General features: G+C 69.0%; 55 protein-coding genes, 2 tRNA genes, 1 other RNA gene and 1 pseudogene (1 of these 59 running past the window's edge). 31 read left to right on the top strand and 28 right to left on the bottom strand.

Going from position 1 to position 55,193, the window contains the following annotated elements; translation table 11 throughout:
* The 3 genes from ACIN94_RS00295 to ACIN94_RS00285 all read left to right on the top strand — a co-directional run.
* Nucleotides 1–50 carry the 3' portion of a tRNA adenosine deaminase-associated protein gene (locus ACIN94_RS00295; RefSeq protein WP_400697484.1) on the top strand. Its footprint begins 442 nt before the window's first position, so the window shows 50 of its 492 coding nt (coding positions 443–492); the start codon falls outside the window, past its left edge; its stop codon occupies nt 48–50.
* A 17-nt stretch (nt 51–67) separates the two neighbouring features.
* The gene (gene tadA / locus ACIN94_RS00290) at nt 68–511 is read left to right on the top strand and encodes a tRNA adenosine(34) deaminase TadA (RefSeq protein ID WP_400699901.1); all 444 of its coding nucleotides are present in this window, start codon (nt 68–70) and stop codon (nt 509–511) included.
* Between the two features lie 24 nt (nt 512–535).
* Nucleotides 536–625 (top strand) — tRNA-Ser (locus ACIN94_RS00285).
* Nucleotides 626–741: 116 nt separating this feature from the next.
* On the opposite strand, the gene ACIN94_RS00280 is transcribed toward ACIN94_RS00285, so the two are convergent.
* The 3 genes from ACIN94_RS00280 to ACIN94_RS00270 form a co-directional block, all read right to left on the bottom strand.
* Nucleotides 742–1,599 carry a neutral zinc metallopeptidase gene (locus tag ACIN94_RS00280; protein WP_400697482.1) on the bottom strand — a complete coding sequence of 286 codons (858 nt, stop codon included), beginning with the start codon at nt 1,597–1,599 and terminating at the stop codon, nt 742–744.
* Between the two features lie 45 nt (nt 1,600–1,644).
* On the bottom strand, nt 1,645–1,944 hold the full coding sequence (locus ACIN94_RS00275; RefSeq protein WP_400697479.1) for a type II toxin-antitoxin system VapB family antitoxin: 300 nt from the start codon (nt 1,942–1,944) through the stop codon (nt 1,645–1,647).
* 134 nt (nt 1,945–2,078) lie between these two features.
* Nucleotides 2,079–2,164: transfer RNA gene (locus ACIN94_RS00270), tRNA-Ser, on the bottom strand.
* Between the two features lie 107 nt (nt 2,165–2,271).
* On the opposite strand from ACIN94_RS00270, the gene ffs reads away from it, so the two are divergent.
* The 7 genes from ffs (at nt 2,272) to ACIN94_RS00235 (ending at nt 8,781) form a co-directional block, all read left to right on the top strand.
* Nucleotides 2,272–2,367: signal recognition particle sRNA small type (gene ffs / locus ACIN94_RS00265), an RNA gene on the top strand.
* Between the two features lie 30 nt (nt 2,368–2,397).
* Nucleotides 2,398–4,506, top strand: coding sequence for a DNA polymerase III subunit gamma and tau (locus ACIN94_RS00260; protein ID WP_400697476.1), 2,109 nt, complete (start codon nt 2,398–2,400; stop codon nt 4,504–4,506).
* A 367-nt stretch (nt 4,507–4,873) separates the two neighbouring features.
* Nucleotides 4,874–5,227 carry a YbaB/EbfC family nucleoid-associated protein gene (locus ACIN94_RS00255; protein WP_400697473.1) on the top strand — a complete coding sequence of 118 codons (354 nt, stop codon included), beginning with the start codon at nt 4,874–4,876 and terminating at the stop codon, nt 5,225–5,227.
* A 3-nt stretch (nt 5,228–5,230) separates the two neighbouring features.
* Nucleotides 5,231–5,830, top strand: a complete 600-nt coding sequence (gene recR / locus ACIN94_RS00250; RefSeq protein ID WP_400697469.1) for a recombination mediator RecR — start codon at nt 5,231–5,233, stop codon at nt 5,828–5,830.
* Nucleotides 5,823–6,353, top strand: a complete 531-nt coding sequence (locus ACIN94_RS00245; protein ID WP_400697465.1) for a DUF5063 domain-containing protein — start codon at nt 5,823–5,825, stop codon at nt 6,351–6,353. The genes recR and ACIN94_RS00245 overlap by 8 nt, the downstream gene beginning before the upstream one ends.
* An 89-nt stretch (nt 6,354–6,442) precedes the next feature.
* Nucleotides 6,443–7,717 carry an aspartate kinase gene (locus tag ACIN94_RS00240; protein WP_400697462.1) on the top strand — a complete coding sequence of 425 codons (1,275 nt, stop codon included), beginning with the start codon at nt 6,443–6,445 and terminating at the stop codon, nt 7,715–7,717.
* Complete coding sequence (locus ACIN94_RS00235) at nt 7,714–8,781, top strand: aspartate-semialdehyde dehydrogenase (RefSeq protein ID WP_400697459.1); 1,068 nt, start codon at nt 7,714–7,716, stop codon at nt 8,779–8,781. The genes ACIN94_RS00240 and ACIN94_RS00235 overlap by 4 nt, the downstream gene beginning before the upstream one ends.
* Nucleotides 8,782–8,911: 130 nt before the next feature.
* On the opposite strand, the gene ACIN94_RS00230 is transcribed toward ACIN94_RS00235, so the two are convergent.
* A complete protein-coding gene (locus ACIN94_RS00230; protein ID WP_400697456.1) occupies nt 8,912–9,475 on the bottom strand; it encodes a hypothetical protein in 564 nt (187 codons plus the stop codon).
* A gap of 290 nt (nt 9,476–9,765) precedes the next feature.
* Here ACIN94_RS00230 and ACIN94_RS00225 point away from each other — a divergent pair, with 290 nt between their 5' ends.
* Nucleotides 9,766–10,440 carry a TetR family transcriptional regulator gene (locus ACIN94_RS00225; RefSeq protein ID WP_400697454.1) on the top strand — a complete coding sequence of 225 codons (675 nt, stop codon included), beginning with the start codon at nt 9,766–9,768 and terminating at the stop codon, nt 10,438–10,440.
* A gap of 82 nt (nt 10,441–10,522) precedes the next feature.
* Complete coding sequence (locus ACIN94_RS00220) at nt 10,523–11,299, top strand: hypothetical protein (RefSeq protein WP_400697451.1); 777 nt, start codon at nt 10,523–10,525, stop codon at nt 11,297–11,299.
* Nucleotides 11,300–11,346: 47 nt separating this feature from the next.
* Here the strand turns inward: ACIN94_RS00220 and ACIN94_RS00215 are convergent, their stop codons facing one another.
* Nucleotides 11,347–12,039 carry a hypothetical protein gene (locus ACIN94_RS00215; RefSeq protein WP_400697449.1) on the bottom strand — a complete coding sequence of 231 codons (693 nt, stop codon included), beginning with the start codon at nt 12,037–12,039 and terminating at the stop codon, nt 11,347–11,349.
* A 133-nt stretch (nt 12,040–12,172) separates the two neighbouring features.
* On the opposite strand from ACIN94_RS00215, the gene ACIN94_RS00210 reads away from it, so the two are divergent.
* On the top strand, nt 12,173–12,511 hold the full coding sequence (locus ACIN94_RS00210; RefSeq protein ID WP_400697446.1) for a YkvA family protein: 339 nt from the start codon (nt 12,173–12,175) through the stop codon (nt 12,509–12,511).
* Here ACIN94_RS00210 and ACIN94_RS00205 read toward each other — a convergent pair.
* Nucleotides 12,492–13,688 carry an amidohydrolase family protein gene (locus ACIN94_RS00205; protein WP_400697444.1) on the bottom strand — a complete coding sequence of 399 codons (1,197 nt, stop codon included), beginning with the start codon at nt 13,686–13,688 and terminating at the stop codon, nt 12,492–12,494. The genes ACIN94_RS00210 and ACIN94_RS00205 overlap by 20 nt on opposite strands.
* Nucleotides 13,689–14,063: 375 nt before the next feature.
* Here ACIN94_RS00205 and ACIN94_RS00200 point away from each other — a divergent pair, with 375 nt between their 5' ends.
* Nucleotides 14,064–14,768, top strand: a complete 705-nt coding sequence (locus ACIN94_RS00200) for a hypothetical protein (protein ID WP_400697442.1) — start codon at nt 14,064–14,066, stop codon at nt 14,766–14,768.
* Nucleotides 14,769–14,867: 99 nt separating this feature from the next.
* Here the strand turns inward: ACIN94_RS00200 and ACIN94_RS00195 are convergent, their stop codons facing one another.
* Nucleotides 14,868–15,656: an SURF1 family protein gene (locus ACIN94_RS00195; protein ID WP_400697440.1), complete on the bottom strand. Its 789-nt coding sequence runs from the start codon at nt 15,654–15,656 to the stop codon at nt 14,868–14,870.
* A 199-nt stretch (nt 15,657–15,855) separates the two neighbouring features.
* On the opposite strand from ACIN94_RS00195, the gene ACIN94_RS00190 reads away from it, so the two are divergent.
* The gene (locus tag ACIN94_RS00190; RefSeq protein WP_400697438.1) at nt 15,856–16,452 is read left to right on the top strand and encodes a TetR/AcrR family transcriptional regulator; all 597 of its coding nucleotides are present in this window, start codon (nt 15,856–15,858) and stop codon (nt 16,450–16,452) included.
* Between the two features lie 84 nt (nt 16,453–16,536).
* Here the strand turns inward: ACIN94_RS00190 and ACIN94_RS00185 are convergent, their stop codons facing one another.
* Complete coding sequence (locus ACIN94_RS00185) at nt 16,537–16,848, bottom strand: hypothetical protein (RefSeq protein WP_400697435.1); 312 nt, start codon at nt 16,846–16,848, stop codon at nt 16,537–16,539.
* A gap of 148 nt (nt 16,849–16,996) precedes the next feature.
* Between ACIN94_RS00185 and ACIN94_RS00180 the strand changes: the two genes are divergently transcribed.
* On the top strand, nt 16,997–18,439 hold the full coding sequence (locus ACIN94_RS00180; protein WP_400697433.1) for a methyltransferase: 1,443 nt from the start codon (nt 16,997–16,999) through the stop codon (nt 18,437–18,439).
* A 308-nt stretch (nt 18,440–18,747) separates the two neighbouring features.
* Here ACIN94_RS00180 and ACIN94_RS00175 read toward each other — a convergent pair whose 3' ends face one another.
* The 3 genes from ACIN94_RS00175 to ACIN94_RS00165 all read right to left on the bottom strand — a co-directional run bounded on the left by ACIN94_RS00175 (nt 18,748) and on the right by ACIN94_RS00165 (nt 24,294).
* Nucleotides 18,748–21,795, bottom strand: a complete 3,048-nt coding sequence (locus ACIN94_RS00175) for an AfsR/SARP family transcriptional regulator (protein WP_400697430.1) — start codon at nt 21,793–21,795, stop codon at nt 18,748–18,750.
* A 387-nt stretch (nt 21,796–22,182) separates the two neighbouring features.
* Nucleotides 22,183–22,827 carry a GNAT family N-acetyltransferase gene (locus ACIN94_RS00170; RefSeq protein ID WP_400697428.1) on the bottom strand — a complete coding sequence of 215 codons (645 nt, stop codon included), beginning with the start codon at nt 22,825–22,827 and terminating at the stop codon, nt 22,183–22,185.
* Between the two features lie 186 nt (nt 22,828–23,013).
* A complete protein-coding gene (locus tag ACIN94_RS00165; protein ID WP_400697426.1) occupies nt 23,014–24,294 on the bottom strand; it encodes a pyridoxal phosphate-dependent aminotransferase in 1,281 nt (426 codons plus the stop codon).
* A gap of 99 nt (nt 24,295–24,393) precedes the next feature.
* Here ACIN94_RS00165 and ACIN94_RS00160 point away from each other — a divergent pair, with 99 nt between their 5' ends.
* From ACIN94_RS00160 to ACIN94_RS00150, 3 genes are all read left to right on the top strand, one after another.
* Nucleotides 24,394–25,329, top strand: coding sequence for a LysR family transcriptional regulator (locus ACIN94_RS00160; protein WP_400697423.1), 936 nt, complete (start codon nt 24,394–24,396; stop codon nt 25,327–25,329).
* Between the two features lie 9 nt (nt 25,330–25,338).
* Nucleotides 25,339–26,007: a ribonuclease HII gene (locus ACIN94_RS00155; protein ID WP_400697420.1), complete on the top strand. Its 669-nt coding sequence runs from the start codon at nt 25,339–25,341 to the stop codon at nt 26,005–26,007.
* A gap of 67 nt (nt 26,008–26,074) precedes the next feature.
* Nucleotides 26,075–27,112: an LLM class flavin-dependent oxidoreductase gene (locus ACIN94_RS00150; protein WP_400697418.1), complete on the top strand. Its 1,038-nt coding sequence runs from the start codon at nt 26,075–26,077 to the stop codon at nt 27,110–27,112.
* Here ACIN94_RS00150 and ACIN94_RS00145 read toward each other — a convergent pair.
* The 6 genes from ACIN94_RS00145 to ACIN94_RS00120 all read right to left on the bottom strand — a co-directional run bounded on the left by ACIN94_RS00145 (nt 27,109) and on the right by ACIN94_RS00120 (nt 33,087).
* Entirely contained in the window at nt 27,109–27,495 is a 387-nt protein-coding gene (locus tag ACIN94_RS00145) for an SCO5389 family protein (protein ID WP_400697416.1), read from the bottom strand. The two genes, ACIN94_RS00150 and ACIN94_RS00145, sit on opposite strands and share 4 nt — an antisense overlap.
* A gap of 63 nt (nt 27,496–27,558) precedes the next feature.
* Nucleotides 27,559–28,524, bottom strand: a complete 966-nt coding sequence (locus ACIN94_RS00140; RefSeq protein WP_400697414.1) for an ATP-binding protein — start codon at nt 28,522–28,524, stop codon at nt 27,559–27,561.
* A 177-nt stretch (nt 28,525–28,701) separates the two neighbouring features.
* On the bottom strand, nt 28,702–29,577 hold the full coding sequence (locus ACIN94_RS00135; RefSeq protein WP_400697412.1) for an ABC transporter permease: 876 nt from the start codon (nt 29,575–29,577) through the stop codon (nt 28,702–28,704).
* Nucleotides 29,567–30,358, bottom strand: a complete 792-nt coding sequence (locus ACIN94_RS00130; protein WP_400697410.1) for an ABC transporter ATP-binding protein — start codon at nt 30,356–30,358, stop codon at nt 29,567–29,569. Before ACIN94_RS00130 ends, ACIN94_RS00135 begins: the two co-directional genes overlap by 11 nt.
* Nucleotides 30,359–30,389: 31 nt before the next feature.
* Nucleotides 30,390–31,457, bottom strand: a complete 1,068-nt coding sequence (locus ACIN94_RS00125; RefSeq protein WP_400697408.1) for an ABC transporter substrate-binding protein — start codon at nt 31,455–31,457, stop codon at nt 30,390–30,392.
* A 250-nt stretch (nt 31,458–31,707) separates the two neighbouring features.
* A complete protein-coding gene (locus tag ACIN94_RS00120; RefSeq protein ID WP_400697405.1) occupies nt 31,708–33,087 on the bottom strand; it encodes an LCP family protein in 1,380 nt (459 codons plus the stop codon).
* Between the two features lie 234 nt (nt 33,088–33,321).
* On the opposite strand from ACIN94_RS00120, the gene ACIN94_RS00115 reads away from it, so the two are divergent.
* From ACIN94_RS00115 to ACIN94_RS00100, 4 genes are all read left to right on the top strand, one after another.
* Nucleotides 33,322–34,239, top strand: coding sequence for a hypothetical protein (locus ACIN94_RS00115; protein ID WP_400697402.1), 918 nt, complete (start codon nt 33,322–33,324; stop codon nt 34,237–34,239).
* Nucleotides 34,232–35,725: an MFS transporter gene (locus tag ACIN94_RS00110; protein WP_400697400.1), complete on the top strand. Its 1,494-nt coding sequence runs from the start codon at nt 34,232–34,234 to the stop codon at nt 35,723–35,725. The genes ACIN94_RS00115 and ACIN94_RS00110 overlap by 8 nt, the downstream gene beginning before the upstream one ends.
* 44 nt (nt 35,726–35,769) lie before the next feature.
* Nucleotides 35,770–36,138: an ArsR/SmtB family transcription factor gene (locus ACIN94_RS00105; protein ID WP_400697398.1), complete on the top strand. Its 369-nt coding sequence runs from the start codon at nt 35,770–35,772 to the stop codon at nt 36,136–36,138.
* A gap of 100 nt (nt 36,139–36,238) precedes the next feature.
* Entirely contained in the window at nt 36,239–37,039 is an 801-nt protein-coding gene (locus ACIN94_RS00100) for a peptidoglycan-binding protein (protein ID WP_400697395.1), read from the top strand.
* A gap of 102 nt (nt 37,040–37,141) precedes the next feature.
* Here ACIN94_RS00100 and helR read toward each other — a convergent pair whose 3' ends face one another.
* The 4 genes from helR to ACIN94_RS00080 form a co-directional block, all read right to left on the bottom strand.
* Nucleotides 37,142–39,289 carry an RNA polymerase recycling motor ATPase HelR gene (gene helR / locus ACIN94_RS00095; protein ID WP_400697393.1) on the bottom strand — a complete coding sequence of 716 codons (2,148 nt, stop codon included), beginning with the start codon at nt 39,287–39,289 and terminating at the stop codon, nt 37,142–37,144.
* Between the two features lie 180 nt (nt 39,290–39,469).
* Nucleotides 39,470–40,699, bottom strand: a complete 1,230-nt coding sequence (locus ACIN94_RS00090; RefSeq protein ID WP_400697390.1) for a glycosyltransferase — start codon at nt 40,697–40,699, stop codon at nt 39,470–39,472.
* A 412-nt stretch (nt 40,700–41,111) separates the two neighbouring features.
* Nucleotides 41,112–41,480, bottom strand: a complete 369-nt coding sequence (locus ACIN94_RS00085; protein WP_400697387.1) for a hypothetical protein — start codon at nt 41,478–41,480, stop codon at nt 41,112–41,114.
* Nucleotides 41,474–42,430, bottom strand: coding sequence for a hypothetical protein (locus tag ACIN94_RS00080; protein ID WP_400697385.1), 957 nt, complete (start codon nt 42,428–42,430; stop codon nt 41,474–41,476). Before ACIN94_RS00080 ends, ACIN94_RS00085 begins: the two co-directional genes overlap by 7 nt.
* 140 nt (nt 42,431–42,570) lie before the next feature.
* Between ACIN94_RS00080 and ACIN94_RS00075 the strand changes: the two genes are divergently transcribed.
* Together ACIN94_RS00075 and ACIN94_RS00070 are read left to right on the top strand one after the other, a co-directional pair.
* The gene (locus tag ACIN94_RS00075) at nt 42,571–43,362 is read left to right on the top strand and encodes a GntR family transcriptional regulator (RefSeq protein ID WP_400697382.1); all 792 of its coding nucleotides are present in this window, start codon (nt 42,571–42,573) and stop codon (nt 43,360–43,362) included.
* Nucleotides 43,363–43,625: 263 nt separating this feature from the next.
* Nucleotides 43,626–43,991 carry a hypothetical protein gene (locus tag ACIN94_RS00070; RefSeq protein WP_400697380.1) on the top strand — a complete coding sequence of 122 codons (366 nt, stop codon included), beginning with the start codon at nt 43,626–43,628 and terminating at the stop codon, nt 43,989–43,991.
* Nucleotides 43,992–44,003: 12 nt separating this feature from the next.
* Here the strand turns inward: ACIN94_RS00070 and ACIN94_RS00065 are convergent.
* Nucleotides 44,004–44,242 (bottom strand): annotated as a pseudogene (locus ACIN94_RS00065) (transposase family protein); the annotation flags it as partial.
* A 211-nt stretch (nt 44,243–44,453) separates the two neighbouring features.
* Between ACIN94_RS00065 and ACIN94_RS00060 the strand changes: the two are divergent.
* Entirely contained in the window at nt 44,454–45,137 is a 684-nt protein-coding gene (locus ACIN94_RS00060) for a maleylpyruvate isomerase N-terminal domain-containing protein (protein WP_400699899.1), read from the top strand.
* Between the two features lie 16 nt (nt 45,138–45,153).
* Here the strand turns inward: ACIN94_RS00060 and ACIN94_RS00055 are convergent, their stop codons facing one another.
* Complete coding sequence (locus ACIN94_RS00055; RefSeq protein WP_400697378.1) at nt 45,154–45,918, bottom strand: transposase family protein; 765 nt, start codon at nt 45,916–45,918, stop codon at nt 45,154–45,156.
* A 415-nt stretch (nt 45,919–46,333) separates the two neighbouring features.
* Here ACIN94_RS00055 and ACIN94_RS00050 point away from each other — a divergent pair, with 415 nt between their 5' ends.
* Nucleotides 46,334–46,792: a hypothetical protein gene (locus ACIN94_RS00050; protein WP_400697376.1), complete on the top strand. Its 459-nt coding sequence runs from the start codon at nt 46,334–46,336 to the stop codon at nt 46,790–46,792.
* 314 nt (nt 46,793–47,106) lie between these two features.
* Here ACIN94_RS00050 and ACIN94_RS00045 read toward each other — a convergent pair whose 3' ends face one another.
* Nucleotides 47,107–48,519: an LCP family protein gene (locus ACIN94_RS00045; RefSeq protein WP_400697374.1), complete on the bottom strand. Its 1,413-nt coding sequence runs from the start codon at nt 48,517–48,519 to the stop codon at nt 47,107–47,109.
* 203 nt (nt 48,520–48,722) lie between these two features.
* Between ACIN94_RS00045 and ACIN94_RS00040 the strand changes: the two genes are divergently transcribed.
* Both ACIN94_RS00040 and ACIN94_RS00035 read left to right on the top strand, forming a co-directional pair.
* Nucleotides 48,723–49,235: a GNAT family N-acetyltransferase gene (locus tag ACIN94_RS00040; RefSeq protein WP_400697372.1), complete on the top strand. Its 513-nt coding sequence runs from the start codon at nt 48,723–48,725 to the stop codon at nt 49,233–49,235.
* A gap of 103 nt (nt 49,236–49,338) precedes the next feature.
* Complete coding sequence (locus ACIN94_RS00035) at nt 49,339–51,135, top strand: ABC transporter ATP-binding protein (RefSeq protein ID WP_400697370.1); 1,797 nt, start codon at nt 49,339–49,341, stop codon at nt 51,133–51,135.
* Between the two features lie 51 nt (nt 51,136–51,186).
* On the opposite strand, the gene ACIN94_RS00030 is transcribed toward ACIN94_RS00035, so the two are convergent.
* Nucleotides 51,187–51,531: a hypothetical protein gene (locus ACIN94_RS00030; RefSeq protein ID WP_400697368.1), complete on the bottom strand. Its 345-nt coding sequence runs from the start codon at nt 51,529–51,531 to the stop codon at nt 51,187–51,189.
* A gap of 133 nt (nt 51,532–51,664) precedes the next feature.
* Between ACIN94_RS00030 and ACIN94_RS00025 the strand changes: the two genes are divergently transcribed.
* Together ACIN94_RS00025 and ACIN94_RS00020 are read left to right on the top strand one after the other, a co-directional pair.
* Nucleotides 51,665–52,150 (top strand): hypothetical protein, encoded by a 486-nt coding sequence (locus ACIN94_RS00025; RefSeq protein ID WP_400697366.1) that lies wholly within the window; start codon nt 51,665–51,667, stop codon nt 52,148–52,150.
* Between the two features lie 15 nt (nt 52,151–52,165).
* On the top strand, nt 52,166–52,519 hold the full coding sequence (locus ACIN94_RS00020) for a hypothetical protein (protein ID WP_400697364.1): 354 nt from the start codon (nt 52,166–52,168) through the stop codon (nt 52,517–52,519).
* Here the strand turns inward: ACIN94_RS00020 and ACIN94_RS00015 are convergent.
* The 3 genes from ACIN94_RS00015 to iscB form a co-directional block, all read right to left on the bottom strand.
* Nucleotides 52,516–53,181, bottom strand: a complete 666-nt coding sequence (locus tag ACIN94_RS00015) for a hypothetical protein (RefSeq protein ID WP_400697362.1) — start codon at nt 53,179–53,181, stop codon at nt 52,516–52,518. The two genes, ACIN94_RS00020 and ACIN94_RS00015, sit on opposite strands and share 4 nt — an antisense overlap.
* Nucleotides 53,182–53,273: 92 nt before the next feature.
* Nucleotides 53,274–54,266 carry a MinD/ParA family protein gene (locus tag ACIN94_RS00010; protein ID WP_400697360.1) on the bottom strand — a complete coding sequence of 331 codons (993 nt, stop codon included), beginning with the start codon at nt 54,264–54,266 and terminating at the stop codon, nt 53,274–53,276.
* Nucleotides 54,266–55,193 (bottom strand): RNA-guided endonuclease IscB (iscB, locus tag ACIN94_RS00005; RefSeq protein ID WP_400697358.1); only part of this gene is annotated, 928 nt, incomplete at its 5' end. The genes ACIN94_RS00010 and iscB, both read right to left, overlap by 1 nt.

The following is a 55,193-nucleotide window of genomic DNA, read 5'->3' as shown; positions in this document are numbered from 1 at the left end:
TGATCGCCGAGAGGCTGGCCTTCGCGGACGAGCTCGATCGGTTGCGGTGACGGACTACATCCCTGAGATGCGGCTCGCCCTGGCGCAGGCCGTACGGGCCGGCGCCCGCGGTGAGGTGCCGGTCGGCGCGGTCGTTCTCGACTCGGACGGGTCGGTGCTGGCGGAGGCCGGAAACGACCGGGAGTCCCTGGCCGACCCCACCGCGCACGCCGAGATGCTCGCCCTGCGAGAGGCCGCCCGCGTCCGTGGGGAGTGGCGGCTGACCGGCTGCACCCTGGTGGTCACGCTGGAGCCCTGCACGATGTGCGCGGGGGCCTCGGTGCTGGCGAGGGTCGATCGCATCGTCTACGGCGCCGCGGATGCCAAGGGCGGGGCCACCGGTTCGCTGTGGGACGTGGTCCGGGACCGCCGTCTCAACCACCGGCCCGAGGTCGTCAGAGGAGTGCTGGACGACGAGTGCGCCGCCGTACTCACCGAATTCTTCGCTGTCCGGCGGATGCGCGAGCAATAGCGGTTATCCGGTAAGCTGCTCCGCGGTGGAGTCGCCTAGTGGCCGAGGGCGCACGCCTCGAAAGCGTGTGATGGGGCAACCTATCCGTGGGTTCAAATCCCACCTCCACCGCCACCGCAAAGGCCTCCGGCCCGTTCAGACGGGACAGAGGCCTTTCGCATGCCGGGAGCTCCTGCGACGTTCCCAGCCTTCCGAGGAGATCTCCAGGACGCGGGCGTGGGGGGATTCCTTCAGATTTTTCCGGCGAACGTGTCGCACTTGCCGGGGTCGCCGCTCTTGTAACCGGTGGTGAACCACGTGACGCGCTGCGCCGACGTTCCGTGGGTGAAGCCCTCCGGGGTCACCCGGCCCTGGGAACGCCTCTGGATGTTGTCGTCGCCCACCGCCGAGGCAGCACTGAGCGCCTCCTTGATGTCCTTGTCGGTGAACGGCTTTTCGAACAGGCCGGTCTCGTAGGCGTTCTTGGCCCAGGCCCCGGAGTAGCAGTCGGCCTGCAGCTCCAGCCGGACGGAAGCGCTCTTCGGCCCCTTCTGGGGGCCCTTCTCGGCCTTCTCGACGGTGCCGAGCAGGTTCTGCACATGGTGACCGTACTCGTGCCCGATGACGTACGCCTGGGCGAACGGCCCGCCCTTGGCCCCGTAGTCGCGCTGGAGCTCCTTGAAGAAGGACAGGTCCAGGTAGACCTTGTGGTCGGCGGGACAGTAGAACGGGCCGTCCGAGGTGTCGGCCGCGCCGCAGGCGGTCCTCACCTTGCCGGAGAACGTGACGGTCTTGGCCGGCTTGTAGCCCTTCATGGCCGTGGGCCAGTAGCGCTGGATGCTGTTGACCACGCCGACCACCCGGCACTCCTCATTCCGGTCGGCATCCCGCCCGGTCCTGCACTTCGCGCTGAGATCGGAGCCGGGTTTCGCCGGAACGGGATCGTCGCCGACGACGTCATCGAGATCGACCCCGAACACCAGGGCCAGGACGAGCACGATGACTCCGGCCGCGCCGCCGCCGATCGCGAGGCCACCCCCGGACACTCCTCCCCCGCCACGGCTCTCAACCTGCGAGCTGTCCAGCTCGGCGTCGTCCCTGAAGTCCATCGCCGATGTCCCTTCGATCGCTTGGGGGGCGTTCCTCCGGCGTTCTCAGCTGTCCGGAAGCTCAAGGACGCGGGCGTGCAGGACCGAACGCTGGTGCAGGGCCGAGCGCAGCGCGCGGTGCAGGCCGTCCTCAAGGTAGAGCTCGCCGCGCCACTGCACCACGTGCGGGAACAGGTCGCCGTAGAACGTGGAGTCCTTCGCGAGCAGAGAGTGCAGGTCGAGCACCGCTTTCGTGGTGATCAGCGTGTCGAGCCGGACCTGTCGCGGCGGTATCTGCGCCCATTCGCGATGCGAAAGGCCGTGCTCGGGGTAGGGCCGTCCATCACCGATCAGCTTGAAGATCACACTATGTAGTTTAGGAGAGATTCGGACTCTATGCCTGCGGTGCCACTCCCATTACCGGGCAGCGGCTCGGCGGGAAACGACGGAGGCCCGGACCACATCGTGATCCGGGCCTCCGTTCGCCTGTTCAGGCAGAGCGGAGGATAGGAGATTCGAACTCCTGAGGGGTTGCCCCCAACACGCTTTCCAAGCGTGCGCCCTAGGCCAACTAGGCGAATCCTCCGTGGAGAAGCTTACCGAACTTTCAGGACTGCGTGGACCACATATTCAGGACTCCGATCACTCCGGTGTTCGGGACCCCGAGGACTCCGTTCAGAGGCTAGACTGTGCCAGGACCCCTCGCGCGGCGTCACCCTGTGAACCTCCCCAGGGCCGGAAGGCAGCAAGGATAAACAGGCTCTGGCGGGTGTGCGAGGGGTCTCTTCGTTTCAGGCCCCTCGCAGGTGGGAGCGTCGCATGAGTCTTGCGCTCTACCGCAAGTACCGGCCCGGGACCTTTGCCGAGGTCAAGGGACAGGAGCACGTCACCGAGCCGCTGCGACAGGCGTTGCGGAGCGGCCGCATCAACCACGCCTACCTGTTCAGCGGACCACGCGGCTGCGGCAAGACCTCCAGCGCCCGGATCCTGGCCCGCTCGCTGAACTGCGAGAAGGGCCCGACCCCCGACCCGTGCGGGGAGTGCGATTCCTGCGTGGCGCTGGCCCCCACCGGTCCCGGTCACCTCGACGTCATCGAGATCGACGCGGCCTCGCACGGTGGCGTGGACGACGCCCGCGATCTGCGTGAGCGAGCTTTCTTCGCGCCCGTGTCGGCGCGCTTCAAGATCTACATCATCGACGAGGCGCACATGGTGACCCGGGAGGGTTTCAACGCGCTGCTCAAGCTCGTCGAAGAACCTCCTCCGCATCTGAAGTTCGTCTTCGCGACCACCGAGCCCGAGAAGGTCATCGGGACGATCAAGTCCCGGACCCATCACTACCCGTTCCGGCTGATCCCGCCAGCGGCGCTGCGCGCGCTCATGGAGGAGATCCTCACCTCGGAGAAGGTCCCGTTCGAGCCGGCCGCGCTCCCTCTGGTGGTCCGGGCGGGTGCCGGGTCGGCGCGTGACTCGCTGTCGATCCTCGACCAGTTGTTCGCCGGGTCGGACGAGGCGGGCATCACCTATGCCCGCGCGGTCTCCCTGCTGGGCTACACCGACGGCGATCTGCTCGACGACGTGATCGCCGCCTTCGCGGCCCGCGACGGCGCGCGGGTGTTCCAGGCCGTGAACCGGGTGATCGAAGGGGGACACGACCCCCGCCGGTTCGCCATGGACCTGCTGGAGCGCTTCCGTGACCTGGTGATCCTGGCCAACGTGCCGGAGGCGGCCACCAGCGGGCTGCTCGACAGGCCCGCAGACGAGCTGGAGCGGCTTCAGGAACAGGCCGCCTCGATGGGTCCGGCAGAGCTGACCCGCGCCGCCGAGATATTCAACGCGGGCCTGACCGAGATGCGTGGTGCCGCCTCACCCCGGTTGCTGCTTGAGTTGATGTGCGCCAGAACGCTGCTCCCCGGGGTGGCGCAGGGCGAGGCCGCACTGCTGGCCAGGTTGGAGCGGCTGGAGCGGGGCGGTGGCGCGGTGGCCTCCGGCGTGCCCGCTCCGGTGGTCTACGCGGTGCCTGCGCCCCAGCCGCCGCCCGCGGTGCCGCCGGTCGCCACCGTGGCTCCCACCGCTGCCGCCGATCAGTCCCACGTCCAGAACGGCGGGGACTGGCCCACCGCGGTCAGGCCCGGCGCCCCCGCTCCTCAACCTCAACCTCAGCCTCAATCCCAGTCCCAGCCAGCAGCCGCACCGGTCTCCGGGGCGGGGGCCGGTGCCGTCCAGCAGGCATGGCCGCAGGTGCTCGGGGTGCTCAAGCAGCGCAGCATCGTCGTCTGGGCGAACGTGAACACCAACGCCCAGGTCGTCGGGGTCGAGGACAAGATCGTCACCCTCGGGTTCACCCAGGTCGGCGCGATGAGGAACTTCACCGGCGGCGGCAAGGACACGGTGGTCGCGGCGGCGCTCCAGGACGTGCTGGGCGGCACCTGGAAGGTCGAGGCCGTCGTGGCCGGTGGCGGCGGCCCCTCCGGGGGTGCCCGCCCTCCGGCGGCGCCCCCGCAGAGCCCGCCTCCGTCACGTCAGGACGTTCCCCCCAGGCCGGACCCCGCACCGGCTCCGGTGGCTCAGACGGCTCCGGCTGTCCGAGAGGCTCCGGCCGCCCCGGCCCGGCAGGTCCCGCCCGCCACCGACGAGTCCTGGCCGGACGCCCCGCTCCCCGACGATCCCGGTTCGCCGCCCACTCCCAGCCCGGGTCTGGCCGCCGCCCGCTCGGCGGCCAAGGCCGCCGCACAGTCGGGTCCCAGGGCCGCCGGGGGCGCCAAGGCGGCCTGGCCGGACGCTGTGCCGGCCCGTAAGCCCGCTGTCGAGACCGACGATGTCGACCCGCTGAACGACGCGGACGCCGATGTCGACGAGCTCACCGGCATGGCCCTCATCCAGCGCGAGCTCGGCGGTCAGATCATCGGCGAGATCGACCACACCTGACGGCCGTACGGCCCCAGGCACCCGGGCTCTCCGCGATCCTGACGTGCGGGAACGGGGTTCGATGCCGGAGCGGTTGTGACGGAGACCCCTGCCCACGGCTGTCCGGCCCCACGAGATGCGCGGAGGGTGATTGAGAAAACGCACCCTGTGTGCGGCCCGGATTCGGCTAAGTTCAGAGGCGCACGTCGCCGTGTGCGGCCGCTCCGGCGCGTGTCAGGTCGGGTCCCGGACGTCTGGAGGGGGGCCGGGACCCGATCGGAGGTTTGACGCCTCTCTGGGAGGAACACGTGCGCATGCCAGTACAACACCTGGCCCGAACCCCGTAGGCTCGTGACGACTGATGTCACGGACGAGGAGCACAACGACGGTGAACCCAGGGGATGTCAACCTGCAGCAGCTGCTGGAGCAGGCACAGCTCATGCAGCAGCAGCTTGTGAGCGCCCAGCAGGAGTTGAACGAGGCGGAGGTCGAGGGCTCGGCGGGCGGCGGACTTGTCGTGGCCACGGTCAACGGCGGGGGCGAACTGCTGGAACTGAAGATCAGTCCGGAGGCCGTTGACCCGGATGATCCCCAGGAGACGGCCGACACCATCGCCGACCTGGTCATCGCGGCGATCAGGGATGCCGTGCGCGCGGCCGCCGACCTCCAGCAGGAGAAACTCGGACCACTCGCACAGGGGCTGGGCGGCGGGAGCGGGCTCGGCCAGCTGCCCGGATTCTGAGCCATGTACGAAGGGGTTGTCCAGAGCCTGATCGACGAGCTGGGGATGCTGCCCGGCGTCGGTCCCAAGAGCGCGCAGCGGATCGCGTTCCACCTGCTGGCCGCGGAGCCGGCCGACGTCAAGCGGCTCGCCCACGCGCTGCTGGAGGTCAAGGAGAAGGTCCGTTTCTGCCGGGTCTGCGGAAACGTCGCGGCCGAGGAGGAGTGCCGGATCTGCCGTGATGTCCGGCGCGACCCCCACGTGATCTGTGTCGTCGAGGAGTCCAAGGACGTGGTGGCGATCGAGAAGACCCGCGAGTTCCGTGGCCGATACCACGTGCTCGGCGGGGCGATCAGCCCGATCGACGGAGTCGGTCCCGACGACCTCCGCATCCGCGATCTTATGACGCGCCTGGCAGACGGCCAGGTGACCGAGCTGATCCTCGCCACCGACCCCAACCTTGAGGGCGAGGCGACGGCGACCTATCTCGCCCGTCTGGTCAAGCCGATGGGTCTGAAAGTCACACGACTGGCCAGTGGCCTGCCGGTAGGCGGTGACCTCGAATATGCCGACGAGGTCACCTTGGGCCGCGCGTTCGAAGGAAGGAGGCTGCTGGATGTCTGACGCATGGAGTGCCCTGGCGGAACGGATCGCCGAGCACGCGGAGAACTACATCGACGGCCTGACCAGGCTGGCCGGTGGCGAGGGCGGAGACGCCATACTGCCGTTGTTGCTGGTCGAGGTGGCCCAGGTCAGTTCGGCGGGCGCGCAGCTCGGTGCCAGCCAGGACGTGATCCTGTCCGGCAACTGGGAGCCGCATCTGAGTGAGGACCCGGACGCCGACGTCGTCCGTACGGCCCTCGCCGAGCGGCTGGGCCCGGTGGACGACTACGCCGAGGTCTTCGACCCCTACAAGGACACCGTGGTCACGCCGTACCGCCTGTCGGACGACCTGACCGCCGTGGCCGCCGATCTCATCCACGGTCTCCGGCACTACCAGGCGGGCCGCCCGCTGGAGGCGCTGTGGTGGTGGCAGTACTCCTACTTCAACACGTGGGGAAACCACGCCGGAGCGGCGATGCGTGCCCTCCAGGCGCTCGTCGCGCACACCCGTCTTGACGTGGCGGAAGAACGCACAACAGTGTGATCGTCCACATGCTGGCCAGACCCGGGTGACTTACTACAGCGCCAGTAGACTGTGAACTCCACAGCCCTAGATTGCTTCGGAGACATCTCGTGGCGCTCGTTGTTCAGAAATACGGTGGTTCGTCCGTCGCCGACGCGTCCTGCATCAAGCGGGTCGCCCAGCGGATCGTCACGACGAAAAAAGCCGGCAACGACGTCGTAGTGATCGTCTCAGCGATGGGTGACACCACCGATGAGCTGCTGGATCTCGCTCAGCAGGTCTCGCCGCTGCCGCCGGTCCGCGAGCTCGACATGCTGCTCACCTCCGGTGAGCGCATCTCGATGGCGCTGCTGGCGATGGCGATCGCCAATCTGGGCCAGGAGGCGCGCTCGTTCACCGGCTCCCAGGCCGGCGTCATCACCGACTCGTCCCACGGCCGCGCACGCATCATCGACGTGACGCCCGGCCGGATACAGGGTGCGCTCGACAACGGTCAGGTCGCGATCGTGGCCGGGTTCCAGGGCGTTTCCCAGGACACCAAGGACATCACCACACTCGGCCGGGGCGGTTCGGACACGACCGCCGTCGCGCTGGCCGCCGCCCTGAACGCCGACGTGTGTGAGATCTACACCGACGTGGACGGCATCTTCACCGCCGATCCCCGGATCGTCCCGGTCGCCCGCAAGATCCCCAGAATCTCCTACGACGAGATGATGGAGATGGCGGCCTGCGGCGCGAAGATCTTGCATCTGCGCTGCGTGGAGTACGCTCGCCGTTTCAACGTGCCGATCCACGTCAGAAGCTCGTTCAGCACCAGGGAAGGCACGTGGGTCGTCTCCGACCCCGAGAGCGAAGGAACAGAGATGGAGCAGCCGATCATCTCCGGCGTCGCGCACGACCGGAGCGAGGCCAAGATCACCGTTGTCGGAGTGCCCGACAAGGTCGGCGAGGCTGCGACGATCTTCAAAACGCTGGCCGACGCCGAGGTCAACATCGACATGATCGTGCAGAACGTGTCGGCGGCGGCGACCGGCCGGACGGACATCTCCTTCACGCTGCCCACGGCCGATGGCTCCACGGCGCTCACCGCACTGAAGAAGATCCAGGAGCGCATCGGCTTCGAGTCGCTGCTCTTCGACGACCAGATCGGAAAGGTCTCGCTGATCGGTGCGGGCATGCGCTCACACCCCGGCGTCACCGCGACGTTCTTCGCCGCCATCGCCGACGCGGGGGTGAACATCGAGATGATCTCCACTTCGGAGATCCGCATCTCGGTGATCGTCGGACAGGACGAGGTGGACGCGGCGGTCACCGCCGCGCATCACGCGTTCAATCTCGACGCCGACCAGGTTGAAGCTGTGATCTACGGAGGTACCGGCCGATGAGCCGCAAGCCCACTCTCGCCCTGATCGGCGCGACCGGTGCCGTGGGCACCGTCATGCGCGACATCATCTCCAGCCGGGAGGACATCTACGGCGAGATCAGGCTCGTCGCGTCCGCCCGGTCGGCCGGTAAGATCCTGCGGGTCCGCGGGGAGGACGTGGTCGTCCAGGAGCTGACCCCCGAGGTCTTCGACGGCGTCGACATCGCCATCTTCGACGTGCCGGACGAGGTCTCCGAGGTCTGGGTGCCGGTCGCCGCCGCGCGCGGTGCGATCGCCGTCGACAAGTCGGGCACCTTCCGGATGAACCCCGAGGTCCCGCTGGTCGTGCCGGAGGTCAACCCGGAGGCCGCGCGCAACCGTCCGCTGGGCATCATCTCCACTCCCAACTGCACCACGCTGTCGATGATGGCCGCGATGGGCGCGCTCCATGAGCAGTACGGCCTGCGCGAGCTGGTGGTCGCCTCCTACCAGGCGGTCTCCGGTGCGGGCGTGGCCGGCTCGGCCCGTCTCTATGACGAGATCGAGGCTCTCGCGGGCGACCGTACGGTCGGGCAGACCGCCGGTGACGTGCGCAAGATGCTGCAGAACAAGCTGGGCGACGACGAGTCGCCGTTCCCCGCGCCGGTGGCGTTCAACGTCGTGCCGTGGGCGGGGTCGCTCAAGGACGGTGGCTGGGCCTCCGAGGAGATCAAGCTCCGCAACGAGTCCCGGAAGATCCTCGGGATCGACGACCTGAAGGTCTCGGCGACCTGTGTCCGGGTCCCGGTGATCACGACCCACTCGCTGGCCGTGCACGCGACCTTCGAACGCGAGATCACCGTCGCCGACGCGCACCGGATCCTGGAGGCCGCCCCGACCGTCGTCGTCATGGACGATCCGGCCAACGGCGTCTTCCCGACCCCGGCCGACGTCGTCGGCACCGACCCCACCTATGTGGGTCGCATCCGTCAGGCGCTCGACTTCCCGAACACTCTGGACCTGTTCGTCTGCGGGGACAACCTCCGCAAGGGCGCGGCCCTGAACGCGGCGGAGATCGCCGAGCTGGTCGCGGCCGAGTTCGCGTAGTCGCCTCTCCGCCGTAGGGCGGAGGCCACCTTCTCGCCGTACGGCGGCGCCGGACGCCGCCGTACGGTTCTGCGCGGTCGTACGGCTCTGCGCGGCCGGCGGAAGCCGTACGTTTCGGAGACCGCCGATGTCAGCGGAAGAGGATGTCCCAGTGGCTGGGCTCGCGGGCGTAGACGGTTCCCGCGTTCCGGTAGAGGGGGGCTCCGTCGCTGCGGATGCCGGCGAAGGCGTGGTTGCGCGTGATGTAGTCGTTGATGCAGGGGTTGGGCTTGATATCCAGCTTGTAGCCCCGGTGGTGGCTGTAGCGGCCGGGTGCGTGGCCGACCTCGGTGCCGCCGGTGACGACGATCGGGCACTTGCTGTCGCGCTTCAGATCGATCACGTTGGCCACGGTGGCGGCCCGCACCGCCTCCAGCGAGGTGCAGGATCCCACTCTGCGGTTGGTGCACCCTCCGGACGATTTCCAGCGCAGGCCGGCGGCCTTGAGCCGTTGGAAGGCCTGCGCCTGGTCGAGCCGTATCGGCTGATCGGGCCTTGACCTTACCTTCGCCGTCCCTTCCTGGAGCGCGGACGCCTGCCGGTACGGGCTCCGGGAGAGGCGCCCGGAGCTGGCCGGAACGCCGGGGCTGGAGGTCTCGGCGGTCCTGTCCAGGGCCTTGGCGGGATGGCTCGCCGTGGATGGGGCCACAGCCATGACGACGGTCGACGAGGATGGGGGGTCCGCAGAGGCGGTGCCGGGCGATGCCATCGTTATGAGCGATATCTGCAGAGTCAGCAGCGCTCCGACCGCCAGCCGCGCAGCCCTCTGTTTACAGGGAGGTGTTCCCATCGTTTTATCCCTTGTGACAGGAGCCCTCCCACCAGAAGGATCAATCCCACATTCCAACCGGTATGACCCCTCTGTGCGGGGGGATTTTGTCCTGTGATGGTGATCATCGTGCGGCTCGATGACCTAACGAGGCCACGGGTCGTACAGTGACGAATGTGTCCGAGCCGACCCAGAGAAGCCGTGGATCAGACAAGACCCGCGAAGTCATCGTGGAGACGGCCCTGAGGCTGTTCCGCGAGCGCGGATACGAAGCCACCACGATGCGGGCCATCGCCGCCGAGGCGGGGGTCTCGGTGGGCAACGCCTACTACTACTTCGACTCCAAGGAAGCCCTGGTCCAGGCGTACTACGACCGGGCGCAGGCCGAGCACGAAGCCGCGTGCGAGGAGTTGCTGGCGACCGAGCGCTCCTTCGCCCTGCGGCTGGGCGGTGTTCTCCGGGAGTGGGTGCGCGTCTCGGAGCCGTATCACGAGTTCGCGGTGAAGTTCTTCAAGCACGCGGCAGAGCCGAGCAACCCCCTCAGCCCGTTCAGCGCGGCGTCGGCACCCGCCCGGGATGCGGCGATCGAGATCTACCGCAGGGTGGTGGAGGGGTCGGCGGACCGGATGGACGCGGAGCTCAGGGCCGAGCTGCCCGAGCTGCTCTGGCTGATGTCGATGGGGGTCGTGATGTTCTGGGTGCACGACGCCTCGGAGGGGTGCCGGCGGACCTATCGGTTCATCGAACTCAGCGTGCCGCTGGTGGATCGGCTGGTCGGACTCTCCCATCTGCCGGGCCTGCGCGGTGTCGCCCGTGACTTCATCGCGGGGGTTCACGAACTTCGTGCGTGACGACTGGAACGAACCACGAGAATTTCAGTAATGAAGACATTACCCTCGGTAGTTGTTTTGGTGACGATTTCGAGGGAGTCTCATGGGCTGGGTAACCGTGCTGGTCGTGGCGGCTGTTGCGATCATGCTGATCGCGCTTCTCGTGCTCAGGCGGAGGGGCAGGGCGGACGAGGGCAGCGGCGCCGCGTCGGTGGACTTCGCCGCCAACCTCGCTCTCGCCGTCTACCTGCTCGTGCTGGCCTACGCCGCGGTGCTCTGCCGTGACGCGCTCGCGACGTCGCAGACCGACGTCCAGGCCGAGGCCGAGACGCTGACCGAGATGTACTGGTCGGTGGCGCCGATCCCGGAGGCGGCTCCCATCCGGGCGCAGATCCGCCAGTACTCCGCGCAGAGCGCCGACCTCGACTGGCCGCTGATGGCCAGGGGCGAGATGTCGTCGGTCCCCACGGCGACCCTCAAGGACATGCGTGCCGCGACGATCCGGCTGCGGCCGGTCGGCGATCAGAGCAAGAGCCTCCAGAAGGACGCGCTCAGCCGTGTCTCCGAGGTCGCCCACGCGCGTGCTCTCCGCGCGGACGACGCCGAGACGGGTCTGGAGGCCATCTTCGTGATCTCAATGATCATCTCCGGGCTGCTGGTGATCGTGTTGCCCTGGACGCTCGGGGCGAGACCGACACCGCAGTCGGTCATCGGTGACGCCGTCAGAGTGGCCGTGGTCGTCATCGGGATCGGCTTCATCATGCTGATCAGCCATCCGTTCAGCGGGCTGAGCGCGGTCGGGCCCGACGCCTTCGAGGCGGCGCAGCAGCAGTACGACCAGATCGACTCCCGTTTCCCGGTGGGATTCGCGTCGGAGTGACCCGTCACGCGGGGGAGAGCCCGCCGGTGGGCTCTCCCCCGCGGCCGTCACCGGCGGACCCGGCCCCGGCCCTTCAGTGCGGCGATCGCGGTGACCGAGATGACGCCGGTGAAGATCACCAGGATGACCAGCTTGCGATCGGTGCCCTGACGCCGGTCGGCGAAGCGGTCCAGCATCATCTGCCGCTCCAGGGGGTGGGGGGAGTCGGGTGGCTTGACGGCCGGCCGGGGCGTGGGAGATGGGGACGGAGACGGGGACGGGCTCGGCGCGGGGAGGATCCGCGGGAGGGCGGCTCTGCGGGGCGGGGGGGACGGCTCCGCGGGCGGGGGCAGGGGCGACCGGGACGGCGGTGGTTCCGGGGACACGGGCGGCGGAGACGGCGGAGACGGCGGGGGAGGCGGGGGCAGTGGGGGCGCGGTCGGATCCGGAGGCTCGGGTGCGGGATGTCCCGGCTCCGCCGGTGCGGGCTCCGCCGGACGCCAGGGCTCGGCCTCGGGATGCTCCGGTTCCGCCGCCCCCGACCCGATTCCGAGGGTCACCTGCAGCAGGAACGGGGGCTCGCACCCCAACACGGAGATGCGGAGCAGCGACCCGTCGCGCTCCACCTCCCGGCACGGAGCGGGGAGAGCGGCTCGGCCGTGGGCGAACACCGCGGTTCCGGCGGATCCGGCCAGCGCGGGCGCGGCCATCCAGGTCACCAGGACCGCCGCGCCGAGCAGTCCACGCCATTGTCTTTTCATCACTTAAAGGTTCTAACATTTTACGCACGGTGACGTGGTGCACAGTGGGAACGCCGGTTGGAGATCACGCGTTATATCGTGAGGCGGCGGGGTAGGGGGCCGCTGGACGGACGTGCTCCCAAGGAGGTTCCCCATGGCGAAGGCGGCGCGTGCGGCACAGGCCTGGCGGGCGTACAGGAACGTGACGGAGCCGGGGTCCCCCGGTCTCGGCACCCGTCTGAGGGCCATCCCGAAGCTGATCGGCGCGGTGATGCGCGGGCGGTATCCCGGCATGAGCAGGAGCAAGCTCGCCACGATGGGGTTCGGCGTGCTCTACATCATCTCGCCGATCGACGCCATCCCCGACTTCCTGGTGCTCATCGGGGTGGTCGACGACTTCGGGGTCTTCCTGTGGCTGATGGGCTCGCTGCTCGGTGAGAGCGGCCGCTACGTCGACTGGGAGCGCGGACAGGTCAGAGCTTCTCCATCCTGAGCCAGGCGCGGGAGGGTAGCGGGTGGCCGAAAAGGCGGGCGGCGTTGCCGTAGGCCACCCGGGCGATGTCGGCGGCCGGCAGGCTGCCCAGGTTCGTCGCGACGGCCTGCTGGGTGTCGGGCCAGCTGGAGACGGAGTGCGGGTAGCCGCTCTCCAGCAGCACGTGCTCCAGCCCCACGGCCAGGCGCACCCCCGACAGCGCGTGGTCGTTGAGCGTGCCGAAGAAGAAGTTACGGCGCAGGACCTCGCTGGGCTTGAGGCCGCCCTCCCAGGCCGCCTCACCCGCGACCGGGTGGTCCAGGGCGTAGTCGGCCCGTTCGGCCAGCATCGGCAGCCAGCCCACGCCGCCCTCCAGGATCAGGATCCGCAGGGCGGGAAAGCGCAGCGGAACGCCCGACCAGAGCCAGTCGGCACAGGCGAACATGGCGCTCGCCGGCATCAGCGTGGTGATCGCCTCGATGGGGGTGTCCGGAGACGGCACCGGGGTCCAGGAGCCCGCCCCCGCGTGCAGGCAGACGACGGTACCCGTCTCCTCGCAGGCCTGGAAGAACGGGTCCCAGTGATCGCTGTGGATGGAGGGCAGGCGCAGGCGCGTGGGGAACTCGGGGAAGAGCACGGCCTTGAAGCCGCGGGCCGCGTTGTCCCGGATCTCCTTGGCAGCGATCTCGGGGTCGGTCAGCCAGGGGAGCTGCAGGGCGATGATCCGCTCCGGGTAGGTGCCCGCCCAGACGTCGACGTGCCAGTCGTTCCACGCCCGCAGGACCGACAGGCCCAGCTCCTGGTCACGGGTCTTGGCGAAGACCATCCCGGACTGTCCGGCCAGCATGCCGGGGAAGCACAGCGCCGCCCAGACGCCGGCCCGGTCCATGTCCTCGATCCGGGCCTCGATGTCGTGGCAGCCCGGCCGCATGTGCTCGAACCGCACCGGGTCGAGCGTCCACTGCTCACGCGGCAGGCCGGCGCCCACGTCGAGCCCGGCGCACGGGTAGGTGGCTCCGCCGTACCGCCAGACCTGGTGGCCCGAGTCGGTCTCCACCACCTTGGGGGCGAGATCGGCGTATTTTTCGGGGAGTCGTCCCTCGAACATGTCGGGCGGTTCGATCAGGTGATCATCGGCGGAAATGATCACATAGTCCCGCCGCCTGGGCTCGGGGTCAGGAAGCAGCGGCGTAGTCACGCGGTAAACCGTACGTGGCTGGCATAACACTCATCAAGCCGCGAGGGTCTCCGCTTGGTATCTCTGTCAGCCGTACCCGGTGACCTCGGGGCCGCCACGGGGGGAGATGCGGCGACCCCGAGGGGCGGACCCGCCCGAGGGGTGCTGCTCCTGGCGGGCCCCGGTCCGTGCTTCTACCCAAAAAATGTTCAAATATCGGGATTTTTTCCGAAAATAATCCTAGTGGCGGCGATGATCTCCCCGCCCGGTCCCGGCACCCGCGCGGGTCGGGCCGGACGGGACAGGGAGGATCTGTGTCCGCGGTGACGATCAGGCCCGCCACGGCCATGGCGGACGTTCCCCCGCGAGGGAGGATAAAGAGGTAGTAAAGAGAGGGTGACCTTCAACCCGGTCGAGGTGCGTGACGGCTGGCGGATCGCCGGGCTCGTCGTCCGCGCCGTGCTGCTGCTGATCCTGCTCTCGGGCGCCCTGATCGTCGCGCTGAGATCCACCCCCTCCACGCGGACGATGGCCGAGTTCCATGCCGCCGTGGCCGCCGACCGGGTCTCCAGCGTCGAGTACCGCGCGCAGGGCGAGGAGCTCCACTACCTGTGCTGGTCCGAGGGCCCGCTGGCCTGGCATGAGATCCGGACAGTGTCGACCAGTGACGGGATGCGGCCCTACACCGTCGAGGAGTTGCGGAGGGAGATCTCCGGGATCCCCCCGGACCGGGTGAACTGGATGGACGACGGTAGGGCCAGCAGGGGAATCTTCCCCGACTGGCCGTTCGAGACGTACAACCTCGGTGGTGTCCCGGTGGTCGGCATCGCCTGGTGGCTCGCCTTTCTGATCATGCTCGGTTCGGTGCCCCGGCTGGGCAACCGGTGGGCGTGGTTCTGGCTGTTCACCGTGGGGCAGGTCGGCGCGCTCGTGTTCCTGCTGCTCGAACCCCGTCCGCTCTGGCACAGGACCGACAGACGGCCCGTGCCACGGGAGAGGCTGACCGGCGGGCAGGGCTGCCTGATGTCGATCGGCCTGGCGTTTCTCGCCGCGTTCGCCGCAGCGGGCGTCGGCTGGCTCGCGAGCCAGGTCCTGGGCTAGGGTCGCCTTCCCCCGTTGCCCCGGCACCGCTCCTGCCGAGACGGGTTCTCCGGCGAGGCCGCATGACGGACCACCGCCGACCGGCGGTCGCGTCTCAGCTCAGACGTCGGCCGGCTGGGTGTCCTTCTTCCCGGCCTCCGCGGCCCTGAGGTCGGCGGCCTCCCTGCGGATCAGCAGCACCCAGCCGCCGATCGCGATCCCGATGAACAGCCACCACTGCACGCCGTACGCCAGGTTGAGCCCGCCGCCCGCGCCGACGTCCGGCTCGGGCACCGGCGCGGGCGCGGCGGCGGCCTCGGGCGACTGCGAGGTCAGCTCCACGTATCCGCCGAGGAGCGGGTACGGCAGGCCCTGCCCGATCGCCTCGGTGTTGATCAGCAGGACCTGGCCCGGGGGAAGGCCGGCCCGGTTCTGGATGCCCGAGGACTCCTCGGTCTCGCTGGGACGTATCCGGCCGGTGACGGTCACCTCACCCGTGCTCGGCGCGGGGACCTCGGGGAGGGTGTCGGCCGTGGCGCCCGCCTTGACCCACCCCCGGTTCACCAGCACCCCCTTGCCGTCGCCGGTGTTCAGCGGGGTGAGCACGTAGAAGCCGAGCGCGCTCTGCTGGGTACGGCGGCGGACCAGGAGCTGGTGGGCCGTGTCGAACGTCCCCGTCGCCGTCACGGAGCGGTATTTGTCCTGCGTGCGCACGCCGCCGCCGGGCGTGGTCAGGCTCTCCACGGGCACCGGGGCGGCTTCCAGGTTGGCGGTGGTCTGATGGCTGCTGGTGGACCGCTCGTCGAACCGTCCGAACTGCCATCGGCCAAGGAACACGAAGGCGGGGATGACCAGCAGCACCACGACGTGGAGCGCCATCCATCGGCGAGTCAGAAGAAACCGGTACACGCCTTAAGGGTAGGCACCGGGAGCACCGCCCTGTCCTCCGGCCGTGACGTCCGCCGGAGTAGGGGGTGCCCCGGGCCCGGCTTCCGGCGCCGCCCTCGCGCACCGCAGCGCCCGGCCTGCCCGGCGACGGCGTCGAGACCGCCCCGACCTGCCGCCATACTATTTGCGGAACAAGGTTCTGTTGCCTCACCATTGGCCTGTGAAGAGTGCCAAGAACGGACGCGACGGCCGTACCCGGATCGTCGAGGGCGCCCTGCGCCGTTTCAGCCAGGACGGTGTCTCGGCCACCACGCTGGCCAGTCTCCGCGAAGAGAGCGATGTCAGCGTCGGTAGTTTCTACCACCACTTCGCCAGCAAGGAACATGTCTTCGGCGTTCTCTATGCCGAAACCCTCCAGATGTACCAGGACGCCTTCCTCGCCGAGCTGCGGCGTCACGAGGGTGCGAGAGAGGGCATCGAGGCCATCGTCGCGCTGCACATGGCGTGGAGTGGGGAGAACCGCGAGCGGGCCCACCTGCTGATCAGCGAACGGCCGCCCAAGCGCGACGAGCCAGGCGGCGCCGAGGTGTCGGAGGCGCGCCGGGCGTTCTTCAGGCAGGTCTCCGACTGGTGGCGGCCCCACATGAAGGACGGCCTGCTCCAGCCCGTCCACCCGACCATGTGTTACGTGCTCTGGCTGGGCCCGGCCACCGAGATGTGCCGCCTGTGGTTCGCGGGGGCACATCAGCCCACCGAGGAGGAGATAGCGGCCCTCCGCGAGGCCGCCTGGCAGAGCCTGCGCCAGCAGCCCGCCTGATCCCGGTGGTGCGCACGCACGGCCGCCGGGAAGATCTCTGAGGGCTCCGGCCCGGGTCGCGGGGGCTTCCGGGCCGGAGCGGTCTCAGCGCGTGCCCGCCAGTCCCGGCAACCGGGTGAGGACCCGCCAGACCTTCTCGTCCAGGGAGATGTCCAGCCGCAGGTCCTGACGGCGGCGCCGCAGGCCGGGCACGCGCACCCGGTCACAGATGTCCAGCCTGCCGTGCCGGGAGTAGCCGAACCCCAGCTCTCCGGGGAAAACCCGGAGCTCGTCCCGGTTGCCGCACTGGGGACAGGTCCAGGCCACCAGATCCGTCCCCCGGTTGTAGTCATGACAGGCACAGAAATACTCGTCAGGGCAGAAACGGGACTCACAGCCAAAGCAGGGGATCAACATCGCAGATCCTTTGGAGCGGATGGGACGGCTCCCCACAGATACCGTGCCGCGCTTGAGGTCCACTTGCAGAACGCTTGCTCCGCTCTGTGGCAGCCTCGTCACCCTCTGTGTCAAGAGGGTGTGGGGCCTCTGATGCGAGGATGGGCCGGTGAACGATCTGCCTGACCGGCTCAGAGAACTGCTGCTCGACGCCGGCTACACCATCGACGGTGTCCGCGAGCGCCTCGGCGAGGTCGCCGCCACCGCTCTCTCGCGCGAGGAAACGGTGCCCGCCCTGCGTGCCACCCGCGACGGAGACCTCCTCGCCACGCTCATCCGGCTGTGGTGGCTCGGCGTTCCGGTGACCGCGCCCGCCGGTCTCCCGGCGGCCGATCTGGCCGCCGCCGGTCTGGTGACCGTCGAGGGCGGCCAGATCACCTCCACGGTCCACCTGCAGCCCTGGGAGACGGGCGGCTACGTCGTCTCCGACCGCAAGGTCAGGCCGGGCGACCCCGCCCTCCGCGAGGACCACGTCGTCGGTGCCGGCGGGGCCTCGGCGAACCTGGCCCAGCTGGTGTCCCGCCGCCCGGTGGAGCGCGCTCTCGACCTCGGTACCGGGTGCGGGGTCCAGGTGCTGCACCTGGCCGGCCGGGCCCGCGAGATCGTCGCCACCGATGTCAATCCCCGCGCGCTGGAACTGGCCCGGTTGAGCTGGGCGCTGTCCGGCATTCATGGGGTGGACGCCCGGCAGGGCTCCCTGTTCGACCCCGTCGCCGGCGACCGCTTCGACCTGATCGTCTCCAACCCGCCGTTCGTGATCTCTCCCGGCGGCCGGTTCACCTACCGGGAGTCCGGATTCGAGGCCGACGGCTTCTGCCGTGACCTGGTACGGCTGGCTCCGCGCTCTCTCGCCCCCGGAGGCACCTGCCAGCTCCTGGCCAACTGGCTGCACGTCGGCGGCGAGGACTGGCGGGACCGGGTGGGCGGATGGCTGACCGGGACCGGCTGTGACGGCTGGGTGGTGCAGCGGGACGTGCAGGACCCGGCCGAGTACGTGGAGCTGTGGCTGAGGGACGCCGCGGAACAGGGCACCCCCAGGTATCGCGAGCTCTACGACGACTGGCTCGGCTGGTTCGCGTCCATGAACGTCACCGGGGTCGGCTTCGGCTGGATCACCCTGCACGACTCAGGCAGTCTCGACCCCGTCGTCCGGGTGGAGGAGTTCGGCCAGCGAGTGGAGCTCCCGGTCGGCGGATATGTGGACGAGGTGCTCGGCTCGATCGCCGAGGCACACCGGCTGACCGACGCGGAGCTGCTGGGCGCCCGGCTCGCGCTGGCGGACGGCGTGCTGGAGGAGCGGATCGGGCCGCCCGGTGCCGAGGACCCGGCGAGGATCGTGCTCAGGCAGACCAGAGGGCTGCGCCGCAGTGCACAGGTGGGGACCGTGGAGGCGGCTCTCGCGGGAGTCTGCGACGGCGACTATCCACTGGACCCGCTGCTCGCCGCGGTCGCGGAGCTTACCGGAGAAGACCCCGATGACCTGCGGATAAAGGCCCTCGAAGGGCTCCGGCCGCTGATCGCCGAAGGGTTTTTCCACATATCCACAGGGTGATTGTCCACAGGCTGTGGATATCTCCGCCGATCGGTTGTTGATCGGACGTTGAGCGTGGAGGGGCAGGCTCTGACTGTGGGCACGGGACCCGGGGAAAGGGACCGTGTCGAGTCCGGCCGGCCGTCAACGTGAGGCGGTCGGCCATCGGGTGACGCACCGGATAACCGGGCCCCCTACGCGTCCCCCGATGGCCCGACGGCCGGCCGGGCACTCCACGTCCGACTTCCAGGCTCAGACCGATGGGAATCCCAGTGATCAACCACTTCTGGATGACACGCCTCGACGATGACCTGTACGACGGGCTCGGGTCAGTTGCCGACGTGGTCACGGTCGAGCAGGGCGCGCAGGTCAGCGGCCTCGGGCGCGCCGAGCCTGACGAAGATGTCATGGGCGCGCTCAAAACAGTCGTGACTGCGACCGGTGTCGCCGAGGCCGATGAGAGCCCTGCCTAGCACCCACAGGGACAGTGCCTCGCCGTACGGATGGCCGATCTCCCGGCTGACCGTCAGGGCCTGCTCCGCGTGGCGGGTCGCGTCGGAGAACCGGCCGGCGGTGATGAACGTCTCGGCCAGCCGGGAACAGACCCGCTGCTCCCACACCCGCTGCCTGCTGGCCCGGAAGAAGGCCAGGCACTCCGCGTGGTGGTGGACCGCCTCGTTGAGCCGCCCGACCCGCGAAAGGATCATGCCCAGGTGGTAGCGGGCCCGGGCGGTGCCCGCGCTGGAGCCGATCTCGATGAAGATGGCCAGCCCCTGCTCGGCGGCGGCGGTCGCCTGCTCCGGCTGGCCCAGGAACAGGTGGTCACGGGCGGAGTAGCTGAGCGTCAGCGCCTCGCCGCCCCGCGCGCCGACCTCCCTGAACTCCTTGCGTGCCGAGTCGAACCAGGCCAGCGCCTCCGCGTGGCGGCGGCGGCGCCCGGCGACGACGGCCAGCGCGTTCATCGCCTCGCCGACGACGATCCGGTCGCCTCCGGCTGCCAGATCCAGCGACGCCCGGAACTCTTCCTCCGCCTCGGCCAGCCGGTTGGCGCCGAACAGCACCCGGCCGAGCACATAGCGGCAGCGCAGCTCGCTGGAGGTGGCGCCGGCTCGCCGGGCGGCGGCCAGCACCTCCCGGCTCCGCTGGTCGAACTCGCGGGCGTGGCTACCCGACTCCAGCAGCGGTTCCATGGCGAGCAGCAGATTGGCGCCGGGCAGCAGACTCTCGGCGTCCTCGGCGCCGGTGGCCTGGACGATCGACGCGAACAGCGACTCGGCCTCGGCCGACAGCCAGGTCACGGCCTCGTCGGCGGAGATGAAGGAGCGACCCGGTGCGGTCACCACGAGCTGGTCGGCGACCGTGCTGCCCTCGTAGGCAAGCCGGTGCGCCGACCGCGCCGAGGCCAGGTAGAAGTCGAGCAGCCGGCGCAGCGCGAGAGTCCCCTCCCCGGCGGTGTCCGCGCCTCCGCTCCCGGTCCGCCGCCGCGTGTCCTCCTCGGCCCGTTCCGCGGTACGGCGGGCGAAGAGCTTGAGCAGGTCGTGGAAGCGGTAGCGGCCGGGGGCGGGAGCCTCCAGCAGGCTGGCGTCCACGAGGGACTCCAGAATGTCCTCGGTGTCCATCGGGTCCAGCGCGAGCAGCGCGGAGGCGGCCCCGGTCGAGATGCTCGGGCCGCCGGGCAGGGAGAGCAGCCGGAACGCCCGGGCCTGTGCGGGGCTGAGCTGGCCGTAACCGAGGGCGAAGGTCGCCTCCACCGCGAGGTTGCCCACCCGCATCTCGTCCAGGCGGCGGCGCTCGTCGGCCAGCCGGGGCACCAGCGAGGCGACCGTCCAGGAGGGCCGGGCGGCCAGTCGCGCGGCCACGATCCGCACCGCGAGCGGCAGGAAGCCGCAGGCGGCGACGGCGTCCATGGCGGCGGCGCGTTCCGCGGCCACCCGCTCGGCACCGGCGACCGTGCCGAACAGGGTCAGCGCCTCGTCCGGCTCCATGACGTCCAGGTCGACCAGCCGTGCCGCGGCCAGGTCGGCGAGCTTGCCGCGGCTGGTAACGATCGCCGCGCAGCCGGTTGAGCCGGGCAGCAGCTGGCCGACCTGTGCGGCGTCCCTGGCGTTGTCGAGCAGCACGAGCATCCGCCGGTCGGCCAGCAGCGAGCGGAACAGCGCCGACCGCTCGGCCAGGCCGTCCGGGATGACGTCCGGGGGGAGGCCGAGTGCGCGGAGGAACGCCGCCAGCACGGACTCGGGCGCGGTCGGCTCCTCGCCGTATCCGCGCAGGTCGGCGTAGAGCTGGCCATCGGGGAACAGGCCATGCAAGGTGTGGGCGACGTGCACCGCGAGCGCTGTCTTGCCGACACCGCCTATGCCCGAGATGGCGGCCACCGGCACGCCGTCGGCGCCGCCCTGGGCGGTCAGCAGGGTGCACAGGCGGGCGGTGAGCTGGCGGCGACCGGTGAAATCGTTCACGGCGGCGGGGAGTTGCGCCGGGCGCGGCAGTTCGGAGGCGGCGGGTTCGGTGGGCTCCGTCTCCCGGGCCGGGGGGTCGGGAGCGTCGGCGGATGCGAGCCGTACCGGATCGACACCGGAGACGGGGGCGAGGGTGAGGCCGGGATCGCCGGCGAGGATGCGCTGGTGCAGGGTGGTCAGGCCGGGGCCCGGCTCGATGCCGAGCTCTTCGATCAGCACGGTGCGGGTGTCGGCGAAGGCCGCCAGCGCGTCCGCCTGCCGTCCGCACCGGTAGTAGGCCAGCATCAGCTGGGCGCGGAGCCGTTCGCGGAGCGGGTGGTCGGCGGTCAGCACGATCAGTTCGGAGACGACGTCGGCGTGCCGCCCCAGCTCCAGGTCCAGGTCCATCAGGGTTTCGAGCACGCTCACACGGCGCTCGACGAGCCGGTCGCGCTGATGCTCGGCGTAGGGACCGACGGCACCGGCCAGCGGCTCGCCGGTGCACAGCGTCAGGCTCGCGCGCAGGCTCTCCGCCGCCTCGGCGAGGTTCCCGGCGCGGCGGGCGACCTCGGCCTCCTGGACACCCCGATCGAAGAGGGCCAGGTCGAGGGTGCCGCCGTTCAGGCGCAGCGCGTAGCCGCGGCCCACCGAGGTGAGCAGCTCGGGCCGGGTGCGAGGGGATCTGCTGGGCTCCAGCACGGTCCGCAGCCGGGAGACATAGGTGCGCAGCGCACCGAGCGCACGGGGTGGGGCGTCCTCCCCCCAGATGGCGTCGATCATCTCGGCCGGAGTCACCGCCCGGCCTTCGCGCAGGAGCAGCATCGCCAGAATGGAACGTTGCAGCGGGGTGCCCAGATCGATTTCCGCACCGTCACGCCAGGCCTGGACAGGGCCGAGCACGGCAAAGCGCAGCCCGTTTTCGCTGCCCTGAACAGCCATTTCTCTGATCTCCACCTTAATGGAAAGTTTTATGACCAAATAATAGTTCCTCCGTTGCTCACTCCATAGATGGTCACCGGCTCGTTGACCGAAGCGTTGATTGGTCATCAATCGGGCGTTGAGCCGGAAGCGGGATGCTTGGGAGGTCGGGCATGGCGCCATACGGGGGCTGTCATGCCCGACATGTCAGCAGATTGCAGGCACTGATAAAGGCGCTGTAAGTGCTGTGCGGCACGTGGGACTACATCTACGAGGCCGACGACGGCGACGAGCAGGACGGGTGACACGGATAAGACGGTCGCCGGATGAACGTCAGGCCCGCCCGGAGCTCCGGGCGGGCCTGACGTTCCTTCTTCCCATGAAGTCGTTGAAGTGACAGGGGTGCTTCTACGCGGCCTCGAACAGACCGAGCCGCGCGTGTATCCGTTCTCGGACCAGCGGCCACTCGGAACTCAGGATCGAGTAGTAGGCGGTATCTCGGACCGTGTCGTCGGCGCCTCGGGTCTCAGCCCGTCGCACACCGTCGAGGTGTGCGCCGAGGGCCTCGATGGCGGCCCGGGATCGTACGTTCCGTACGTCGGCCTTGAGCGTTATGCGGTGGACCTGCCAGGTCTCGAAGGCGTGGGAGAGCATCAGATACTTGCTCTCGCGGTTGACACCTGTGCCCTGGGCCGAAGCGGCCAGCCAGGTGTAACCGATGTCCGCCACGGACGGGACCTCGCCCACCGCACTACGTGCACCCGGAGGCCAGGGCATGGGGCCCTGCCAGTACTCCAGGTTCATGAGACGGGTGGCACCGACGACACGGTCGGTGTGCAGCCACCGGATGGCGAAGGGCATCGTGCGGCCCTCCGCCTGCTCAGCCAGAGTGGCCTCCACGTAGGAGACCATCTCGCCCCGGCCTTGGGGAACGCGAGTGAAGGCGTATGTAGAACGGTCTTCACTCGCCGCGGCGACGAGGTCGTCGACGGCCGCGAGGCTGAGCGGTTCCAGGCGCACGGAGCGCCCGGACAGGGTGACAAAAGCGGGCATGAGCACATGATGAGGGCTCACCAGGATGCCGAGTGCCAAATGACACGGGACATCTTGGTGAGCATCCGGGAAAATACCTGCCACTTCGATCTATGGAGGGTAAAAGGCCAGGTCAGACAGGTAGACGCTGTCTGAGGCGGTGTCGGCCTCAAGGTAAATTTTCCCCCAAGTGGTATCCGCCCGAGATCACCCTCCCGTCGGGGCCGGGACGAGGGGGAAGTCCATGCGCCGGCCGGGTGCCCGCCGCGCCGTTCCGAGGCTGGTCAGAGCCTCACTCAGGTGGTCCAGCGAGGCGGCGATCCAGGGTAGTTCGAGAGGGTCGGGAGCGCACAGCGCGGCCAGCCGTCGCTCGGCGGTCTCGCCGTACAGGAGGCTGGTCGCCACCCGCACCCGGAGGGCCCGGGGATCGTCGCCGAAGGCGTGGCCGGGAAGCACGCCGACACCGTGCCGGTCGAGCAGGGCCGCGGTCAGTTCGGTGGAGGTCGCGAAAGCCAGTCCGGTGAAATCGGGGTAGAGGTAGAAGCCGCCCTGCGGCGCGTCCACCCGCACGCCCGCCCGGACGAACCTCTCGTGTACGGCCCGCGCCACCGTGCCGTGCAGCCGCCGGCTCTCGTCGATCCGCTCGACGAGCTCGGCGGGCTCGGTGTAGGCGTAGGCAGCCGCCTGCTGGACCGGCGCCGCCGGGCTGGACCAGATCTCGCTGGCCACGGCGAGCAGCCGGTCGCGCAGCTCCACGGACGGGAGCCGGGCGACGCCGATCCGCCAGCCGCCGAGCGCGAGGCTCTTGCTGAGTCCGCTGGTGATCACGGTGCGCTCGGGGGCCAGGTCGGCCGGGCTGAGGAAGTCCGCGGTGGTGTCGTGGACGAGATCGCGGTAGATCTCATCGGAGATGATCATGAGGTCCAGCTCGCGGGCGACCTCGGTGATCCGCCTGACCGTGTCCGCCGAGGCCAGCGTGCCGGTGGGGTTGTCGGGCAGCGTGACCAGCAGGGAGCGCACCTCGCGTCCCTGGGCGCGCGCGGACAGGACCGCGGAGACGACCCGATCGGGGTCCGGCACCCCTCCCTCGCCGGGGGGCGCCGGGATGAGCAGGGGGCGCGCCCCGACCAGCTCGGCCTGGGCGGCGTAGCTGACCCAGCTCGGCATCGGCAGCACGATGTCGCCGCCGATCGCGAGCAGCAGGCCGTAGAGCAGGGACTTGCTTCCGGGGCCGCAGACCACGAGCTCGGGGTCGGTGGGCAGGCCCCGCCGGTGCCAGTACCCGGCCGCCGCCTCCCGCAGCACGGCCGCCCCGGCGACCGGCCCGTACCCGTTGTGTCCGGACGCGGCGACCAGCCGTTCGCGCAGCGCCGGATGAACGGGCAGACCGGCCTCCCCGAAGGCCAGGTGCAGCACGCGCTCACCGGCGCGCCGTCTTCGCTCGATCTCCTCGTTGGTCGCCAGGGTGGCGGAGAGCATCACGTTCATGGGGAAGTCCTATCGCTTGTTGCGGAACGTTCCCCATCGTGCTGTTATGCAGGCATCAGGACAAGCTTCGGTTGTTGTGGGTAGGCGTAAGGAAATCCGATGCTCGATTTGCGGCGTTTGATGCTGATCTGCGAATTCGCCCGCCGGGGGAGCATCGCGGCCACCGCCCTCTCCCTCGGCTACAGCCCTTCGGCGGTCTCCCAGCAGCTGGCGGCACTGGAGCGGGAAGCCGGGGCCGTACTGCTCGACCGGACCGCCCGCAGCGCCGAGCTGACCGACGCCGGTCGCCGCCTGGTCGAGCACGCCGAGCGCATCCTGGCCATGGTCGAGACCGCCGAGTCCGACCTGTCCGCGCAGGCGGCGACCCCCTCGGGCCGGGTCACCGTCACCGCCTTCCCGACCGCCGCGGTGGCCTTCGCGCCCGCGCTGGCCCGGACGCTGCGCCGCCACACCGCGCTGACCCTGCGGATGGGGCAGGGGCGTTCCGGGCGCGGGATGCGTGAGGTCCAGTCGGGCGAGGTGGACATCGCCCTGGTGGACGACTGGTACGGCCGGGCCCACCCGTCCGACACGCTGCGGATCTTCCCGTTGCTGCACGACCGGCTGGTGCTCGTGGTGCCGCGCAAGCACCGGCTCGCCTCCCCGGACGAGCCCGTGGACCTGCGTGAGCTCCGTGACGAGCCGTGGATGGCCACCCCGGACGGTGAGCCCTCCCGGCTGGCCATGGACCGCCTGCTGGCCGACGTCGGCGGTGTCCAGCCGGTGCCGTGGGAGTTCGAGGGGCTGAGCACCATAATCGGCCTGGTCGCCAAGGGCATCGGCATCGCGGTCGTCCCCGCCCTGGCCCTGGCCTCCGGGGTCCGCGGCATCGCCGTCCGCGAGTTTCCCGGCGCCCCGGTCGGCCGCGAGGTCCACGCGGTCGCCCGCGCCTCCAGCGTCCACCGCCCCGCCGTGTCCGTCACCCTGCGCGCCATCCACGTGGCCGCCCGCCTCCTCGCCGCCGACCTGGCGGCGGTCGAGCTCGCTGCCCGGTAACGTCGGGGCGTGCCTCCCTCCTATGCGCTTGAGCGACTGCTGTCGGCCGGCGGGACGAAGTTGGTGGCCGGGGTCGACGAGGTCGGCCGGGGCGCCTGGGCCGGGCCGGTGGCGGTCTGCGCGGTCGTCACGGACCTGTCGGAGCCGCCCGCCGGGCTGACCGACTCCAAGATGCTCAGCCCCGCCCGCCGTACCGGCATGGTGGCCGAGATCACCGGCTGGGCGGCCGGGATCGGGTACGGCGAGGCGTCGCACGAGGAGATCGACGCGCTCGGCATGACCGAGGCCCTGCGCCGGGCGGCCCGCCGGGCGCTCGCGGACCTCCCGATCCGGCCCGACGCGGTCATCCTCGACGGCAAGCACGACTACCTGGGCACGCCGTGGCCGGTCCGGTGCGAGATCAAGGGCGACCTGTCCTGTGTCTCCGTGGCCGCGGCCTCGGTGATCGCCAAGGTCCGCCGGGACGCCTACATGGCCTCACTCGGCTTCGAGGAGTACGGCTTCGCTGACAACGCGGGCTACCCCTCCCCGGTCCACCAGGCGGCCCTGGCCTCCCTCGGACCGACCGAGCACCACCGCCTGTCCTGGTCCTACCTGGACGACCTGCCCCGCTGGCGCCACCTCAAGAGACACCGCAACCCCCTCGCGGGCGAAGGCCAGCTCGGACTATTCGGATGAAGCGCCGTCCGGCTGGAACGGTGATCTGACCTATCCCGCTCACGCGCGCCGTTTCAAAGTACTGACTATGCGTATCGGTGTCTTTCTGGTTGCGGCGGGATTTCCGGGGCGGAGTGCGGGGGAGGTGCTGCGGGACACGGTGGAGGCGGTCGTGGCCGCCGAGGAGGCGGGGTTCGACGACGCCTGGATCGCCGAGCACCACTTCATGTCGTACGGCGTGTGCCCGTCGGCGGTGACGCTGGCCGGGGTGGCGCTGGGCCGTACCTCCAGGATCCGGGTCGGGACGGCGGTGAGCGTGCTGTCCACCCGGCATCCGGTCGATCTGGCGGAGCAGGCGGCGATCCTCGACCAGGTCTCAGGCGGGCGGTTCACGCTCGGAGTGGGCAGGGGCGGCCCGTGGGTGGACCTGGAGGTGTTCGGGACGGGGCTGCCGAGGTTCGAGCGTGGTTTCCCCGAGTCGCTGGATCTGCTGTGCGCCGCGCTGGCGGGGGACACGGTCGCGGCGGACGGGGAGTTCTTCCGGTTCAGGGAGGTGCCGATGGTCCCGGCCGCCAGGCTCCGGCCGGTCGTGGCGTGCACCTCGCCGCAGACCGTCACCCTCGCCGCCGAGCGGGGCCTGCCGATGCTACTGGGCATGCACATCGGGGACGAGGAGAAGGCCGCCCTGCTCCGGGACTACCGGGAGGCGGCCGAACGGCAGGCGCCGGCCGGTGAGCGGGAGGGCCGGGACCACCGGGAGGCGGCCGGAGGAGACCGTCCCGGGCATGTGGCGGCGGTCGTGGGACACGTGGCCGACTCGACGGCGCAGGCCGTACGGGAGCTCCGGGAGTCCATGCCGCGGTGGCTGGAGCCGGGGCTCGCGGGATATCTGCCGGTGGACGGTCGGGCCCGGCCGCAGCGCGATATTTCCGGATATGTGGATTTTCTCTGTGACACACACCCGGTCGGCTCGCCCGGCCACTGCGTCGAGAAGATCGTGCGGACCGCGCAGGTCACCGGGCTGCGGCACCTGATCCTCATGGTCGAGGGCGCGGGCGACCAGGCCCGCACCCTCGCGAACATCAGGCGGCTCGGGGCGGAGGTGCTACCCCGGGTCCGGTTCTAGCAGTCGACGAGCTCGGGCGTCTGGTTGAGGATCTGGGATCGGGCCGTGACGAACTCGGCGTGGGCCTTGGTGGCGGAGGGGTCGAAGACCGCGACCCGGTGGCAGTTCTGGAAGGCGAGTCTCACTCCGAAGTGGCGCTCCAGGGCGCCACGCATGGAGTCGCTGGCGAGGCAGCGCAGGAGCTGGCCGCGGGCGGCCTCATCCGGCGGGGGAACGGTGTTGTCGGCGAACTCGGCGCCGGTGCGGTCACGCTGCTCGACCAGCTCGGTGATCACCGACCAGGCATACGGCAGGGATTCACGGACGCAGGTGACGAATGCCGCGTCATCCACCTCACCGGCTCTCGCCTGATCGAGAAGATCTTTCGAAACGGTCAGCGACATGCTGCGTTCTCCTCTCAGAAGGGGATCGTTCAGACACTAGGTCGGGTCCGGTGGCCGCTCCATCTAGCCGGGGAGCGACACTCGTGTGGGCCCGAAGACGAACTCGGGGTCGATCTGGGCGGCGAGATCCTCGCCGGTGGCCCTGTTCGCCCAGGCCTTGGCGTTCTTGAGGTGGAACTGCACGGCCTGGCGGCCGGACCGCGACCAGTCCTTCTCCTGGGCGTCCAGGTGCTTCAGGAGCATGCCCAGAGCCTCGGAGTTGACCGGTTCCAGATCCCGCAGGCTGAACCGGCGCCCCTGCTCCATCGCCCGGATCGCCGCCGAGTGCTCCAGGCACACCAGCAGGTCGTCGCCGACGTGCTCGCGCAGGAAGTCCACATCCTCCGGGCCGTGCACCTTGTTGCCGACCACCGCCACCGGCACGTCGTAGTCGGCCGCGTAGTCGCGGTACTGCCGGTAGACCCCGACCCCCTGCCGGGTCGGCTCGGCCACCAGGAACGTCAGATCGAACCGGGTGAACAGCCCCGAGGCGAAGGAGTCGGCTCCGGCGGTCATGTCCACCACCACGTACTCCCCCGCCCGGTCGACCAGGTGGTTGAGATACAGCTCCACCGCGCCGACCTTGGAGTGGTAGCAGGCCACCCCCAGGTCGTCCTCGCTGAACGGGCCGGTGACCATCAGCTTCGGCCCGTCCGGCGTGGTGGTGGCGAACCCGGTGTGGATGGGGTCGTCGGGCTCCTCCAGGTGCAGCAGCCGCGAGCCGCGGCCCGGCGGGGTGGTCTTGACCATCGCCGCGGCCGAGGAGATGCGCGGGTTGTCGCCCCGCAGGTATTCCTTGATCTCGGTCAGGTGCGCGCCCATCGGCCGGGGCAGCGCGTCCTCTTCCACGCCCAGGGCCATGCCCAGGTGCTGGTTGATGTCGGCGTCAATCGCGACCACCGGCCCGCCCCGGTGTGCGGTGTATCTCGCGAACAGCGCCGACAGGGTCGTCTTCCCGCTGCCGCCCTTACCGACGAATGCCACCCTCACAACGACGATCCAATCTGGTTATGAAAACCATTGCAACATCTGAAGGTGATTATCATGTCACGTTCGGTGACGGCCCGCAGCACGGTACCGGGTTCTGGCGGAGATCCGCATGCCGGCTCACGGTCGGTCGGCAGCCGGGTCAGGCCCCGCCGGGGGCACTCACCTGCATCGTCACTGTCAGTCGCGCACCTGCCGGAGGCCCCAGCGGCGGCGCAGGGAGTTGTCGGCCGTCTCGAACAGCAGGTCCACCCCGATGCCGATGATGAGAATCACGATCATGGTGGAGAGCAGGCCGGCCGAGTCCGCGAGCTCCCGGTCGAAGAACAGCCGCTCGCCCAGCGAGGACTGGTGGGCGATGATGACCACCAGCTCGCCCGCCATCAGTGAGCGCCAGGCGAAGGCCCACCCCTGCTTGAGCCCGGCGAGGAACGACGGGAGCGACGCCGGCAGGATCACGTGACGGTAGAGCTGGAGGCGGCGGAAGCCGAGCACGTGTCCGGCGCGCAGCAGGATCGGCGGCGTGTAGTCCACCCCGGCGATCAGGCCGTTCGCGATGGAGGGCGCGGCGCCGAGGATGACCACGAAGGTGATCGCACTCTCCGTCAGCCCGAACAGCAGGATGGCCAGTGGGAACCAGGCGATCGACGGCATGGTCTGCAGGCCCGTGATCAGTGAGCCGAAGGCGGCCCGCAGTACCCGGATCCGGGACACCACGGCGCCGAGGACCAGCCCGAGCAGCACCGAGACGGCGAAGCCGGTGACCGCGCGGCGCATCGTCACACCGATGGCCTCCCAGTACTCGCCGCTGGTCAGACGTCCGGCGAGGACCGGGACGACGTCGGCAGGCCCGGCGAAGACGTAGTCCGGCCAGAAACCGGCCCACACCACGCCCTGCCAGATCGCCAGCACCATGCCGACCGCCAGGGCCATCGGCCAGATACGGCCCCAGATCCGGGGGGCGATTCCGCGGCGCGTGCCGCCGCCCAGCTCCAGCGCGTCGAGCCCGGCGAGCTGCCGGGCGTGGGTGTCCGTGGTCACCTGGTCAGCGGCCATGGCGCATGACCTCCTCGCGCAGCCGGGTGGTGATGGCGCCGGCGAGCTCGGCGACCTCCGCCGAGTCGGTACGGCGGGGCCGGTCGAGGGCGACCGCGAAGTCCTCGACGACCCGGCCGGGGCGGCTGCTGAGCAGGACCACCCGGTCGCCCAGCCGTACGGCCTCGCGGACGTTGTGGGTGACGAACAGCACGCTGAGCCCGCGCTCCCGCCAGATCCGCTCCAGCTCGTCGTGGAGCAGGTCGCGGGTCATCGCGTCCAGCGCGCCGAACGGCTCGTCCATCAGCAGCACGTCCGCGTCCTGGGCGAGCGCGCGGGCCAGGGAGACCCGCTGGCGCATGCCGCCGGACAGCTCGTGCGGGCGTCTGTCGCCGAAGCCGCCCAGGTGGACGATGTCCAGGAACTCCCTGGCCCGGGCCTGGCGTTCGCGCCTGGCCACGCCCTGGACCCGCAGCGCCATCTCGACGTTGGCCGAGACGGTGAGCCAGGGGAACAGCGCGGGCTCCTGGAACATCATGGCGATCTTGCGGCCCTCGGCGCCGATCCGGCCGGCCGTGGGGTTGTCGAGTCCGGCGACCAGGGAGAGCAGCGTGCTCTTGCCGCAGCCGGAGGCGCCGAGGAGGCAGACGAACTCGCCCGGCTCGACGGAGAGCGAAACGTTGTCGAGTGCCAGGAGGCTGTGCCCACCCTGGCCGTAGATCTTGGAGACGCCGTCCAGCCGGACCGCGGGCTCGCCACCCTCGGTCCGGCCGGCCGTCCGCTCCCTGAGCGGAGCTGTCACTTGTCCTCCAACCGGAGACGGAGCGGTGGGGTTATCTGTCGGCGACCGCGGTCTCGCCCCTGGCCTTGAGGATCTCGTTGAGGGGGACGAGGTCGTAGATGCCGTTCAGGTCGACGGGCTGCAGCAGACCGACCTTGATCGCGTGGTCCGCGCTGCCGGTCAGGGAGGAGGCGATCGGGTCGTTGGTGAAGGTGATGTTCTTGAAGACGCTGTCCAGGACTTCCTGCTTGAGCGGCTTGCCGGTCAGCTTCTCCAGCGCGCTGTTGACGGTCGTGGCGGCGTCGGCCGGGTCGTTGTTGATCGCGGCGTTGGCCTCGACGTGTCCTTCGAGGAGCTGCCTGACCGTCTCGGGATGCTGGGCGGCGAACTCCTGGCGGACGATCAGGTGAGTGATCACGAACTGCCTGTCCGGCCAGAGGTCGCGCTCGTCGACGAGGATCTTGCCCCCGCTCTCCTGGACCAGGCGGCTGGCGAACGGCTCGGGCACCCAGGCGCCGTCGATGTCGCCGGTGGCGAAGGTCTGCAGGGTCTGGGAGTTCTCCTGCGGGATGATGTTGACGTCGCCGCCGCCCTTGGTGTCGGCCTTCAGGCCCTTCTCCTGCAGCCAGTAGCGCAGGGCCACGTCCTGGGTGTTGCCGAGCTGCGGCGTGGCGATCTTCTTGCCCCTGAGGTCCTCGGGGCCGTTGATCCCGGGCTTGACGACCAGGTAGACGCCCCCGGAGGCCGAGCCGGCAATGATCTTGATCGCCTTGCCCTTGGACTTGGCCCAGGCGTTGATGGCCGGGTTGGGGCCGATGTAGGTGGCGTCGATCGCGCCGGAGAAGATCGCCTCGATCGCGGCGGGGCCGGCGTTGAAGGAGCTGGTCGTGAGCTTGGTGCTGCCGAGGTGCTTGGCGAACAGGCCCTTCTCGATGCCGACCAGCGCGGTGGAGTGCGTGATGTTGGGGAAGTATCCGAGCCGGACCTCCGCGAGCCTGCCCCCACCGCCGGCGGAGGCCGCGGCTCCCGCCGGCTCCGTGCCCCCGCAGGCGGTCGCCAAGGTCGTGAGCGCCAGTGCGGCCAGTGCGGCCACCACCCCGCGAACCCCGCGAGCGTTCATAGCCACTCCCTAATCCCTACTTAATAAGTCGGCTATGTGTATATAAGAACCAAGCTTGCCTACCGGTCAAGTAGGGATTAGGGGTAAAGGCTCATCGTTACCGCTCCGTGTTCTTACGTGCGGGGTCCGGCACCGGTCGCAGCCCGGCGCCGCCGAGCCCGCGGGCAGGCGCCCGCGGGAATCGTGGTGGGCCCGGGACGGCGGGTCAGCCGCAGGCGGAGCCGAGAATCGGGGTGAACCCAGACAGGCGTTATCTGCAGACGGAGTCGAGGATGACGGCGCCGTGCCCCGGGTGCCTGCGGACGCCCTTGGCGAGGCTGGGCCCGGCAAGTGTGGAGGGGGTGGCGGCCGGGGCCGCCAGGATGGTGCTGATCTTACGTCTGATCAGGCTGTAGTCGGGGTTGGCGGTGTTGATCAGCGGGGGGATGAACTGGAAGCTCCTGATCTCGGCGTTCTTCACCTTGTCGGACAGGTCGATCAGGTTCGGCAGCAGCGCCTGCGGGATGTCGGTGGAGACCGCGCGCATCGTGGCGTCGGCCAGCTTCTCGAAGCTCCTCAGCACCGTCACCGGATCGGCCTGCTTGGCGACGGCGTTCAGCAGGCACTTCTGCCGGCCCATGCGGACGTAGTCGTCGCTGTCGGTACGGGACCTGCCGAACCAGAGCGCCTCCGAGCCGGACAGCCTGCGGGTGCCCGCACTGATCAGGCCCTCGTTCTGCCTGCCGTACACGATGGGCTCCTTGACGGTGACCTTCACCCCGCCCATCGCATCGATGATGTTGGCGAAGCCGCCCATGTCGAGCATCACGTAGTTGGTGATGTTGAGTCCGGTGATGTCGCTGACCGTCCTCTTGAGCAGGGTCGGGCCGCGGTGACCCGTGGGGACGCCCGGGACCATGTCGGGGTAGTCCTCGGCGTACTGGAAGACCTCGTTGAGGAGGCCCGGGGTGTAGGGCGGCTCGCCTCCGAAACCGTAGGGGAAGCGGTCGCGGGCCGGGCCGACGGGCATCGGGACGTGTTCCAGGTTCCTGGGCAGGCCGAACAGGACGGTGTCGCCCGTCCTGGTGTCGATGCTGGCGACGGTCATGCTGTCGGTGCGCACGCCGGGCCTGGCGGGTGCCGCGTCGGCGCCGAGCAGCAGGATGTTCACCCGTTCGCGGCCCCGCCACGGATCCACCGGGATCGGGATGGTCTCCCTGGCGAACACGGAGGTGACCACGTGCTTGGAGACGAGCGCCAGACGGGCCACGTAGGCCATCGGGGCGATTATCAGCGCGCACAGCAGGCCGACCGCGAGGGCGGAGAGGTAGCGGGCCGGACGGGACAGGGCCTCGGGCCGGACCAGCTGGTAGGACCGGATGGCCACGGTGACGGTGGCGGCGGCGAACAGGAGCGCGCACAGTGCGAGGGTCCACAGCCAGCCTGGCTGCACGGCCAGGGAGAGCAGCTCCGGCTGGGCCTTGAACAGGGCGGTCACGGTGGCCGCGACGAGGATCACGTAGATCCCCATCAGGAGGGCGCCTGTCACGCGCCGGCCCACCCACAGGTGGGCCAGACCCCACAGCACGGCCGACCCCAGCGTCAGCGCCAAGCTCGTTGCGACGCTCTGACCAGCCTGTTTAGCTGCCATCTTTCTAACATCTCCTGTTCATCGCTCTCGCGTGTCACAGGTTAGTAACGGTTGTCGGATGAATGGGCTATGTGGTCGCGCGACGCGCTGAGAGGCGCAGGTCAAGCTTCTGTGCGCACAGTCCGTTGTTCCGGCGATCACCGACCCTCAAATTGTGGTCAAAAAGGACATACTTCCCTTCCGGGCAGGGCAGGGGGTTCCCGTAAGAGACCCAGGTAGGAGAAAGGGGAGCCGGTGCGCGTGGCGATGGCCGCGATCCTGGTCGCGATGGGCTGCCTCCTCGCTCCGATCGCGCTCGTCAGCCTCTGGGTGGCGGACGAGATCTCCGACCCCGATCGCTACGTCGCGACCATGGCTCCGCTGGCCACCAAGCCGGACGTTCAGGACGCCGTCGTGGAGCGCGTCACCTCCGAGGTCGCGAAGCCGCTGCGGAGACACGCGCTCTCACCTGCCGAGGACCTCGTCCGCAGAATGGTGAGAGCGGCCGTCGAAGCCGACGACTTCCCCGCCGTCTGGAACGACATCAACCGGGCGGCGCACCGGCGGCTCATGACGATCCTGGCCGGCGAGGGCAGCCGGGTGCCATCCGCGCGGGGGGACAGCGTCGGCCTCGACCTCACGCCGGTGTACGAGCGGACCAAGGCTCCGGTAGACGACGTGATCAGGCAGGAGCTGGGAGAGAGTGCTCCCGTCCTGCGCCCCACCATCGACCTGTTCTCCCCGGCCGACCTGGACAGGGCCCGGACCGTCTACACCTGGCTGATCACGCTGAAGTGGGTGGCGCCGATCCTGTCCCCGGCCTTCCTCCTGACCGGGGTGCTCCTGGCCCAGAACCGCAGGAAGACGCTGATGGGCGCGGGGCTCGGCCTGGCGGCGAGCATGGTGGCGCTGGCCGGGGCCCTGGCCGTGGTCCGCAACGTCTACCTGCCCGACTACGTGGAGAATGCGATGACGGTCGAGGCGGGAACCACCGTCTTCGACGCGCTGATCGGGCCGCTGAAGATCGGTCTACGCGCTCTCTTCACGGCAGGCCTGGCCGTGGCCGGGGTGGTCTTCCTCCTGTCCCGCCGGGAAAAGGGCGGTGCCACCGGGGGTGCCGGGCCGCTTGGCATGAGCGGGTCCACAACAGGTAACCGCTGCGGTCATGAGTGATGTTCAGACGAAGACGGTGACCACGAAGGTCCCCGCGAGGTTGGACCGGCTGCCCTGGTCACGGTGGCACTGGATGATCATTATCGGCCTCGGGACCGTCTGGATCCTCGACGGTCTCGAAGTGACGATCGTCGGCAACCTCTCCGCCCAGCTGGCCAAGGAAGGCAGCGGTCTGGCGATCACCCAGACCCAGGTGGCCGGTACGGCGGCGGCCCTCTACGCGGCCGGGGCGTGCTCCGGGGCGCTGTTCTTCGGCTGGCTCACCGACAGATTCGGCCGCAAGAGGCTCTTCATCATCACGATGGTCGTCTACCTGATCGCCACCGCGGCGACCGCGCTGTCGTTCTCCGCGTGGTGGTTCTTCCTGTTCCGGTTCCTGACCGGGTTCGGCATCGGCGGAGAGTACGCCGCGATCAACTCCGCCATCGACGAGCTGATCCCGAGCCGCCACCGCGGCCGGATCGACATCATCATCAACGGCAGCTACTGGCTCGGCGCCGCCGGTGGCGCGCTGCTGACCGTCCCGCTGCTGAACAACTTCGCGGTGAACGTGGGCTGGCGCATCGCCTTCGGCATGGGCGTGGTCCTCGGCCTGGGCATCCTGCTTGTCCGGCGGAACGTTCCGGAGAGCCCGCGCTGGCTGTTCATCCACGGCCGGGACCGGGAGGCGGAGAGTGTGGTCGACGGGATCGAGGAGCGGGTCGAGCACGAGAAGGGTGTCCGGCTGAAGGAGCCCTCGCAGTCCATGACCATCCATCAGCGCAAGTCCATCGGCTTCGGCCGGATCGCGCACACCATGGTCGCCCGCTACCCCAAGCGCACGGTCCTCGGCTTCTCGCTCTTCGTCGGGCAGGCTTTCCTCTACAGCGCCATCACCTTCGGGTACGCCCAGATCCTGTCGACCTTCTTCAAGATCGATACTAATACGGGCTACTTCTTCGCCGTCCTCGCCGCCGGCAACTTCCTCGGCCCTCTGCTGCTCGGCCCGCTGTTCGACAGCGTCGGCCGGGTGCCCATGATCTCCGGCACCTACATCGGGTCCGGGCTGCTGCTGTACGGCACGGCCTGGCTGTTCGACCAGGGCGTGCTGACCGCGTTCACGCTGACCGCCTGCTGGTGCGTCGTGCTCTTCTTCGCCTCGGCGGGGGCGAGCGCGGCCTACCTGACCGTCAGCGAGATCTTCCCGATGGAGACCCGGGCCATGGCCATCGCGTTCTTCTACGCGACCGGCACCTCCGTCGGCGGCATCGCCGGCCCGCTGATCTTCGCCAACCTGGTGAAGAGCGGCAGACCGGGCGACACCGCGCTGGCCTTCTCCATCGGCGCCACCCTCATGATCGCGGCTGGGCTGGTCGAGGTGTTCCTCGGGGTCAGGGCCGAGCGGAAGAGCCTGGAGGACATCGCCGAGCCGCTCAGCGCCACGCCGACCCGAGGGGACGCGGTGCGGTACGGCCTGCGAGATCCGCACCGAGATCGGAGGACTTGATACGATAGTCATTATCATTTGAGCATCTGTTCAGGAGTTTGCCGATGAATGTCCTCGCCGGTCTGGACGCCTGCGCCAGCATGGAGCCGGATGAGGACAGGGTGGCGGCGACACGGGACCGGCTCGTCACCGCGGAGGAGGCGACCCAGCTCGCCGATCTGTTCCGGCTGCTGGGCGACCCGACGCGGGCCCGCCTGCTGTACGCGCTGCTCGAAGCCGGTGAGCTCTGCGTCTGCGATCTCACCGAGACGGTGGAGGTCAGCGACACCGCCGTGTCGCACGCGCTCAGGCTGCTGCGGACCGCGGGCATCGTGGCCAGCCGCCGGGCCGGACGGATGATCTACTACCGTCTCGCCGACGTCCACGTACGGCTGCTCCTCGACCTCAGTCGCGAGCACCTCCGGCACGGCTGACCCACGCCACCGGCTCAGGTGACCATCTCGTGGAGCGGCCCCTCCGTCCCACCGAAGATCCGCGCCGGAACGCCCAGATCGATTTTTTGCGTTAGCGGCAATGACCTCCCTGATCAGCAGGGGTATTCATCGCCATGTGATCAAATATCTGGCGGGAACGGTGGTTGTGATCCTGGGCGTGCTGGGACTCCCGGCACCGGTGTCGGCCAAGTCGCCGGTCCTGCACCCCGGTGACTACGCGAAGAGCGTGGAACGGCTGCAGGAACGGTTACAGGAGCTGAAGTTCTTCCCGGGCCTGGTGAACGGCTACTACGGCCCGGAGACCCAGACCGCGGTCTGGGCCTTCCAGAAGTCGCAGGGACTGGCGGCGGAGAACAAGGTCGGAGTGGAGACCTGGAAGGCACTGGCCGCCCCGCGGCAGGTGCCGCCGCTCGTCCCCGCGGGGCAGCCCCGGCGGGTCGAGATCGACCTGAACAGCCAGCTCCTCACCGCCTACCGCCGTGACCGCCCGGTGCTCATCTCCCATGTCTCCACGGGCGGCGGGCCCTATTTCTGCCGTTACGGCTACAGCTCCAGCACTCTCACCCCGACGGGAGACTTCCGTACCGTCAAGCGCATCCGGCGTTCGACGTTCGACCCGCTGGTGACGACGTACGAAACGTTCTCCTTCGAAAGGGACCCCGGGGGCGACTTCATGAGCGGCCTCATAGGTGGGCTCCTGGGCATCGACCGGCCCAGGGCCCCGATGGCCCCCCTGCTCCCCGAGCCTCCGTCGCAGCGCCCGACCTCGGGGTGCGTCCGGGTCCCGGCGCACATCGCCGAGTGGCTCTACCGCGCGGTCGCCGTGGGCGAACCGGTCCACGTCCGGTTCGGGACCGAGATGATCGATTCCAAGACGTAGCCGCACTGAGACGTGGCTGCGGAGAGACGGCCACGGACATCGGTGGTGTGCCGGCGTCCAGGAACGCCACCGACTCGGCCGGGAGTGGGCGTCCGGCCGGCGTCAGGAGCTCGTGAGGATGACGAGTCGCTGGGTCGCTCGGGTCATCGCGACATAGCGGTCGACCGCTCCTTTGATGCCCTCGCCGAACGCCTCCGGGTCGATGAGGACGACCAGGTCGAACTCGAGCCCCTTCGACAGCTCCGGGGTCAGCGACCGGACGCGGGACGTCGCCCGGAACGTGGGATCACCGATGACGCAGGCGATCCCGTCGGCATGCGCGGCGAGCCAGGTGTCGAGGATCGAGCCCAGATCCGAAGCAGATCCGTGTACGACGGGGACGTCGCTGCTGCGGATGGAGGTCGGCACGTTGGCGTCCGGGAGCGCGGCCCGGATGACCGGCTCGGCTTCCGCCATGACCTCTTCCGGCGTCCGGTAGTTGATGCTCAGGGAGGCCAGGTTGATCCGGTCGAGCCCGATCCGCTCGAGCCGTTCCTGCCACGACTCCGTGAACCCGTGCCTGGCCTGGGCACGGTCCCCGACGATGGTGAAGCTCCGGGACGGGCACCGGAGCAGCAGCATCTGCCACTCCGCGTCGGTGAGTTCCTGAGCCTCGTCCACGACGATGTGCGCGAACGGGCCGGCGAGCAGGTCCGGGTCGAGGGTGGGCAGCTCGGACTCGTCAACCAGATTTCGCTGGAGGTCCTCTCTGCGCAGCTGTGTCACGAGGCCTTCGCCGTCGTCATCGGCCTCGATCAGGTTGTCGACGACCTGGGCCATGCGCTCGCGTTGGGCGGCGAGAGCGGCTTCATGCCGGCGCTTGCGTCGTGACGCCTCCGGGTCGCCGAGCCGCTGTCGTGCCGCGTCCAGGAGCGGCAGGTCGGACACCGTCCAGGCCTGGGCGTCCTCGCGCTGCAGCTTCCGAACGTCATCGGGGCTGAGCCAGGGAGCGCACATCCGCAGGTAGGCGGGTACCGACCACAGGTCTCCGACGAGGTCAGCCGCTTCGAGCAGCGGCCACGCGCGGTTGAAGGTCGTGAGCAGTTCCCTGTCCTGCAGCAGCGACCTGCGGAGCAGGTGAGCCGGGGCCTCGTCGTCGTGCTTGTCCATCAGGATCGTGAGCAGCTCCTCCCAGATCTGGTCGCGGGCCTCGTTGTGCGGAGTGCCGGGGTCTGGTGCTTCGAACGCCTCGGCCCAATCGTCGGCGCTCAGCCAGATGTCCGACCAGTGGGTGGTGACCGTCATCCCCTTGGTGGGCGGATTCTCGTAGAACCTGACGGCCGGCTCGATCGCCTTCACCAGGTCCGCGGACGACTTCAGGCGGGCCACGTCCGGGTCGGCCTCGATCGCTGCTACGGCTCCCTCGGCGACGAGGTCCCGCAGCGTGCAGGTCTGCACGCCCTCCTCTCCGAGGCTGGGGAGGACGTCGGCGACGTAGGCCAGGTACGGCTGGTGCGGACCGACGAACAGCACGCCGCCCCGGTGGTGACCGAGGCGAGGGTCGGAGTAGAGGAGGTAGGCGGAGCGGTGCAGAGCGACGACGGTCTTCCCCGTACCCGGACCGCCGTCGACGACGAGAGCGCCGCGGGATCCCGCGCGGATGATGGCGTCCTGGTCGGCCTGGATGGTGCCGAGCACGTCTCGCATCCGGGCCGACCGGTTGCCGCCCAGGCTGGCGATGAAGGCGGACTGGTCGTCGAGCGCGGCGTGCCCTTCGAACCCGTCCGAGGTGAACACCTCGTCCCAGTAGTCGCTGATCCGGCCGCGGGTCCAGCGATACCTGCGGCGGCTTGCCAGACCCATCGGGTTGGCGTGGGTGGCGCCGAAGAACGGCTCAGCCGCGGGGGAGCGCCAGTCGAGCAGCAGCCGACGACCCGCGCTGTCCGTAAGGCCAAGCCGTCCGACGTACACGGGCTCGGGGTTGTCCGCGCTGACCATGTGTCCGAGGCACAGATCCAGACCGAAGCGACGCAGGGCTCGCAGGCGACCGGTCAGCCGGTGGACCTCCAGGTCCCGGTCCATCGCCTGCCGGCCTTTGCCGCCGGGCGCCTTGCGCTCGGCATCGAGGCGGTCGGACAGGTCGGCGATCGACTGTTCGAGGCTCTCCGCGATGGCCGCGAAGTGCTGCTCATCGCCGGCGATCAGCGTCGGGTCGGCCTTGGGGGAGAGGTGGTCGGGAAGGTCAAACGCGCTGGTAGTCAGGGGGTTCAAGTCATCAGCTCCGATCTGGGGTTGCTTGCGCCATTGCGCGCGGTAAGGCGTCTGGACAGGCGTGACGGACCTGGTGGCCATGACGGGCAACGCTCCGCCTGACGCGGACCCCATGGCCGTTGTCGGTTCAGGGTCTGTAGTTCTCGTGTTCCGGGTCCTGGCTCGACGATCCCGCGTGGTTCACGCGGACACGGGCGGCCTTTCCCGACTGACCGCGTCGAGCAGCAGCCTCGCGGCCACCGTCGCCCCGTCGGTGCGGATCGTGCCGGCCACGGCGGTCGCTCGTGCGCGGGTCTCGGGGGCCAGGGCCGTCCTGAGCGCGGCCGACAGGGACTCGGTGGTCGGAATCGGACCGTCGTGTGCCGCGCCGATGCCCAGGTCGGCCACCCGGCTGGCCCAGTACGGCTGGTCCACGATCTGAGGTACCACCACCTGAGGCGCGCCGGCCCGGGCAGCGGTCGTCGTGGTGCCCGCGCCGCCGTGGTGGACGACGGCGGCCACCCGGCCGAACAGTGCCTGCTGGTTGACCTCGCCGACGACGGAGCAGTCGTCCCGGTCGTCGATCAGGGCCAGGTCGGCCCAGCCGCGGGAGACCAGTACGCGGTGGCCCTGCGCGCGGATCGCCTCGATGGCCACCCGGGCGACGTCCGTCGAGGCGCGCATGGGCATGCTGCCGAAGCCCACGTACACCGGCGGTGCGCCGGCGTCCAGGAACGCCACCAACTCGGCCGGGAGCGGGCGTCCGTCCGGCAGGATCCACGCCCCGGTCTGCACGACGTCGAGATCCGTCAGCTCCTGCCACGGGCCCAGGGTCGGGTCTGCCGCCAGCCACGGCTGGTCGGTGAAGACGTGGTCACGGACGTTGTCCACCGGTGGCAGGCCGATCGACGCCCGGTGGCTGTTGTGTGCCTCGCCGTACAACGCGTTCACGCTCTGGGCGTCCAGCTCCCACAGCACCCGGTTGTCGGTCACCTCCTGTGGGAACGGCCGGCCCGGCCGCCGCGGCGGAGAGTAGTGCGGCGACGGCAGTTCGAACGGATGGAAGCACGCGTACACGTAGCGGATGCCCCGTTTCTCGGCCACCGACCGTGCGCCGGCTGGCATCAAGCCGGTCGCCACCAGCGCGTCACATCCCTCGGCCGCCGCGGCGAGCGTGTCGAACCGCGCGGCGACCAACTCGGCCGCGAGCCGGAACGCGTCCGCCGCGGACGGCGGCGTCACGCCGGTCACCAGCGTGCGCACCGACGGGCCGAACGGCACCAGCGGCACGCCGACACCGGCCAGCAGCTCCGCGAAGTCCGGCGGCGCGCACACCCGCACCTCCGCACCGAGTTCCCGCAACCGCACCGCGAGTCCCACCAGCGGTTCGACGTCCCCGCGCGACCCATACGTCGACAACAACACACGCACTTCGCGTCCCCCATTTCCGCAGGTTCTGGCCTCGGCCGACGATTCTGAGGCACGACCCGGGTCTTGCCGCAAGCCCCCCGGTGCGCTATACGTTGAGAGTGGAAAGGAGTGGGTACTCCCCTTTCCCTTCATCTGGCCGACTGGTCCGTTACGGATCCTGCGGCGTCACCTGAACCGACCTGGTTGCTCGCATGGGCGACACCCGAGATCCCGAGGGACGCTCCGGCGAGAGCGATGGTGACGAGTCGCGCCCCGTGGTGTTCATACGTTATGAGCGATCTTGACCTGTTGCGGTGGCATGGTCGTGGCCGGGGAGGACGTCCGGAGCGCTGTCCGGTCGTCGACGGGGTGCGGACGGACAGGATATATCGCACGCCCACCTCCCGTTGACGGGCCGATGAGCAGGCCCTTTTCATGATCCGTTGGGATTGTGCATCTCCAGAGATGAAAATCCCAACGGCAAACGCTTCCCCCTCTGCCCCGCCCCTGCCGGGTGCCCGTTCCCGGTGAGGGCGGCCGTCTCCGCCTCGCGCATCTGCTCCTGCAGCCCTTCCGGGTGGTGGTCGGAGATGATCAGTGGCTCGGGGACGGGCCAGGTGGCCAGGGCGTAGAAGAGGCGGCTGCCGGTGCCGTACAGCACGGCCCAGCCCGGCCAGACATCGTCCAGCCGGGCGGCCTCGGCGCGGGCTTCGCGGTCCCAGGAGCGCTGAGGTACGGCGGCGTGGCCGGAGCCGGGGCGGTGCCGTCCGGCGGTGCGGGCACGGGAGGGCGGCGTCACCATGTTCCCTCCCCGGCCGTTTCCGGGGTTGTGCTCTCCTGGGCGGCTTCCTCCTGCCGGGTGACTTCGGCCTGCAGGTCGTCGAAGGTGTCGGCGTCCACGGTGCGGAAGGGCGGGCTGTTCCAGGCGGTGTCGTCGGGGAAGGGCTCCTCGCGGCTGGCCCAGTAGCGTCCGGCGTCGCTGCGGATCACGCGCCAGCCGGGGATCGCCGGGGCCGGGGTGGCGGTTTTAGGGTGGTGCATGGATCGGACCTCCGATGTCCGGTCAGGGGTCCGGCCGGCGCTGGTGACGTCCGGCCGGACCCGGCTCAGGTGAGGGGCAGAAGGCATCTGGGGCGCACCGCAGAGGACGGGCGCTCGGCACGGAGGCGCCGAGGTTCTCTTGGGGCGGGGGCTGCGAACGGTCACCCGGGTACGGCGTGGCGCTGGTCGTCGCCTGTCGTGGCGCCGGGGCGGTGCGGTGGCGGCGGGCCGGAGCGCGGGTTCCGGGTGCCGGACAGGACGGGGCGTCGTCCTGGGCACCGGCACCGGCACCGGAAGGGCGGGAGCAGCAGGCGGGACAGGTGGGGGCGCGGGCGGCACGACCGGAGCAGGGGCAGGGGCGGGCAGGGGGACGGCCGCCGGGGCGGGCGCGGGTGCGGTGACCGCAGGGGGCGCGGGGCGGCGCTGGGCGGGCACCAGGGGGATCACCTCGTCGGGGGCCACGACGGCAGGCGGCCCGTAGACGGGCAGGACCCGCCCCAGGCCGAGCCGGTGGCGTACCCGCAGCCGCTCGGCGATCAGCGCGCCGGACGGCTGCGCGTAGTCGTGACCGGGTGTGGCCTGGTCGCAGCCGTGGGCGTAGGGCGGATGTCCGCAGGCGGCGCAGCCCATGGGCATCGGGGGTCGATCGGCGAAGCAGCCACAGCCGCTTGCCGCCTGCCGGTCGAGGACCGCGGCACTAGGGTTGGTCATGGGTCAGGAGTCACTTCCTGATCAAGGGCTCGTCCGGTCGTCGCAAGCGCCGGGCGAGCCCGCTTTAAAGTGTCGTACGACACTAGACGCTAGAGGGTGGGACGACTTACCGTCAAGGAAATGGCCTACGACACTTTGGTATGGTGATGTTCGTGCATATGGATTCGCATTCGCCCGCACGGCGCATCGCGGCCGACCTGCGGACTGACATCGGGACCGGCCACCTGCCCCCAGGCGCGAAACTGCCTTCCGTCCGAGATCTCGCTGAGCGTTACAACGTGTCCCGTACCACGGCGAGCAAGGTACTGGTCCAGCTCAAGACCGAAGGATTGGTGACCACCCGGCATGGATCGGGCGCCTATGTGCGTGAGTCGCACCCGATCCGGCGGCTGGGCCCCGATCGCTACGCGCGTCATCGCTGGCAACAGACCACGGTCCAAGCGTTCAGTTCCGAGATCTCGGAGGGCGAAGCCACTGAGCAGCAGGGACACCAGACGCAAGACGTCTCCCTGGTCCCTGCTGACGAGGCTGTAGCCACCGCGCTCGGTGTTGAAGTCGAGTCATTGGTTTACGAACGGGCTCGTGTCATGACTCGTGAGGGCACCCCGACCCACACGATGACCTCGTATTACCGTCCTTCTGATGTCGAGGGCACGCCCTTGCTCGACCCCTCACCGGGAATTGCCGGACCGAGCGGCGGATTTCAGGTGCTGAGCGATCGAGGGCTCTCGCCGCAGGAGATCACAGAAGATCTGTACGCCCGGATGCCGACCGCTGAGGAGACGCTGCTCCTCGACCTCCCGCCCGGCGAACCCGTCGTTGAGCTCCGCCGTACAACTCGTACGGCCGATGGCCAGGTAGTTGAATACGCCCGTGGTGTGCATGCCGCGAGCCGGTTCGTCTGGTCCTACACCTTCGCAGTCCCAGACTGAACCAGGACAGCGAACGCAAGGGCTGGCCAGACCTGGAAATTGGATCATGTTTTTGCAACAGACCTCCGGGGTTTTCTGCACTACCGGAGGTTCACTGCAAAACAGCGATTTCGGAGCACCTTGTTGCATACGCTGGCCTGCGGCTTTACCGTGGGGTCCTCATAGCCCCTACGAGGGATAGCAACCTCCATCCGAGTACAGAGAACCTTTTTCATCCTCGTGCGACCTCGTACTTCTGCCCGGGCACAGGTGAAGATGATCACATGATCGAGACGAGCCGCGTGGAAAGGCCTGCGTTACGCAGAGCCGTGTACTTGGGGGCGGCGCTCCTGGCTGCCATCCTTATCGTGGCCCTGATCTGGGCTGAGGACCTGCGCTTCATCCATTCGTCAGGGAATATGGAGGCGGTCGCCCGCACGCTGGGGGAGGGCGTCGAACTCAGGGATCAAAGCATCGGAAGCCTCTCGTTCGAGTTCGTCCGTCGGGAGAACGAACAGGTCTACTTCTACCGAGGCAAGGGCTGGGGAGGGGACGGCTACGGCTATGTCTGGAGCCCTGCGAGCCGGCCGGGCGATGTCCGGCACGTGAAGGGGCCTTGGTATAAGTTCCGGGACGACGCGCACCAGTGAGCCGTTCCGTCCTCAGGTGGCCTGGGCAACGCGGTGGTTTTGAAGGACGGCGATGGCCTTGCAGAGGTGGCTGGCTTTGGAAGGGCTGCAGCGTAGCTTGCGGAGGATTTTCCAGCACTTCAGCTGGACGTTCGCTCGTTCGCCGGGGCCTCGGAGCTTGGCGTGGGAGCGGTTGGCCCGCTTCTGGGACTCGGGTTTGTTCTTGCCCTTGTACAGGGAGTCTTTTTCATGCGGTTTTGCGGGTCAAAGGCCGCGGACCATGATGAATCGATCACTGCGGCAGAGAAGGAAGCGGAGTTTATGCAGGATGCGCTGGGTCTTAGCTGAGCATTGACTTGTTCGTCGGGCAAGCGGAGTTGAATGATCAGTCTCGGCGGCCACGTGGGCATGCATGGGCAGCACAGCTCAAATTCCATGGTTCGCGTCGAAGTCTGTATGCGATCATCGCTTATCGTGAAGACGATGCTGAGCCCGATCCCCCACCAGGTGGCACTGACCGCGTTCACCGAGGCCTTCACTGCGCTGGACGAACTGGCGACATCCCTCGACGACACCCTGTTGATGCGGTCGAGCCGATGCCAGGGCTGGGCGGTATGCGATGTGCTGTATCACCTGCATCTCGGCGCCCAAGACGTGCTGGTCGCTCTGGCCCTGCCGACGGACACGGAGCCGGACAGCGATTTCGTGTCCGTGTGGCGTGGCAACGACGCCAACGAAGACACCGCGTTGGCGCACGTCCGCTTCGTCCGCCTGGTCGCCTCGGCGTATCGAAAGCCGACCGCACTGGTGGCGCACCTGTCGGCGACTGTGCGCGCTGTGGTCCGCCGAGCCGGGGCAGTGCCGAAGGACACGCGCATTGAGCAGGGCGGCCAGGTCTTGCCGGTCGGAGACTTCCTCGCCCAATGGGCGGTGGAGGCCGCGATCCACCACCTCGACGTCACCGTTGACCTCGGTGACGTCGTGGCGCCCGCGGCCTCGGCGCTTACCGTCGTCCGGCGGACCTTTGACGGTCTTGCCGGGTCGGCCGTCGACCTCGGGTGGGACGATGTCACCTATGCCCTTAAGGGCAGCGGACGCCTGCCGCTGGCCGAAAGTGAACGCAAAGAACTTGGACCGTTGGCGAACCGGTTTCCCCTCATTGGATGACACCTGCGCAACCTTTTCATCCGGCTTCGCGGAGTTGGAGGACGAGAATCGCTTTGACGAGTTGACTTGCGCGAAGAGGACAGCAGCGCAGTTTTCGTAGGATCCGCCAGGTCTTCAGGACGGCATTGGCGCGTTCTCCTGGGCCGCGGAGCTTGGCGTGGGCGGAGTTGGCGGTCTTTTGCGACTGTGGCTTGCCCTTGTCTTTGTAGGGCACGAGCATATGGTGACCTGCTCCGACGTACGCCTTATCCGCGAGGGCGATCAGTTCAGTGGCCTCCAGGCGGCGGATGATGCCCCAGATGTGGGCGGCCTTCAGATCGTGGACCGACTCCGGCAGCGAGCCCGACGTCCACAGCGGGGTACCGTCCGGGGCGGCGAGGACCTGGATGTTCATCCCGTGGTGTTTGTGCTTGCCGGAGTAATAGGGCCGGTCGGCGGCCACCCGGTCGATCGCGATGAGCGTGCCGTCCAGCACGACGAACGCGTGTCCGGCGCATTTAGCGGTGCGGAGTGCTTGAGCCAGGGTGGGTGAGTGCTTGGCGAGCAACGCGATCGTCTCGTGGATGTAGCGCCAGGCGGTCGCCGTGCCGATGCCGAATCCCGCAGCGATCTCCGCGAATGTCTCGCCCTTACGCAGGTAGACCAGGACCAGGAGGGCCTGCTTGCCCGGGGAGAGCCGGCGCCAGGGTGAGCCGATCGCTGCCCGGTGACGGCGGATGACGCCGGTCAGATAGGTCAGAGTTCGGTGTGACAACGGCAGCGCGGCGCGGTAGAACAACATATGAGCCCTTGGTGTAATGGTTGATCTTGGTCGACAACCCTTCTACCAGGGGCTTCTTTGTTTGTGAATCAAGACGACTCGGCCGCAGCTGACCCACGACCTGCAAGATCGGGTTGGAATTGGCTCAGAAACTCTTGGCCCGGAAGAGTCCTCATAGCCCCTACGAGGAATGGCAACAGGTGTTCTGGTTGTCGAAGCCGCTCTTTGGTCAGGCCCTCATTGGCCAGGGCTCTGGCAAAGTCGCTGACGGCCGTGATGTCCGGTGCAGACTTGGGGAGGGTGAAGCGCCAGCGCTGTAATCTTTGCCGGCCCCTGGGCGAACACTTCAGAAGGCTGGGCAACTATCCGGGATCGGCCTGCTTTAGCAGACATTCTCGCTATAGCTGAACAACATTCTATGTGTCACCATTTGTAGGTGATCCAATCGAAGGTGAACGCATCCTCGACGGATGAGAGAATCCCCGAGCGGATGGTCTTCGCGGGCCTGGTCGGGATAATCCTCACTTTCGGCCTCCTGGTAGGGGCACTCCTGGCGACCGCTCTATTCGCCAACTCCGCGCAATGTGGGCATTGGGGATGTTTCGGCTTTATTGGTTACGTGTGGGAGATAGGACGTTGGGTTGCGATCGTTCTCGCCTGGCCACTGTTGTACCTATTGCGAGTACGTCCGGCCTGGCCCGTCGCCATCCTGGCCGCCTTCTTCTTGGTAGCGATCTGGCAATTCGCCGATGGCTCCTTCATCGTGCTCAGTGGCGTAATCGCGTACCCGCTCGCTGCCCTGGTCACCGCGCCACGCCTCTCCTGGCCGTGGCGCGTCATACCTGTCGCCCTGTTCCTCGCGCTCTACCTTTTCGCGAGCCTGTTCCCCGGCTGACTCCGAGGATTCTGCGACCTGGCCATCAGTGTTCTGCGCTTGACCGAACCCACAACATCGCTCATACCGTCCGTCGCATCTTGCGAGGCACCAGCCGAGGGCTGACCGTCCTCGGCCTCGCATGATCAGCGAACGGGACGAACCTCCGCTACGCCGAAGCCCTGTCGGGACAAGGACTTTTCCGGGCCAGATGTGCCCTTCATCCCAGGCCCTCATCGCCCCTACGGGGGATAGCAACGCGACGCCTCGTACGGGCGAGGGGAGTGGTGGTGATGTCCTCATCGCCCCTACGAGGGGTCGCAGCTAAGAGGTGGTCAGGCGCCGGCGCAGGAGTCGTGGGTGGCGTCGAAGCCCTTGAGGCTGTCGGCGTCGTCGATTCTGAGGGGCTTGAGTCCCTTCCAGTCGTCACCGACGGTCAGGATCAGCCTCGGCGTGGTCGCCCTGGGGACGGGTCTGCCGGTGGAGGTGAGCAGGTCGCGGGTGAGGGTGGGCGCGCTGGGTGCGCCGTTCGGCGAGTACATGATCGTGGTCTTCGGGTACGGCTTGTGCGGCGCGTCACCGATCTTGAAGATGTGGTAGCCCCGCTCCTCCAGCTGGACGGCCACCAGCGTGGCCAGGCCGGAGCGGTTGGTGCCGTTGCGGACCTCGACCTGGATCTTCGATCGGGGCACCTTGGTCTGGCCGCCCTTGACCCCGGATCCGGCGACCGTCCTGTCCTGGGCGACGATCTGGAACAGCTTCTTGCTCTGCGGCTCGACCCACTCCACCCGGCCGGGGTAGGTGATCGAGTAGCGCCAGGGGGTGGTGATGAAGCGGATCTGCCCGGCGGACAGGCCCTGGGCGCTGGTCGCCAGGTCCTTCATGACGAGGGGGGTGAGATCGGGATCGGTGGTGACGGACTTGGTGGCCGCGTCGAGGAAGCCGAAGAGCTTCGCGGGGTCGGTGAGCGTCTCGCCGCTCATCACCTTCTTGACCATGGACGCGATGAACATCTGCTGACGCTGGATACGTCCGATGTCGGAGCCGTCGCCCAGGCTGTAGCGGGCCCGGACGTAGCCCAGGGCCTGCTCGCCCCTGAGCGTCTGCCGGCCCGCGGGCAGGGTGAGCAGGGCCTTCTTGTCGTTGATCGGTTCGGGCACGCAGATCTCGACTCCGCCGATCGCGTTGACCATGCCCTTGAACCCGGTGAAGTCGACTTTCACGAAGTGGTCGATGTGGATGCCGGTGAGCGACTCGATGGTCTTCCAGGTGCAGCCGATGCCGCCGGAGTTGAACGACTCGTTGATCATTCCCAGGTGCGCCCGCTGGCCGGGAAGCCCCTGCTTGGCCGGGCACTCCGGGAGCTGGACCATCGAGTCCCGGGGGAAACTGACGACCATCGCGTTGTCCCGTTTCGGGGAGATGTGCGCCAGCATGATCGTGTCGGTCCGCTCACCGGGGAACCTGCCGTACTTGGCGTTCTTGCCGCTGCGCAGGTCCGAGCCGACGACCAGGATGTTCATCGCCTTGGTCGCGACCTTGACCGGACGGACCCCCAGCTCCTCCGTCGAGACGTCGATGTGCTTGACGTTCCCGGTCAGCTTGACGTAGGCCCCGCCCAACGTCGCCGCCACCGCGACCACGATGACGGTGGCCACCGCCACCACCAACCACAGCCATCTGCGGCGCCGCGGGCGTGGACTCTGCTCCGCGGGTTCGGTGGGTGCGTCGATCAACCCGCTGCTCACGTGACTCCTGAGGAATGGGCCAGGGCGTGCGCCCATGGCTGAGGGGCCGGGCTCCGGCCATCGCTGAGTGTACTAATCCTCCATAAGGGGTAGATAAGAATCTACAATAATCCCTTTTGTGGTAGATCATCCTAAATATGGGTGTTTATGCTCCCCGGGGATGTGCGGTGACCCGGTTTCTTCGCCCCTGTTACGATCCGCCGATGATGATCCGCGATGGCAGACTTGATGATGTTCCGGCGGTTCTGCGGATGTTCGACAGCGCGGTGGCATGGCTGACCGCGCAGGGCCGTACCGGCCAGTGGGGCAGTGAGCCGTTCTCCACCAACCCTGCCCGCGTCGAGCAGGCCACCTCCTGGGCGTCCGCGAGCGGGATGCGCATCGCCGAGATCGACGGCGAGCCGGCCGGATGCCTGGTCCTCGGCCCCGCGATGCCCTACGTCTCCCCGGCCCCCGAGCCGGAGCTGTACGTCCAGGTGCTGGTCATCGACCAGAGGTTCCACGGCCGCGGCGTCGGCTCCGTCCTGCTGGAGCGCGCCGTCGCCGAGGCGGCCGAGCAGGGGGTCTCGCTGGTCAGGGTCGACTGCTACGCCGGTGACGACGGCCGGCTGGTGAAGTACTACGAGAGCCAGGGCTTCACCAGGACCGAGACCTTCAAGGTCGGTGAGTGGCCCGGCCAGATCCTGGAGATGCGCCTCCCGGCCGGAGCCGCCTGACCTCCGGTGTACCGGAGTCCGCCGGCTGATCCGGAGAGCCTCACACGCACGAAATCTCGAAAGGGGAGGATTGGGCGGATATTTATAGCGACTTGGGGGATCTGTGGTCGGCGCTCTCGATCATCGTTACCGGGGCGAACACCCCATCCGCACACTCGCCTACCTCTTCAACGAAGACCGCTTCAAGCTGCTCGTCGCGGTCTTCGCCTTCCTGGTCAAGCACAGCCCCACCTGGGTCCTGCCGCTGATCACCGCCAACGTCATCGACATCGTGGTCGGTCACCGCCCGATCGCGGAGCTGTGGATCAACACGGCCGCGCTCCTGGCCCTGCTCCTCCTCAACTATCCCTTCCACCTGCTCTACGTCCGCTGCATGCACGGTGCGATCCGGCGGATGGGCATGGGCCTGCGTTCCGCGCTCTGCCGCCGGATGCAGCACCTCTCCATCGGTTACCACTCCCGGGTCAGCGCCGCCGTACTCCAGACCAAGGTCATCCGGGACGTCGAGAGCGTTGAGCAGACCGCCCAGCAGGCCGGGGACATGGGCCTGTCGGCGCTCACCGCGCTGACCGGCGGCCTGGTGGTGATCGCCATCCGGGTGCCCACCGCGATCCCGGTCTTCCTGGTGGTCGTGCCCGCCGCGGCGTTCCTGGTGATGCGGATGCGCACCCGGCTGCGGGAGGACAACGAGAGCTTCCGCCGCGAGGTCGAGAAGCTCTCCACCCGCGTCAGCGAGATGACCACCCTCATCCCGATCACCCGCGCGCACGGTCTGGAACAGGACGCGCTGCACCGGGTCGACGGCACCCTGACCCGGGTGCTGCGCAAAGGGCTCCGGCTGGACCTGCTCAACGGCAGCTTCGGCGCGCTGGCCTGGATCCTGCTCAACGCACTCGGCGTCGTCTTCCTGACGGGCTCCGCGCTCGTCGCCTACTACCAGATCATCCCCATCACCGCCGGTGACGTGGTCATGCTGACCACCTTCTTCGCCACCCTCACCTCCGCGGTCACCTCCCTGCTCAGCGTGACCCCGGTGATCAGCAAGGGGCTGGCGTCGGTGCGGTCGATCGGCGAGGTGCTGCAGGCCCCCGACCTGGAGCACAACGCGGGCAAGGAAGAGGTCACGTCGGTCCGCGGGGAGGTGGAGTTCCGCGACGTCGCGTTCTCCTACGGGGAGTACGGGGAGCACGGTGGGAACGGGGAGAGCGGTGAGGACGGTAGGGGCGGCGACGCTCCCGCGGTCACCGGCTTCAGCCTCACGGCGGTCCCCGGCGAGACGATCGCCCTGGTCGGCCCGTCGGGCGCGGGCAAGTCGACCGTACTCAACCTCGTCATCGGCTTCCTGCGGCCCACCTCCGGCCAGATCCTGCTCGACGGCCGCGAGATGGAGACCCTGGACATGCGTACCTACCGCAGGTTCCTGTCGGTCGTGCCCCAGGAATCCATCCTCTTCGAGGGCAGCATCAGGGAGAACGTGACCTACGGCATGGCCGACGTCCCCGACGACCGGGTACGGCAGGCGCTCCAGGACGCCAACGCGACGGAGTTCATCGACCGGCTGCCCGACGGGCTCGACACGGTCGTGGGAGAGCGGGGCGCCCGTCTCTCCGGCGGGCAGAAGCAGCGCCTGGCCATCGCCCGTGCCCTGATCCGCGATCCGCGCGTGCTGATCCTCGACGAGGCCACCTCCGCCCTGGACAACCGGTCGGAGAAGCTCATCCAGGGGGCGCTGGCCCGCCTGGTCGCCGGACGGACGGTCTTCGTCGTCGCCCACCGGCTGTCGACCATCCGCGGCGCCGACCGGATCGTGGTCATGCGGGACGGCAGGATCGAGGAGGTCGGCACCCACGAGGAACTGATGCGGCTGCACGGCCTCTACGCCGGGCTGCAGAGCACCTAGAGACCCAGGAGGGTGCGGGACCCGAGGTCCCGCACCCTCCCGGCCGACAGATCAGGGTTGACGGTCCCGGGATCTGGCGCAGACCGTCGACGGGCTGAAGCCCCAGCAACCGGCCCTGACCGGGGCCGGATTCCAGGAGGCGGACGTACCCGGTGCGAGGACGGGGCGGGCGGGCAGTGACGCGAAGACCCACGGAGGCGACATCTGCTGCTTGGCGTTCAGCGAGCTCGCCGGGGATTCCAAGGTACGGCCATGCCAGGGCGCGAGGCCCCAGCACGAGGCACCCTGGGCCTGGCAGAGGTCGTTGGAGGAGAGGTGCGTCAGCGGTGGCAGCGGAAGGACGAGCCGGACCGGTGGGGCCGAGAGCGGCAGCGCCTCAGGAGACTGGAGGGTCACCGGTTCCGTCGCCGGCTTCTCGGCGGGGCCGTCAGGAACGGAGGGACCGGTCGGGCTGACCGCGGGCTGGGCCGTCTGCGCCGGCGGAACCGGTCCCGGAGGTACGGGCGCCTGAACCGTGGGAGGGGCGCTGGTGGTGGGGTTCGGAGCGGGTCTGGCCGTCTCCTTCGGCGGGGTCGGCTTGGACGTTGTGGGCTGGGTACTGGAGGTTGGCTCCGGCTCAGGTCCGGGCGGCTCCTCCGGAGAGGCCGGCTTCGCGGTCACGTCCGGCTGGGTCGTAGGCGGAGGGGCGGGGCTGTCGCTGGGGGCCGGGTCCGGTGCGCTGGGAGGAGTGGCCGTGGGATCGACGGTGGGTGTGTCGCTCTTGGCCGGTGCCGGTGCCGGTGCCGGTGCCGGTGCCGTTGTCTCGTCGGCTCTGGGGAGCCCTGTCGGGAGCGGCTGGGGGCCGGCTTCCCTCGACCGTGACGAGGTGCTCTTGTCCGGGGAGTTTCTGGTGCCGGTTTCCTGCGACCGCGATGAGGTGTTCCTGGTCGGGGAGGTCTCCCTCGACTGTGACAAGGTGTTCATGTCCGGGGAACTTCTGGGGGCCGGTGACGCCGACGTGCGTCTGGTCCGGTAATCGGATGTCCCGCTGGTGCTCGGCCTGCTGGAGGAGCGGGTCGCGGCGTCGCCAGCCCCGTACGTCTGGTACGTCTCGTCCGGTGAGGGAGCCCCCCCGCCGTCCGGCAGGCTCTCCCCGGGATCGGGAGACTCGCCTGCGGGCGGGGTCTGCGCGCGCGGGAGCGGGGGTTGGCCGGCTGTCGCGGGAGGATCGACCGCCGGTGCGGTCCTCGCCGAGGTGTCGGACCAGCCCTGGTCCGCCATGGCGGACCAGGGCTGGGCAATGATCGCACCGGTCGTCGCGGACACCCCCGCCAGGAGGAGACTGGAGATCAGGGTGCCGCGCCGGGAAGGGCTGCGTGGGGGCATGGATGATTCCTTGGTCTAGGAGATGGGCTCGGGGCCGGAGATTGGCTTCCAGCCCGCGGCGGTGAATTCGGGGGTGCCGGGCAGGGCGGCCTCAGGTAGCGCGGAGGGAAGGGGATCGCGGATGTTGACCCAGTCCCCGTGGCCCACACCACGCATGCTGGAGTTCCAGCTCATGAGCAGATTCATGACCCAGGGGCTGGAGTAGATCGGGTCGGTGTCCTCATTGCCTTTGGTCGCGGTCACCTGGACCAGGACGGAGACCTGGATCTGATCCTGGGCGCGGGCCTGCCACTGAACCCCGATCGTCCTTGTCCGCATGGCTGCCCCGTTGGGCAGCTTTCCGCCTGTGGGCAGGCCCAAGGTCTCGCGCCACTCGGCGACGACGGCTCGCGCGCCGGCTCGGGCCGCCTCCTGCTGTTCCGGCAGGGCATACAGGGTCGCTGCCTGCTCGGCCTGTTGGAAATCCAGCGTCCATGTCGCCTCCAGCGTGGCGGCCGCTGCCGAGACCGCTCCCATTTCGGTGTGGGGGAACCCGACGGGATAGCCGGCCTCACCCATGTAGCCGGAGGGCGGGGCGAGCACGACGGCAGCGGTGGTGGTGTCCATGGTCTGGACCGTCGAGGGGGTGGTCTCGGGCCGCAGGATCTGCCATGCGCCGACCCCCAGGAGAATCGTCCCCACGATCGAGACGATGACGATGAACGTCCGCCGTGGACTACGGTGCGGGGGGCCCAGATCCCAGTCGAGTGCCGGCTCGCCGGCGGCCGGCCGCACTAGTGACTCCGATCGGGGCGCAGACCGAACGCCTGGCCGGCGGCGGCTGCCAGGCGCAGGTACGCACCCCGGGTGGTGGGCCGGAGACGGACCAGATCCACCTCCGCGCCCTCCTTGAGATGAGGGTCATAGGGGACGCGGATCACCGCGCGGCAGCGGGAGTTGAAATGGCGTTCCAGCAGATCCACATCAACGTCCGACTTGGACTCCACGGCGTTCAGCACGACGATGGCGTTCTTGACCAGATCGGCGTATCCGTGGGCGGTGAGCCAGTCCAACGTCGCGGACGCCGAGCTCGCGCCGTCCACCGCGACCAGGCTGACCAGCACGATCTGGTCGGCCAGCTCCAGAGTCGCCTTCATGGCCCCGTGGAGCAGCCCGGTCCCGCAGTCGGTGATGCAGATCGAGTAGTAGCGCTCGATGAGTCCGGCGACCGTACGGTAGTCCTCGGCGTTGAACGCCTCGCTCACAGCGGGGTCGGTGTCGGAGGCGAGGACCTCCAGCCGTGCGGACGACTGGGAGGTGAAGGCACGCGCGTCCGCGTAGCGGACGATGTGAGGAGCCTCGGCGAGCAGGGTGCGGATCGTCGCGGCCGTCTCGGATTTGACCTTGATACCGAGGGTCCCCCGGTCGGGGTTGGCATCGATCGCGATGACCCGGTCTCCCCGCAGGGAGGCCAGCGTGTTGCCCAGGGCCACGGTTGTCGTCGTCTTGCCGACCCCGCCCTTGAGACTCATGACCGCGATCCGGTGGTGCCCGCTCGCCACGGGAGTCTGGGCCTGGGCCATGAGCGTGCGGCGTTCGACCTCCGCGGCCGACTCCGCGGGGATGATCCTCCCGCCGGAGAACTGCCAGACAAGGCGCCGCCACCCGCCGGTGGGCTCGTGGCGCCGGTTGATGAGCAGGTGTTCGGCGGTGAGCGGGACCGTCTCCTGGAACTGCTCCGCCGGGGCCGACGGCGAGGACTGGGCCTGTGGGGACGTGTCCGTCATCAATTACCTCCAGCGTGGAGACCCGGTCCTTCAGGGCCGGGAGGAAACGCGGCTCGGTGCCGCACTTCCGGGTGGGTGGTGTAGCCGTAGCCGTCTGCTCGCTGCAGCAGCCGGACGTGGCGGTGGTGGATGCCCTGCACCGTGCCGTGCCGGGTGGTGATGTTGAAACTGCCGGTGCTGCGGACCGCGACGCGGCCGCGGTGGACACCGCTCTTCTTGCCGCTGGGTACGACGGCGCGGACCAGGTCGCCGGTGGCGAACCCCTTGACCTGCTTGGTCCGGGGCAGCCGCAGCCGGGGAAAACCGTAGCGGTCGGTGCGGGTACGGCAGTAGGTGCCGCGCCCGGTCGCCGTGACCACCAGGACCGTCGACGGCCAGGCGGTGACGTTCTCCAGGGGGCCGACGTGCAACGCGTCAAGGGTGTGCGACTTCGGCGCTTGGGTGCGGGAGCGGTTCCACTTCGTGCGGCCACCTGAGGCAGGGTGAACGGGCAGGCCGGTGGCCTCCAGTGCCCGCCACAGCGCCCACCGGGTGGCGTTGACGGCGGCTGCGTCGCGCAGCGGAGCCTTCGCCTGCCGGAGGATCTTCGCCAGCAGCGCGGGCCTGTCCTTGAGGAATTCCTCGATCGGGGTGGCGTTCTTGGTCTGGTTGCACCGGATGCAGGCCACGGTCAGGTTGCTGATCCGGTCCGAGCCGCCCCGGGAACGCGGGTGGATGTGATCAATATTCAACGGCACGTCCTGCTTGCCGCAGTACACGCACACCCGGCCCCACTTGGCCAGCAGGTATTCGCGCACCTCGTACCCGGCGAGGGTGCCCTGCTGGTATTCCACCCCTTCGAGCGGCCGGCCCGCCGACAGGGCGTGTGTGTCGAAGGAGACCCGCTCCACGTGCACGGCGGCCACGGGCGCCCAGCGGGTCAGCCGC

The organism is Streptosporangium sp. NPDC087985 (genome assembly GCF_044741965.1).
Taxonomy (GTDB): Bacteria; Actinomycetota; Actinomycetes; order Streptosporangiales; family Streptosporangiaceae; genus Streptosporangium.
This window is presented reverse-complemented; position numbering and strand designations above follow the sequence as displayed.

Excerpts from the sequence above, each read along its gene's own strand:
- tadA (WP_400699901.1), top strand. The coding sequence starts at position 68 with ATGCGGCTCGCCCTGGCGCAGGCCGTACGGGCCGGCGCCCGCGGTGAG.
- ACIN94_RS00280 (WP_400697482.1), bottom strand. The coding sequence starts at position 1,599 with ATGGACTTCAGGGACGACGCCGAGCTGGACAGCTCGCAGGTTGAGAGC.
- ACIN94_RS00260 (WP_400697476.1), top strand. The coding sequence starts at position 2,398 with ATGAGTCTTGCGCTCTACCGCAAGTACCGGCCCGGGACCTTTGCCGAG.
- recR (WP_400697469.1), top strand. The coding sequence starts at position 5,231 with ATGTACGAAGGGGTTGTCCAGAGCCTGATCGACGAGCTGGGGATGCTG.
- ACIN94_RS00245 (WP_400697465.1), top strand. The coding sequence starts at position 5,823 with ATGTCTGACGCATGGAGTGCCCTGGCGGAACGGATCGCCGAGCACGCG.
- ACIN94_RS00235 (WP_400697459.1), top strand. The coding sequence starts at position 7,714 with ATGAGCCGCAAGCCCACTCTCGCCCTGATCGGCGCGACCGGTGCCGTG.
- ACIN94_RS00230 (WP_400697456.1), bottom strand. The coding sequence starts at position 9,475 with ATGGCTGTGGCCCCATCCACGGCGAGCCATCCCGCCAAGGCCCTGGAC.
- ACIN94_RS00220 (WP_400697451.1), top strand. The coding sequence starts at position 10,523 with ATGGGCTGGGTAACCGTGCTGGTCGTGGCGGCTGTTGCGATCATGCTG.
- ACIN94_RS00215 (WP_400697449.1), bottom strand. The coding sequence starts at position 12,039 with ATGAAAAGACAATGGCGTGGACTGCTCGGCGCGGCGGTCCTGGTGACC.
- ACIN94_RS00210 (WP_400697446.1), top strand. The coding sequence starts at position 12,173 with ATGGCGAAGGCGGCGCGTGCGGCACAGGCCTGGCGGGCGTACAGGAAC.
- ACIN94_RS00185 (WP_400697435.1), bottom strand. The coding sequence starts at position 16,848 with ATGTTGATCCCCTGCTTTGGCTGTGAGTCCCGTTTCTGCCCTGACGAG.
- ACIN94_RS00175 (WP_400697430.1), bottom strand. The coding sequence starts at position 21,795 with ATGGCTGTTCAGGGCAGCGAAAACGGGCTGCGCTTTGCCGTGCTCGGC.
- ACIN94_RS00170 (WP_400697428.1), bottom strand. The coding sequence starts at position 22,827 with ATGCCCGCTTTTGTCACCCTGTCCGGGCGCTCCGTGCGCCTGGAACCG.
- ACIN94_RS00165 (WP_400697426.1), bottom strand. The coding sequence starts at position 24,294 with ATGAACGTGATGCTCTCCGCCACCCTGGCGACCAACGAGGAGATCGAG.
- ACIN94_RS00160 (WP_400697423.1), top strand. The coding sequence starts at position 24,394 with ATGCTCGATTTGCGGCGTTTGATGCTGATCTGCGAATTCGCCCGCCGG.
- ACIN94_RS00150 (WP_400697418.1), top strand. The coding sequence starts at position 26,075 with ATGCGTATCGGTGTCTTTCTGGTTGCGGCGGGATTTCCGGGGCGGAGT.
- ACIN94_RS00145 (WP_400697416.1), bottom strand. The coding sequence starts at position 27,495 with ATGTCGCTGACCGTTTCGAAAGATCTTCTCGATCAGGCGAGAGCCGGT.
- ACIN94_RS00135 (WP_400697412.1), bottom strand. The coding sequence starts at position 29,577 with ATGGCCGCTGACCAGGTGACCACGGACACCCACGCCCGGCAGCTCGCC.
- ACIN94_RS00125 (WP_400697408.1), bottom strand. The coding sequence starts at position 31,457 with ATGAACGCTCGCGGGGTTCGCGGGGTGGTGGCCGCACTGGCCGCACTG.
- ACIN94_RS00120 (WP_400697405.1), bottom strand. The coding sequence starts at position 33,087 with ATGGCAGCTAAACAGGCTGGTCAGAGCGTCGCAACGAGCTTGGCGCTG.
- ACIN94_RS00110 (WP_400697400.1), top strand. The coding sequence starts at position 34,232 with ATGAGTGATGTTCAGACGAAGACGGTGACCACGAAGGTCCCCGCGAGG.
- ACIN94_RS00105 (WP_400697398.1), top strand. The coding sequence starts at position 35,770 with ATGAATGTCCTCGCCGGTCTGGACGCCTGCGCCAGCATGGAGCCGGAT.
- ACIN94_RS00100 (WP_400697395.1), top strand. The coding sequence starts at position 36,239 with ATGACCTCCCTGATCAGCAGGGGTATTCATCGCCATGTGATCAAATAT.
- ACIN94_RS00085 (WP_400697387.1), bottom strand. The coding sequence starts at position 41,480 with ATGGTGACGCCGCCCTCCCGTGCCCGCACCGCCGGACGGCACCGCCCC.
- ACIN94_RS00080 (WP_400697385.1), bottom strand. The coding sequence starts at position 42,430 with ATGACCAACCCTAGTGCCGCGGTCCTCGACCGGCAGGCGGCAAGCGGC.
- ACIN94_RS00075 (WP_400697382.1), top strand. The coding sequence starts at position 42,571 with ATGGTGATGTTCGTGCATATGGATTCGCATTCGCCCGCACGGCGCATC.
- ACIN94_RS00070 (WP_400697380.1), top strand. The coding sequence starts at position 43,626 with ATGATCGAGACGAGCCGCGTGGAAAGGCCTGCGTTACGCAGAGCCGTG.
- ACIN94_RS00060 (WP_400699899.1), top strand. The coding sequence starts at position 44,454 with ATGCTGAGCCCGATCCCCCACCAGGTGGCACTGACCGCGTTCACCGAG.
- ACIN94_RS00055 (WP_400697378.1), bottom strand. The coding sequence starts at position 45,918 with ATGTTGTTCTACCGCGCCGCGCTGCCGTTGTCACACCGAACTCTGACC.
- ACIN94_RS00040 (WP_400697372.1), top strand. The coding sequence starts at position 48,723 with ATGATGATCCGCGATGGCAGACTTGATGATGTTCCGGCGGTTCTGCGG.
- ACIN94_RS00010 (WP_400697360.1), bottom strand. The coding sequence starts at position 54,266 with ATGACGGACACGTCCCCACAGGCCCAGTCCTCGCCGTCGGCCCCGGCG.